The sequence below is a fragment of the Glutamicibacter sp. AOP38-B1-38 genome (genome assembly GCF_052377485.1).
In the GTDB taxonomy this organism is placed as follows: Bacteria; Actinomycetota; Actinomycetes; order Actinomycetales; family Micrococcaceae; genus Glutamicibacter.
Map to the genome: position 1 here is coordinate 1 of NZ_JBQSWU010000031.1, position 47,223 is coordinate 47,223.

Below are 47,223 nucleotides of genomic sequence, written 5' to 3' on the forward strand. Positions count from 1 at the left end.
CTGCTGGAACTGACCGCCCTGCTGAGGTGCTTGTGGCTGGTTCTGCTGGAACTGACCGCCCTGCCGAGGTGCCTGACCGTTCATCAAACGCTGGAATCCCGGAGAGTTCACGTCCGCCATTGGGGCGAAGCGTGCTGATACGCCAATCTCCCAGACCGGGTAACTGGTCTGCTGAACATCGACCGGGTTGCCGTTGCTCGGGTCGTTGAACGGCTTCGTGTATGTGTCAAGACCCAGCACTAAGTTCAAGCGGGTACGAGTGGTGATCAGTTCTTGTTGAATCGCGTAGTACAGGTTGTCGGCCATTACGCCGTTCAAGGAGCACGACAGGTAGTGAACCTTCGACTGGCCACCGTTACGTCCGTCTTCCACGACTGCCACTTTGAAGTACAGAACCGACTTGTTCTGGCGATTCTTACGCAACTGCAACCCATCAACATTGGTTAGGTTGCCGGATACCGGGATGCTCATAGTCAAAGACATTGGATGCTCCTATGTGATTCGATGTGGCCTCATGGTGTGGCCGTTGTTTCTGCTACACCTTCCATGTGTGCCACAGGGGAAGAAATATTCTGGTCTGTTTTAGGCCTAGCTATTAGTCCTTTTCCAAGGAAGAAACCATCCGCAAACGATCCATGAACTCTTCTGGCTCAATCTCTTCCATAGATGAGCAAACACCTACGAGGGTTCCCAGGATTAGCTCGTAACTCATGGCGAGGGGAACGCTAACCGTTTTGACCTTGACCGGGTTCTTGGTGCCCTCGATGATCGCAAGGATGTTTCTCGTGTGGTCTTCTAGACCAATGGCCTCTGCTGACCCGAGGATACTTTGCGCGTAGGTGGCCACGACAGAGTTAATTGGTCGTTCCGTCAGCCCTGAAAGTACCTGCGTCATCAGCATGCCCACCGCGTTGAGCGCCTTGGCTATGTCCTGGGCGTGGTATTCGGTGTTTAGCTCAACAAATTCCTCCGCACCGGTCTCTAAAAGATGATCTGTAAGATCTAACCCAAAAAGCATTAATGTCTCGGTGTTCATGCTGATTCTTCCTTTGCGAGAATAATCGGTGAATGCATTCAGCTAATCTTCCTTAGCGGACTGCCCATCACACCAAAATCGCTCATCCCAAGACAATGCTTCTGAATCCATTCGATCTTTCGTGGTTCGAGGTACCCGCATTTAGCGAGTCCGCTCTGCGCCACGAACCATCGGTAAAGCCAGTGAGTTCTTTTAGGCATTCCGCCGTTTTCCAGTAGATATGTCGATAAAGCCGTCGCACTATGATCCCATGTCAGACCCTCGTTCGCATACCATCCCGGAAGTATCGAGTTCAACAGTTCAATTTGCTTAACAGTGAGCTGATCAGTGTTGAATTGTTTCCTACAACGATCCAACCAAATTCCTAGAGAAGCTTCCAAGCTATCGTCAGATTTTGCGGTAGGCCATGTTTTCATTTGCTCTTTGAAGCCTGCTATTGCTACGGCGTAGGCTCGAAAAGCCTCGTTATTCATGGCCACCAACTCCCCATCGACGAACAGAATGTTTTTGGTCTTGCTCCGCTGGCAACGATTCTGCCTGAACAGGCACCTGCATACCAGGAATGTTCCACTGGTTGAACAACGGATCTGGACGGCGTAGAGCCTCTAGAAGTTCTTCGATCTGCTGGTGTACATCTTGAACTCGGGGAACATCGTAAAGCGTTACCTGTGGCTCAGCATCCAGACCGCCAGCAGAGGCATTGATCAGATGCAAGGTTCCACATCCAAATATTCTGTCCAACCAGCCCTGAGAAGACCTCACATCGGAGATCCGCTCAATTTTGGTTGCATGGCTGTTAACCCAGATAATCCCGCTTAGTTTTACTACCTGGCGCGTGGTGATCACGTACCTATTCGAAATCCAGGTAAACACTCGCTTGAACGACCCCAGTACCCAGATCAGAGCTATCACTCCGAACACCACGGCTCGGGCAGGCACCCCTTTGTAGCTCTCGGGGATATATATCGCGGTGAAGACCACAGCGACGATAGCCAACACAGTGAGCATCGCCGGCATAAAGAGATACTTCGGGTGGGTGCGCATGATGCGGACAGCGTTCTCGCCCTGCACGGTAGCGACTCTACGGGGAACTGCGAGTGTTTTTTCCATCGTTACCCATCATGCCGGTCTGTGAGACGTGACCCATGCACAGAATGGCCGATCCAGAAACTTTTCAGGCTACTGGGATGTTCTCCTGCCCTCCAACCCAATAAAAATGGCACCACCGCATTGCGCGATAGTGCCATTCTTAAGGGCTCAGACAGTTGCTGGGCTAGTTTTACGCCGATGCTTGGCCTCAGTGCCCACGTAGATGCTGTAGAGGTGCTGGCGAACATCATCTCGCGTTGTACCCAGAGGTTGCCCTTCAAATTTGGCTACGCCCTCATAGATGCGGTTGCTCTTCGACAAGATTGCTCGCCTGAAAGCACATGCTTTCCGTTTCTCTTCTGCCAGCTCTTCGTCGGTCTCGCCGTGAAGCATGGGCTGGGTTTCTTCTGCTACAAAAAGATGCACGATGCTTTCTGCCAAAGTGCTCCATTGCGCCGACCGATTCCCCAGGTTGCGAACTGAAGAGACGAAGAGCTTGTGCCGGCGCTTAGATAAGGCACTGTAGTCGGCTAGTGCCTTCAGCACCATTGCGCGGACTGCCGACTTATCGACGCGGATCAGTGCTTCCAGGTTCTCAACCGTGTAGTCATCCCAAAGCGCCAGGAGCCGTTCATCGCAGTCATAAATTCGGGGTTGATTGCGAAGAATGCTCAGCATTTCTTTGGCTGACTTCTCGCAGAGGCTTACATCTTTGGCGACCTTGCGGTACAGAGAAAGGCGGTCATCTCGATGTGGCCGTACCGTGGCGGGTAGGTTCAAGCCGGCCATTATGGCTTCAGCACGAACTTCGGCCTTCTTGAATTCGCGCACGCCTCTTGAAATGCGCATGTATTCGTCGCTAATTTCTTCGATTCGCTGGCGTTCGCACTCTGCGTCGGTGAAGTATTCGGTGTCGCGAGAGACGGTTCGCGACGCATTACTCAGTGACGCTAGAACTTCGTCTTCGGTAGGGAGTTGCCGGCGTTCTTTCTGATATAGATCGTTCGCCATGCGCGGGTAAGCGACGCGGAGGAACTGTCGCACCCATCCGGTCATGCTGTTGGGGAACTTGGCGAAGTTGAAGAACGCTTTAGCACCAGTTTCGCCCACTAGTTTGTCGTGGATGAGACGGTGCACGTCGGATTGGAAGTCTTCGCGTCGGTTGCGCAACCAGGCCTTATCGACACCTGGCACGGAAGTGCTGACTATGATGCCTGCACACACGTTGAACTGCACAACGGCATCGTACAGTAGCGCGCGGGCGGTATCTTCGTTGATGCTTTTCGCCCGGTACTGTTCGATTATTTGCGCACTAGATGCGTCTAAGCGCTGGCTGTTGTTTTCCGTCACATATTAATTATGTGCGACGACTGTGATAATTCCAAGAATTGACCCGAGCGAATGTAATTATTCGCTCGGGTCATCCCGCTTGGGCGGATTAACGCTGGTCCATCATTCTGACTATATCCGGGGGCACCATCAGTTCGGTGATTGCCATTTTGCCTGAGAAGTCCACGGCAATTGCCAACGGCGCACGTTTGAATGTCTTGCGCACAATACCCCTACGTCGCTCTTCAAAGAACAGCGGTTTGAAGCTGTCGTAGTTAGGTGGCTTCTCGTAGTCTTCCTCAGCAGAAACAGCGCCGACAGGAACTTCGGATTTGGCCGTCAGACGATTCAACAGGCCATCCCTATCCTCAATACCAAAGAGATCTAGAGCTACCTTCGCTTCATCCTTACCGGAGGAAAGGATGTACCCTCGCGTGATGTACTGACGCAGACCAGCCTGCACCACATCTGCCATGGTCTGGCTGAACATGTCGAAGGTGACTTCCATCGAACGCGCAGTTCTGGCTACCGTCTGTAGCTCCTGCGTACCGGCCAGCAGGAACACCCAGGCCTCATCCAGGTACACTTTTCCGCCACGGTTTGCCAGTGCCATGAGAGAGCCGAAAACCATCATGCGTACCAGTGCCATTGCCACCTTCTGCTCGATGACGGAGTTCTTTATCGTATCCTTCTGTTGCGGGTCGGGCAGGTCGATGTACTGCTGGCCGGTTCGAATATAAGTTAGCCCATCATGGAAGCGCAATGCCTCAGTGCTCGGGGATTCGCCAACGATAGCCTGGAACATCACGGACGTTGCACGATAGTCCAGAATCGGGCCGACAATTTCTTGGTGAATGCGCTGATTGAACAAGGCGGTTCTTAGAGCTGCCCCCGTGCAAATTTCTCCCGCATTCACCCCGTACAGCAAAGCCTCACGCAACTTTGCTTCATGCTGAGCTGGGTTCGAAATGCCCCATGGGTTGATCGAAATCAGCATCGAAACAGCAAGAGCAATTCCGGCATCTGTAGTCTGAGCAAATCGTAATGGATCAAAGATTCCATCGTTGGACAACAACGTATCCAACGAAACTACCTGAGCACCGAAGAACTCGTATACTTCTGAATAGTCGGAATTCATTTTCGGGTCGATAACAACCTGAGGGATCTTCTTGCCTTCACGTGTACATGCCATGTCGAACTGGATCGACTTCCAGACCATGAACATGGACTTGCCTGAACCAGTGTTGCCGATGGTGGCAATGATCGGTTCCTTGTGCTTATAGGCTTTCACGTCTGCGGTTTCGTAGAGTGCCTGATTATCGCTCTCTGTCATGCCAATGAAAGCACCCGATGGATCACCAGCTTGTGTGAGTCCATTGATGCCTGAACCTGCGATGGTCTGTGCCGGCAGGTCTTGGAGAAGTGGATTCACGGTCAGCGGTGAATAAGGGAGCATTTCTTCAAGTGCTTCGGCTTGAAGATCATCAACGGTGCGCAAATCAGTCATTGCCGATTTACCCGTTTTGAGTCGATCCACAACACCGTCAAATGCGACCAGAATAGAGGTGTCCACGCTGGACGCAGGAGCATCTTTTCTGGCATAGGCGCTCTCAACATCTTCAAGAAGAGTTAGGTGCTCTTCTTGTTCTGCTTTGTCCATCTTGCCGGACGCGACTCGTTCTTCAATATCGCTGATGTACTGTGAGCGACGACGGCGCAGTTCGGCTCTCGTTACTTCAGCGGGTTCGATTGATCCCTTAATGGAAATAGCCAATGCATCATCGCGGTACAGCTCGGTAGCCCACTGCGATGCGGAGTCCTCTGGCTCAATGAAGTCAAAGTCAAAGCCGTTGACACTCGCGATGGTTAGGGCATGGTGTCCTGGTATATCCGGCCATTTGGTGCAGTCTTCTTTGCCTGCTCGCTCAGCCATACGAGCGCTGTCTTCACCATCGAAAATGTGCATGTGCTTACTGTGGGGGAGCCTAACAACATTCGCATGCTTTCCGTGGTTGAAGAAGGAGTCAGCAAATTTAATTTCTTCTGCGGTAGGAACCTGGAAGCCGGCGCTGGCGAAGATGCTTTCCACTTTTTCCCGGTCGGGTTCGTAATCGCTGAGCGGTGCACCGCCATAAATCATAGATTCGACAACGGATTCAACGGCTTTGCCGAAGCCTTGGTCTCCGCCGAAAGTATCACTCAGCTTGACCGACATGAGCAACAGCCTGCGGTCAGTTCTCAGGTCAGAATACTGCTCTTTGAGCAATTGCTTGTGCTGAAGGCTAGCACCATGGGGGTTGAATATTTCAGGTATATTCACCCCCAAAAGTTCGTACTTGCGGTAGTTTTTTCGCATCATATTCCGGGATTTGATACCGGAAATTGGAACGAGGGATGAAAGCTCATCGAGCACTTCGAACAGCGGTTGCAAAGATTCCATCTTCGCAGTCGTGGTCTTAGCGTTGTCGACGGGTTGCAGAGGTACCTTGCGGGTTAAGTACACGCCACCAGTACGAGGAATCACCAATCCGTTAGGCAAGAGCGTGCGTATGTGGCTCCCTGAACCCGCGAGCTTCCTGATACGGTCTGGCGCGTGCTCCCATTCAAATGCCTGCGAAGATTTTCGAGCCATAATTACTCTGCTTCCTTCCTCGGTGCCATAGCGGAGTTCTTCTCCCCCATGCTCTTGTTGTACTGGTCGATGCTTTCCTTCATGCGCCGTTGAACATCTTCTTCAGAGAAGAACGGGCTAGTCTTCAGATCGACTGCACGACCTTCAAAAGCGTTCTTGAATGGTGTGAGGTCTTGGCCCGTTCCCGCGCCTCCCCATGCCACAACAGTTGGCGAAGCAGTGTCTGTATCTTCTAGCAGTAGGTCATAAGTTTGGATGGTCGCACCTCCGATAAATTCTTGTTCGTTGGTGTCCACTGGCGTTCCATCCCAAACGATGTTCACGGTGACTCGTGCTAGCCCTTCGGCAGGATTCTCTGGGTTAGGAGCGAAGTGGGTCACTTCCCCCACGCTCGCTTGAGCTACCTGCGTCAATGGGAAGTAGTTGTGCTCCGAGGTGGGGTCTTTCATTGCTAAACGGAGCTTGTTGGAATTGCCTGAGGTATAAGCCTGAAGCCACACGTCAACTGCTGGCACTATGCCGTCTGGGGCAGTCGCTAGAGTATGGTTTGGCCAAACTTCCACCATGTCGACTGCGGTGGCTTCGTTCTCTCGCATCAGAGGTTCCAAAGATGGTGCACCGACAACCCTTGATCCCAGGGCTTCAGTCCAAGTGACCTGGACTGTGGAGTGGAAAAGCTGGCCTGATGATGCACGCACTGTGAACTGGTGGGTTTCAAGACCAGGCTGTTCGACTGTCTCACCGTTTTCTTCTACTTCAGCGGGTTCAACGGCACTGATCACTCCATCCCAAGAGACTAGTGTGCCCCCTGGAAGCGGAGCGGGTTTTGATGACAGCCACGTTGTCATCGCGTTGTTCGCAGTTGCTTTGGTGGGCGAATCGACGCTCCGCTCAACAGGAGATTCATTTGAGCTTCCCTGAATGTAGATCGCAGATACTCCTATAGCCAATAAGAGTGCAAGTGGTGCAAGGACAAACGTGCTCAAGAAAACGACGGCACGGTACTTCTTGGCTCTCTTCTTCACCACAATGGCTTGCCCGCCCACGCCTGCGCGCATGTCGTAAGTCGACTGATCCCACCGAGCGGGCGACCCGTCGGTAATCTTCCGTGCCTTCGTTTTCTTAGCCACTACAGCCCAATCTTCCTAGGAACTCTTTTGCTTTACTTCAGGATTTCGAGGACAGCGTTAATATCGGCTTTAGCCTGCTGAGTCAGCTCAGCCTTCTGAACGGTGTCCATGAACTGCCGTGAAGCATGGATTTGGTTGACGTTGAGCTTGGCGGTCTTGGAGACGATGCCCAAAAGACGCAGTACGTTCCAAGCTTCCTTGAGTCGTGCTTCTTCCCAAGACGCGATTTCAACGAGTACGTCCACTGGGTCTTGACCCAAGCTGTCTTCCACGTACAGCACGTCGTGAAGGGGAGTTCCGTACTTCTTGGATGGTGCGCTGATGATGGATGCGACAGTCTTCGCAATGTCTCCATTGCTTCCAGGAATGATGTTGGAGAGTACTTCGCGCGCGGTGCCCTGAAGATCCATGATTTCCAGGGTCTTGTTGGCTACTTTGACGACCAGTTTGCGCGTTGCGGTGTCTTCGTCGACCTTCTTACGGCGGTTTGCCCGACGCTTCTGAGGTTCCTCGTTTTCAGTGACAATTGCGGACTCTTCAGCTTCCACTTGGTTCTGTTCATTCTCAGTTTCAGCAGAGCTGTCGGGGGTGGAAGTCTTGTTCTCAGTTGACGTGTAAGTGTCCTGCAATGTTCTGCCTTTCCAGCGTTTTTGTTGTCCATTTCCCATCATGCCGGTCTGTAAGAGGCGACCCTGGCACAGGACTTTGGAGAGCAACAGAACAGTGCCTCCCCGGAGCATTCGGGAAGGCACTGTTGTGCACGGTTTTAGGGGCCGTTTCGACGTGTTATGCCGAGAACTTCATGGGATCGAACTTGGCTTGGCTGGCCGTGCTTAGTTCCCTTGGCAGACCCACGATGATCCCCCCGCAGTCGCGCAAGGCCTCCTGGATGCTTGCACTTAATGGGTCTATGGAAATAGAGGCATCTGAGTCGTTGTCGGATGGGTGCATGATGCTACCTTTCGTGAGGTTTGGAAGCGTATATTTCCCATCATGCCGGTCTGTAAGAGGCGACCCTGGCACAGGACTTTGGAGAGCAACAGAACAGTGCCTCCCCGGAGCATTCGGGAAGGCACTGTTGTGCACGGTTTTAGGGGCCGTTTCGACGTGTTATGCCGAGAACTTCATGGGATCGAACTTGGCTTGGCTGGCCGTGCTTAGTTCCCTTGGCAGACCCACGATGATCCCCCCGCAGTCGCGCAAGGCCTCCTGGATGCTTGCACTTAATGGGTCTATGGAAATAGAGGCATCTGAGTCGTTGTCGGATGGGTGCATGATGCTACCTTTCGTGAGGTTTGGAAGCGTATATTTCCCATCATGCCGGTCTGCGATAAGCAACCCTGGCATCGCATAGCATTGAGGCTCCCCTCCAAAATTAGGAGGGGAGCCTCAGCCCATATGTTGATTTACTGTACGACTGCTCTTTGCGAAATGGCTTGGAATTCCCGTCGCCCAAGATTAATTGCCTCTTGATAGCCTTGCCCCGTTCCGTAGTAGTCATCTCGGCCGATCACGTTGTACTGGTGGATGACACGCACTTTAAAGTTGCCAGCCATGCGAACCTCAATGGTGGCAACAACCCTGTGCCCGACTAACTCGCGGAGCTGACGGGCCATTTTCAGAGCCAACCCGGAACCATCCATCCTTTCGGTTCGAGCAATTTCGATGCCCCGCTTGTTCCAATGCTCATGCGGTTCCGTCTTGAAGACCACGATGCCCCTAGATGAGGTCTGCTCCTTGAACACGCCCAGGATTACACCGGAAATGCGCTTAACTTCAGAACCGTTTTGACCGTTCAAAGATCGCAGGTGCTTCACCGCTGGGGAATTCTCATCGAGCATAGAGTTGAAGAGAGTGATCTTCTCGATCACCTTCTCTTCAGAAGTCAACGGATAGTTAGGGTCGAAGGGTTCATTCGCTGATGCGTTGATCGCAGATAGGATGATCTGCTGTTCCTGCTCGCTGATACCCATGTCTAGTCCTCCTGCTTCGTCGCTACTAGAAGCTCCCATGGACTCTTCCCGGAGCCGTATTTCACCAAGTCCTCGGCTGATTGGATGGTGAAGAGAACTCGCTTGATCGTTTGAGCTACCCACATCTCCATCTGTTCAAGGTCTCCATGAAGTGGGAATGGGAATTCCTCAACAACGGCCATGAGTGCCCCGCGTAGCCTTGCGTGCGAATGGAAACCCATCTTCTCGCCCTCGCATAGATGCGCTTGCCCAGGAATCCACTGGTCATGAGCCACGTTGATGATGTGTGCGAACGTTCCCGAGAGCGATGCCACCCGCTGGCGGGTAATCCGTTCGTCTTGCTTGGCCAGAATCTTCATAGCCATAGTCGTCAGGGAAAAGCCCGCCGTCATCGCGAAGCTGGATGGGTTTATGTCAGACGTTTGCTGTCCATCGCCAGAGGTGATGAACGTCGTAAACTGCGGGGCTTCTTCATAAGCCTTCGCCACCTGTTGTGGCTGAGTCTGTGTGTTCATACCTTCTTTGTGTGTCTTGCGGACGTAAATCTTTCGTGCAGGATCTGCGTCGTTGTTCTCCGGCGTGCCTACAGGGTGATCAGATGCGCCACTAGAGGGAGTTCCTGGACTATGCCCACCGAGCAGTTCCGGTATCCGAACAACCGCCACGCGCTCCCCTGGTTCTCCTGCCTCCACGCACGGCTTACAAACACGCGCTGGTGATTCCGGGGTTTCCGTCGTTGAGGGTTCGGTGGCATCATGCTCCATGGTCGTGCAGGCACTGGTTTCGACGGCCTCTGGTGCAGGTTCTTCGTGCATCGGGATAACCAGCTCATCGCTGGTGGGCAGACCAGCTTTCCTTGCTCTCCTGCCGGCTTCCTTCGCGCGCGGGCATGCGTTCACCAGTGGGCACCCTCCACACAAGGCAGTCGCTTTGGTAGGGAACTCCTGATTCTCGATGAAACGATTATGGCGCTTCCAGGAAGCGCCCATCTTTACCAGTACTCCGTCTACCTTGTCCTGAGTGATGGAAACCTTATGGATCACGCCCTCGGTGGTGTAGTAGACCCGCCCAAACTGGGGCAAAATCCCCGTGCGTTCCTTGAAAGCAAGGGCGTAGAACATGACCTGCTCATGATGCTTCTTCCAATTCTTCGAACTCCCCGTCTTGTAGTCAACGATGATCAGGTTCAGGTTGATGCCCAGCTCTGCCAGGAACTTGGTCAGCTCTTCAGGATCACGAGGCATGGCATCGTAGAGGTCGTCGGCAAGGTGCATCAGCATGTCACCGTCTGGTTGTTCTACTCCGAATACGGAGCCGAAGTAGGTCTCGGCTTTCTCGGTCGGGAGAGCCCTGCGAACCAGCTTCCCCAACTCGTCGTCTACTACTACGTCCACCCGGTCGGCTGTGCCGGTGAACGGAAAGCCGTCAGGGGCTGTTTTGACCTTGGGCATGGTCTCTTCGAGCTTGATTTCATTGGAGTAGACGATCACCTGCTGGGGGTTCTCCATGGCGGAAATACGGCCCGCTTTGCTCAGGACGCTGTTTCGCCAGGTCTTCAGCTCCACGTCATCCATTTCCTCATTCTCGCGCTTCTTTGCAGTGAGCTGATCCAATAGTTCGTAGAACTTCGATTCGGTACGAGAAGAGGGCATCAACGAGTAAAGGTCTTCGAGAAGCCGATGTGCATCCGTGCCCACTGGTGCGGGGTCTAGCGGGGCTTCATCGCGGGGAAGAAGGTAGCTGACGGCCCATTTCGTGGCGCAAGCACCAGATTCGAGTGCCTGAGCAGTTGAGGGCGACATACGTGCGCGTTGAATACGATCCCGTGTTGTGTCGTTGACGATCCTCAGGCAGTTGCCTTCCCACTCAACGCGACCGCTGAGGTCTAATGGGTTTGCGGTAGCCTCTTTTTTGGCTTCAGTTGTAGTGTTCATACCTCCCATGTGTGCCTGCCGGGGGAAAACAATTGCTCCCTGGGTACGCTAGTTCTTCTTAGTCGCAGGCTGAGAAGAGGCCGGGCGACTCTACAGTCTTCCCGGCCTCTGCGCTGATCTTGTCAGTCTAAATCTCTGCCCCGAGCAGGATTCCCTTGATCTTTGCCTTCTGCCCCTCGTTAAGGCTCACGGTTTCACCTTCGCCGTCGTGTCCGACAATGAGTGCGGTTCCTGCAATGTAGTCGCCGGACAAAAAGGTGAATCCCATTTGGGTGGCCAGCACGGTGGCGTGGATATTGATGTCCTCGTCGGTCAGCTTGCCTTCTTCGTCAATCACAATGTCGATGTTGTGGTCCGCGCCGAGGTACTGGACGGTGGAGCAACCGATTTCTTTGTACATGGCTGGGTAGGTGTACCCTTCTTCGTTGGCTTCCAAGACAACCTTGTAGGCTTCGCCGTCTGCGGTGACCTTCAGAGCTTCGATGTTCTTTGCCATGGTGTGAACTCCCTTTTGTGAGTCGTTGTTGTTCGTACACCACCTATGTGTGCCTCGCGGAAAGAAAATATTGCCCTGAGATTCTGTGGATTCTCGACCTTTCGGCAGTACTAAGGGGCATATTTACAGCCGACAAACCATATGCACATACCTTTTACCGCGATTACGCACAGGAAACCATGTTGCCAGTACACACCTCCTAACCCGCGCTATTTTCCTTCCCACCGGCACACATTGAGCATGTCCAGCAATCGAGCCGTCACAGGAGAAGATATGTCGCTCATTCCCGAAATGGTCAAAGTGCTTAAGGCCAACACTGGGGCACAAAACCTGAACAACGTCTTCGTGGACTTTGTGCATCTCAGCGCAATATCCCTGCGCAACGTTTCAGACCACCAAAGAAGAAAAGAGCGCGAGCAAGAGTACCTGCGCATTATCAACAAATACGAGAAAGATCAGATCGACCGTTTTCCGTTGCTACTGAGCATGCTCGTCAATGAAATGGAGACACACTCCCGCGACGTTCTAGGAGAGTTGTACATGAAGCTGGAACTTGGTTCCAAAGACCTTGGACAGTGCTTCACTCCTTGGCATGTCGCAGAACTCATGGCACAGCTTCAAGACCCGAGAGAGCTTCACCAAGCCGTAGAGGAGAATGGATTCATCAGCATTGGTGAGCCAGCCTGCGGTGCCGGCGCCATGGCCATAGCCACTGTCATGAACCTGTCCAAGATTGGCATCAATCCGCAACAGGAAGCCCACGTGACCGCTGAAGACATTAACAGCACAGCAGTACACATGGCCTACGTCCAATTAACGCTCCTGGGCATCCCTGCCGTGGTCTTCCAGCGCAACACCCTCACGGGAGAAACATTCTCGGCCTGGCCGACACCATGGCACATCCTGGGAGGCTGGCAGAGTAAACTCTCACGCGCCGAAAGAGAGCCACAAGACGACCAGCTAGCCTCTTAAATTGCTAAAGGCACCAAGTTCCCCATGAACTTGGTGCCTTGTCTTATCAGGCTGAAGTGACTCCCAGGTGCTCCTTGAGAATCCTCTGTGCTTCGTTGCGCACCCTGCCCTGCAAGGTTCTGGCTCGATGCCGGGTAATGCCCATGATTTCAGCAATGCGAGTTACTGGTAGGACTTCCCCATAGTCACGGTAGAACCCGCCGAGCCATATATCGGCGTACTGTGCGGTTTCTGCGTCTTTCGCCGTTTCCTGTAATTTTGCGATGATGAGCCGAACTGCTTCCTGTCCTTCGTGTGGGTGCAACAGGAAGCTGTCATCGGCCAGCGCATCCATAGTAGACAGGTGCCTTGCCGGAACTGCTGGCGAGCCGGTGTCATCGGAGCCTGTGTCATCTAACGATGAGACGTTAGGCAAACCATTCCGGGCTTTCTCCAAGGTCATCTGCTCGCTTCGAGACCTGCGCCCCCGGTTGAACTGGTCGATCAGCTCTTCCTCATTCACCATCACGCCTCCCGCGCGATGCGATGCCACGAAACGCTCGTAGTCCTGGTGCGTCCGCACTTGGGCGCTGATGCCACCAAATTGGTTCACTTCGTTCACCAGGAAGTTCTGAACAGCATTGGAAGAACGGCGGTAAACCATTCCCCAGAAGTTCTTAAGTTCTTCCAGTTCATTCGGTGACTCAGCTAGGTCACGCAGGTACAGCCAGGTCTGAATGAAGATTACTTGCCGTAGGTCGTTGAAGTATGTGCGACCAATGCGGTTAGTGCGTAAATAGCGGTCAGCAATACCGGCCACCGCCCTCATTGAGACCGTTGACCTCATGAAATCTTCAATGAAGCGCTCACGCTCGTTTTCAGGTACGCCACAGACCGTGCGCACCTGTTCCAATACTTCTTGCCTACTCACGCTCTACCTTCGGTCTGGGCGCAAACGGGAACCCCTGCCAAACTGGCTCTTTGGGTTGCAGGACATCTGCCCATGCCTGAATCCTGCGTCCGCCACTTCGTGAATCGACTAGCCACCCAATCGTGATTTCCCTCGGTTCAACGTCTACTTTCAACACTGAAATCATGAGGTCTAGCACCTGCAAGGCTTTCTTTTCACCCCAGCGTGGCTGGGAAGTGAGAAGAGAAATCAGACGAATTTTCCGCAAGGGAGCGCCGTCCTCGGTACAAGCTTCATCAATGACTTCCATCAGGGAGACTTCTGCGGAGGCGACCAGAAGCAACCATTCAGCTTGAAAACGGCGTGCTTCTACCGCGTTTTCTCGCATGCTACTCCCGTTAGCGCTGTTAATCTTTCGCCCTGCCATACGCCTCTCCCATTAGATGCTGTCGCCTAGCGCGTCTATCGGGCATACATTCGAGTGCACCGAGTGACTAAGCTCCATAGCTTTCTGAACCAACTCGCTAGTAACTAGTTTGCCAGTTGAATCGCTATACGCTTGAGCAATCAGGCCGTAGTCGGTCAACCCTTCCTCTCTGGCGAACGCTCTAATCCTCGGCCCTTGGTCAGGATCGCCCAGCGCACGTTGCACCGCCCGATACGATTCCCGCTGAAGAAATTGCGAGATGTAACGCTTTGGATCAACCTTCTTGTTCTTCGACGGATCGAGCAAGGAATCAATCAGCTTCAGTGAAACCGCTTTCTTCCCTTGCTGGCGTTCCTTCTCTCCCCCGTAGATCATGTCGTCAACGACTTCATCTACGGCGATGGGGTCTAGGAGCATCTTGCTCTTCACGCCCAAAGCGTTCGCTTCCAGGGTGAAAACATGCTGATTCCTGATGACGATCTTTTTGGTAGCTCTCGCCAAAACCGGAAGGACACCCAGCCATAGGTGGTCAGTGTCCGCGGTGCTAATCGTGTTTCGCAAAACGGCGTTTAGCTCGTCAGCGGTTCCACGCCCAACACGGATGACACCTAGAGTCTCCCCTACGGTGCAGTTCTGAGTCCGTGGGCGCACCGTAGAGCGTTGAGCGGGAGCAAAGCGGATGATCTGCCCGCCCGTAACCTGGTGCCCCATACCGATAGATGTATGGGCGACTTCATGGGAGAGCATGTCTTCCGTTACTACGACGATGGAATCAGCATCGTAGGATCGACGAACCGGGAACAGCACCTGTCCGCCGTCGCTGGCGCGCCCTTTCCTTCCGACGTTCACTAGGGGGAAATCCCAATCCCACATCGGCAGGAAAACTAGTCCTACCGCGTCAGCGGGAAGACCCTCATCGAGAATTTTCCGCGCTGACTGCGCCCACCAGATGTTCTCTAGGTGCTTACACACCTCAAAGTTTCCGGGGTGCGGTTCGCCGGCCACGCCAGCATCAAACACCATATGCGTTGCAGTCACCTTGTTACCGCCTACTTCTTATTTCTCTTCATATTGAAGAGCTTCACCAGGAAGTTAGGTTCCTTCTTCGGGCCAGCAAGAATTTCTTCGATTTCCTTGGTGCGTTCTACCAACGCATCAGTGCGCGTCATGCGAATCAGAGCCTTCAGAACGCGGAACGAATACAACGGCGTGTTCAGTTCTAGCTGATGCGAGTCCATAGCCAGCTTCGCCTCACGAGAGAACGGGATACCGCCGAGCACTTCACCGTAGCCTCGGAAGGCATTGGCGTGACCTGCTACAACGTCTCCCATGTCTTCCATGTCTACGCGGTTGAAGAGAGTCATGAACTTTGACGCTGGGATGTTCAGCCCCTGGGTAAGGTGCTGAAGGCGAACCTGCAACGAGTTCACGTTGACCGTGGAACACTCAGCGACGGCAATTGCCCATCCAGTTTCGCTCTTGATGATGGGTGCCCATAGATCTTCAACTACGCCAGTCTTGTCATCATTCTCAAGAATCTGAGTGTCAATAATAACCAAATCACCACGCTTTCGAGCTTCCTCAATCACTCGTTCGTAGAAGAGGTTGTCCACGTCTCCGCGACGATTCGTGCTGGACAGTGGAGCTGCCACAAAGCCGAAGGTCACTTCGTCTGCGTCGTGCTCCCTGTAGTAGTTGATCTGCTCCGGTTCAATGAAAGCAACGTTCGGGTCGTTATGCAGTGACGCGTCCTGAATGGTGGGTAGCCCTGACCGCTCAAGACCGAGCATCACCATTAGATCGCCCTGACCGCTGTTGGCATCAATCAAAATCACCTTGAGGCCGGCCAGACCTGCTTCGTGAGCAAGCTGTAATGAAGTGGAAGACTTACCAACTCCACCCTTTGTGGAAAGCACGACGACGGTCTTAGCTAAAGCCTGTCGTCCATGCACGATCTGCTCCTGCTGGTAGCCGAAGCCCTGCCTTTGATTCTGAGGGGCGAAGCCCTGCTGTTGCGGATTGTAGAAGGCACTTCCTTGCCCCTGGTTGTACCCTCCACGCGGGTCTTGCTGGAACCCGTCACCATATCTCGGATCGACACCGTACCCCTGCTGATTGGGCGAGTACTGATCAGGGCGCTGGAAACCCCCGCGCGGATCAAACTGATCATTGGGTGGGTATCCGTAACCACGCTGATCCTGCGGTGGGTAGTTGCCGTTCCACTGCTGGTTCTGCGGTGGGTCTTGGACTGGGCGACCGTACTGGCCATTGCGATCCTGCTGGTACCCCCCTTGGGCACCCGGCTCTGAGTAACCATTGCCGTTCCACTCTGGCTGACCTTGATCCAGAGACCCATTACCTTGGCGGGACTGGTCATGCATAGGACTCTGGCGGTACTGAGATGTGTGCTGATCGAAATCCTGGTTAGGTGCATACTGCCCAGCCCGTTCCGGCTGGTATACCCTACCCTGTGGATCATTTCGATGCGGGTCTTGCCACGCTGGCTCCGCATTAGTTTGCTGGCCGAACTGTTCGTCGCGGTTCTCACGTGATTCGGGCTGATCCTCAAAGTGATCACGTGGTGCAGGTGAGGGGGCAGGTCGCTCTACCATGCGCTCTGGCATCTGGTGTAGAGCTTCAGGCTCCTGCTGACGAACCTGGTTCGGGTAATGATCCTCGCCGTTCCCCAGCCCATGGGCCGAATCTAGCTCTTGATCCCCAGTCGACTGGTGCTCGCGAGGATTATTGAACTGTTCTGCCTCTTCAAGATCGGAATCAGCTGACCTGCGCCCTCGGCTTCTCATGTCCAACGGCGGGGCTTGCAAATAGCCTGAAGAGCTTTCGCTAGTGATGCCGGAAGTAATGCTGGCAAATTCCTTGTCTTCCATCTCGCGTTCAAGGCGTGCGAGTTCATCGTCGTCATCTTCACCGGGAGCCAACGAAGACGATTCATGGATAGGTGGCGCAACGAATGCTCCTGGCGGGAAGGTTCGTCCTTCCAGCTCTGCAAGCTGAGGGAACCCTATCCTTTCAAGAATGTCGTTGAGAGCCACTGGCGAGATAACTGCTGATAGATCGTCACCTGTGAGCGTTTCAACGTCGCCTTGCCGGATAACAAGTACAGGAATTCCTGTCTTCACCGGGAAAACAGCGCACCATCGTTGCAACCCAGAGTCAGGCTTCTCCGGGTCTTCGACTAGAACAGGAACAGGGTGACCCAGTTCTTCCGAAAGGCGACGCACTTCCTTACCGACGTAAGGCACGTTTCCCACGACGCATTCGATTCCAGCCGATTCAAGAATCGGCTTCAATCCATCAAGTTCACCGATCAGGCCTACAGCGTATTTTTCGTCCATATAAGTCCTATGGGATAACTCGCTCGAACTCCGTGCATTTTCTTTCCGTGCCAGGGTGGCTCCCTACAGACCGGCATGATAGGTGGCAGAAATCCAGTTCTAGTGAGGAACCCGATGAACCTGAATCGAAGCAACACGACGTTTACCCTCACCCTCATAGCGCTTATCGCCACCTGCACTTCCGTAGGCACGACACCGGAAAAGCCACGTGATACCGATGCAGTATCGGTAACCACCTACAAAACCAATCCTCATGCTGTCTTCCCAGTAAACGTTCACGAGTACGACGCTCCGAAGATTGAGCGCGCCAGCCTCTCGGCTCTCAAGAAGATCGACCCAACGTTCCACTACGATCTGGACTCCCCCAGCATGATGGAACTTTCCGGCGAAACAAGCTCCAGCTATCCCTCCGAGCTGATCTACGAATGGCCAGAAGACAAAGAGGCCAAGGAAGCTACCACACCCCCTGCTCCAACTCAGGGTGAACCTGACGGCAGTTACTCTGATGCCATGGTTCGACCGGAATACCGGGGAGAGATCATCGCCGTCTCTGAGAACATCTCCCCCATCGCACCAGACAACCTCCGACAGAAGATCGTCGACATTGCAGTCCAATACGTCGGTGCTCCTTACGTCTGGGGCGGAAACACACCAAATGGCTGGGATTGCTCCGGTTTCGTCAAGTACGCATATGGAAAAGCCGGCATCAACACCGCAAGAACGACTTCCACCATTCGTGCGTCCGGTCAGTTCAAGCGAACAACTAGCCCCCAACCTGGCGATCTGGTGTTCCAAAACAGTGGCGGACATGTCGGAATCTATCTAGGCAACGGGCGCATGATCGGCGCACAGAACCCCAGTGTCGGCACCATCATCCACAACGTTTCGAGGAACCCGCTCTTCGGCTACTACACCCTCGATAGGAACTAAGAACTATGAAAAATGAACTGGCGAAGCTCAACATAAGCAAATCCCTGAGCTATCTCAAGAACGTCGGCAAGTCGGCAAGCAAAACCATACCGTCAGTATTTCTCTTAGTAGTTCTGCTCATGTTTGCACCGGTTTTCATCTACAGGTTGACGCACGAGGAACAGTTATTCACCGTTTTCGCGGTGGTTGGATTCGCCATACTCGGTCGTATCTTCCTGATTTTTAAGCGGTCAATGAGGGGATACGAGGTTCGGGAATGGTCGCCCAACCGTGCTGGTCTGGCCATTCTGACTAGGTTCGACGATCTACGCGAACAGCGCATACACCTGGTTCAGCGCTTCAACGATGAGACTTTCGCTGAATATGTTCTGGCTACGTCCGAGCCTGAATGGACAACAGAACAACTCATGGAGCACGCCTTGGAAAAACATCCCCTGTGGCGCAAATCCATCGAGCATCCTGCAAAGATCGACGTAGCGCACCACGAAGCCGGCCATGCCCTCGTGGCTTATCTCAACGGCTCGACCGTACTGAAGGTTACAGTTCGCCCGTCGGGCAACTTGGTGGGTCATTGCGAGTACGCCAACGACTCTTATCCACGCCCATCCGAAGAAGTGTCTTGGGCAATGCTCCAAACATCATTGGCCGGCCAAGCCGTCGATCATGCCCGAGGAATCCGAGATTCTGGCTCCGCTTCCGACATGCAATCATGCATCTCGCATGCGTATAACCTCATCTCCATTGGAGAAAAGCCCGAAGGGTACGAAGGTGACCTGACTACGGATGCACTCATCAGCTCCGCCCGAGAGCTAACCAAGGAAACAGTCAACAAGCATATATCCACCATTTCAGAGTTTGCCGAACTACTCTCGGAACGCGGAACTCTTAATGGCCGAGAAGCACGGCTATTCTTTAGATCCAGACTCGGACGCTAGGCAATATTTCTTCACCACAGGCACACATTAAGGCCGGGAGATTCATCGGAATCTGCCGGCCTTACCCATGCGGGTCTTGGCCTCAACCCTCGGCATATATACACTGTATATATGGAAAGGAGGTTCACATGACCAAGTTACTGATCAGCTTCCCCGATGATGTGGCTAAACGCCTACGCTCGGAAATCCCCAAAGGAGACCTGAGCAACTTCGTGTCAAAGCAGGTTGAAAGCGCCCTCGACGCGCAGAAGCTTCGTTCGCTGGATGACGCAATCGCAAACATCAAACAGAACGACAAGCCATTGCTTGATCGACTCGGGAATGTATCGTGATCTGGACTCCTAACGCAGAAGATGTTTTCCGCGCTTTCTCGGCAATCTACGATTCATTTCCAGACGTGAGAGACGCGGGATTGCTCCAAAGCGCGCTAGAGCGCCCTCAGGTTAGCTTTTACGGCCAGCCACAGTATGTGTCGATCCACGAAAAGTGCGCTTCACTCTTGGACTCCCTGTGCCGAAACCACGCGTTGGTCGACGGTAATAAGCGATGCGCCTGGATCGCGATTCGCTTGACCTATTTCCGCAATCTCGGAGCCGTGTGGACGCTGGGAGATGATGAAGCCTACGACTTAGTTATCGCCGTCAGCAGTATGCATCTGGAAGTCAACGAAATTGCCCGTCGGCTAGGACAAGGGTTCAAGCCAATGAGCTAACTGCGGAAGCAACTAAGGCCACCTCGAAGCGAGGTGGCCTTAGTTGTACCTGTCTAGCTGATGAGTTTCACTTCCAAGGCCTGACCTGCTTTGATTCCCTCGTCAACCGTAAAAGAGACCAGGTTCCCCACGCCGAGCATCTTGGTTCCCTTTGTCGGAACGATGTTGCTGTGGTGGAAGATGTAGGTATTCGATGCGTCATCGCTGATGTACCCGTACCCGCGCTCCAACGAAATCCAGGTGATGTTTCCTCGTAGGTTCACGTTCCCTCCTAGGGGGTGAAAATGCGCGTCACTTCAGTATCCACGCCTAGAGCCATTGAGAGTTCGCTCATGGCCATGCTGTGAGCTGATAGCACATTGATTTCCGGGTGTTCATCATGCTCAAACAATCGGTAGGCCGGCGACTCGTAGAATCGGGATTCCAAACCGTCTGATTCATGGTGCACACGATGAATGTCAGTAATAAAGCGACCGCGACCGTTATCCACGGTTTCCACGATCACGTCTTCAGCAAGACCCAACCGGTTAGTGATCTTGATAGTGGTGCTGAGATGGTTTGAGATGCCCATGAAACCAAGCTTAACGCTCGTTGCTCCTTTCTGAGACGGGCTTCTGGGGCAAACAGCGCCCACCTGCTTGCCCCTCTCCCCTAGCGCCTATGCGCCATTGAATGACTGCACGTAGTGCCTGTACTGTCGGATGCTCTCGGCAATGTCGTGCGTGGCTGTGTGGTCGCTGGTCTTTGGTTCAAGCGTTTTCTGCACTGCTGGGAAGCTTCTGCAAACCATGTGCTCTATCGAGCTAACATCTAGCACACGGTAGGTCATGATCTGCTCTAGCCGTGGGAAGAACTGGCGCACTACTTCTCGGTCGAAACTAACCGAATTTCCGGCGAGTACTGCACCGCGGAACTTGTGGCCGTCTGGCATTTCTTCACCGCTTTTTGGAAAGAGCGGTTCGATGTTGCTGACTATGAATTCTTCCACCATAGCCAGAGGGATACCCTCGCCGTTCTGTAGGCGGTGGATCAGGCCAGTTTTGGTGTGCATCTCACGAACATACTCGTTCATATTGAACAGCGCGTTCTTGAAGTTCTCTGGGCTGATGACCAGTGAACCGGACTCCCAGAGGATCTTTGTGGCGGTCGCGTCCGTGACCACAATGGCGACTTCTAGAGGTTCGAAGCCCTCGTCGAATGGCAGGCCAGTGGTTTCGAAATCCGCCCAGATGAGGTTGTGCCCATCTACGTGCTGTTCGGTCATTTTAGTTGTCTCCGCGTTCTTGGTTTCGGTCATGATGTTCATGACCCCAAGGTGTGCCCGTCGGAAATGAAAAATTGTTCTCTTCCATCAGAGATTGGATTCGTTGTTCCACCAGTCCACGACGTGCCCAACTGCACCAGCCTCTTTCGTTTTCGTGATGACTGCACATGCAGACCGTTTTACGCCGTCCACTAGCTCTATTTGCATGGTGTCCGCATCGGAAAGTGCCATCATTGGTTCAACTAGGCACTGCTCTGCTGGCAGGAGCATGAATGCCATGGGCATGTTCGCGTCGTACCAGCGCACTTGTTCGGCGCGAGATAGGCTGTCGAACCATTTGTTGATCGTTCGAACGCCTACCTGGATTCGCGTCTGAACTGGTGAATCATCGTCAGGAAATACCAAAGTTGGGTGGCTGGTACCTTTCACACCAAAGTTCTTGTCCTGGCTGGGCTCGTCAACAATGTTTGTGATCGGCGCAATCTCGTAGGTCTTCTTGAACTTCTTAGCTATAGCCTCGCCCATGCCCTCGGGGATGATGCATAGCTTTTCAGCTCCATGCCAGGAGCGAATTCCGCCAAGTTTTGAGGTGGCGTACTGTGCGAGCTTGTCATAAGGCGCTTCTGGAATCCGAGCGAAATTCAGCTCGAACCCTGTTTCTTTCCAGCGGGCATAGGCCGGCGCGAGTTCGCGGTAATTAACGATCTGCTGAACGTATGTGAGTGATGCTCCCGTGATGCCGGCAGTGAGCACGTCCGTTAGCACTGGTCGCACGGACTGCTGGAAGATCATGATGCGAGCGTCCACTGGGTCTCCTGTCAGGCGCAAAGGTTAGTTGGCGGGATTCGTGCGTCAGCAACACTGTACGGCTTACGAATGGCTTTCCGGTCATCCGATAATCCACTTTTACAGACAGCGCTACGGAACATAGACACGTATCAAGCATACCTCAATACATCCCAGCTTTCCGGTTTACCGTATAGAAAAGCCATAAACATGTATAGAAAAGCCAGCTTTTAGCAAATAAAACCGTAAACACAGTTGTAAGTACGGCATAAATACGGGTATCGTCAGACCTATGCAAACCATAATGATCGCGTCAACCAAGGGTGGCGAAGGAAAAACCACCACGGCTGTTCACCTGTCCAAGGTCTCCGCCATGCTCGGCTACAAGACCTTGTTCATCGACCTCGACCCATCCATGGACGGAACCAAATGGTTCAACTTGGAGCCAGCAGACGATGATTTCTTCATTGGTGACATTCTGAGCGCAGACGGAACCGCCGACAAGAATCCCGACCGCAACCCGGTCGGCTGGGCAATGCAAATGGCACTTCAGAGCGACTGGGATGAAAACCTCTTTGTCATCCCCTCGCACGAATCCCTTGGCACCCTCGAATTGAACACTGACCCAGCAATGGAGCTACGCCTCAAGAAGTCTCTCATCGGAGCAGACTACGACGTGGTGATCATTGACTGCCCCAACCGCTCCGGTGGCCCACTCCTGCGATCTGCTCTACTCGTCGCAGACACCATCATCTACTCCGCCACTGGCGACGAAGGTGGTTACGAAGGTGTCAACGGTGCACGTAAAGCCCTACAGATCTTCCAGGAAGAGCAGGAGCTACGTGGATACCCTGCAAAGATCGAAGAAGCTGGAACCGTATTCTGCGGGTACCAGGAAGTCGCCACGCCACGCATGACTTCCAAGATTGTTGACGACCTCCGCGAACTGGGTGTCCTGCTCACTCCGCTGGTACCTGCACGCACCTGTGTCAGGGAATCCCGCACAGCTCGACGTTGGGTGGGTGAATGGGGCAAGAAGAGTGAGCCAGTCATCAATGCCTACATGGAACTAGGAAAGAAGATCATCAAATGAGCGAGCAACCAAACCTGTCTCGGCCACAGAAGACTATTGACCGGAGCGCGCATCCTTCCCGTACTTCTACGTCCACTCCCCCAGCGCCTGCGACGACGGAAGAACCTACGCCCTTGCCGGCCAGCAAGCCAACTAGCGATCTAAAGAGCGCCAATGAGGCCATAGAGGAGTTCCGGCGCGCCAACGACGCTAGCGCGCGGGAGAAGGTCACGGTAACCCTTGACCCTGCCGTTCTTGGCGCCCTCCGCGACCTGAAGAAACTCCATAAGCTTCCACAGGGTGTTGCCATCGACATAGCGGTAAAGAACTTTTACCCGGACTTGTACGAAAAGAACGTCCAGGAGTTGAAAGACCTCCGCTAAGCGGTTCCCAGTCAGTAAGGCCACACCATGACCTTGGTGTGGCCTTACTGCTTTACATACAGATCAACAGCAGTATCTATGGCAAAATCATACGGCTAATCGTATGAATCATGCGGTTAACCGTGAAACCGTCACCAGTCCACAGCAATACAGGCGCATTTCAGTACATATCCGTTTTCATCGTTAAGCATCAAGTTCAGACCGAGGAACCTGGAATGCGCTCAGGCAAGAGAAATTCCCCAATTCGAAGATCGGGGTCTCCCCGCTTGTGCCGGGAAATGAAAAGGCGAGAACGTTCCCCCTTTGCCCTTTGAGTCACTTCCGCCTATGAGGGAAACGCGCCAAACATCAATCATGCTTCAACTCGGTTGAGGTATCGCACGGTGAGCCATTCGACCCAAATTCGACCATATGAGCACACAGGTTTTAGCCTGTAGATATGGTTTCATGTATGTAATTTACAGTAATACTGATTTCAGTTACCGGTTTATGCATTCAAATACAGTTGCACATACTGCAATATGGTTCTACGGCTCCCTCGAAATGAATCCATACTTGAGAGCGACGGCCAACTATCCCTAGGTGCTCGCGCGCTGTTACTCGTTGAGCGAGACTCTGTTGCCCTTCGCGTCGGTACCAACAATAGCGACGGTGCCTGCCAGCAGGTAGGGGAGTGGCCGACCGGAGGGCAAGGTAGTTCAGTCTTCGCGGGGGTTCAAAAAGAGCCTTTGGCTATTCCGCCCTCATTAACCGGGAACACGATGCCACTTGGTGCGGTAACGAATTCTGCCGTCTGGCACTTGATGATTTTGGTACACAGGTGATCCGGCCAGTTTCATTGAATTCTTGCTCCACCCAATCGGCAATGCGATTTTCTGGGCTGATGATATTGGCTCTGATTGCACTCACGGCGTGTTTCCTTCTCTTTATACATGCCAATGGGCGGTGTCTAAACCCGGTGAAGGGTTTAGACACCGCCCATCTTGGACTGCCGGTAGGGGAGTGGCTTAGAACGGCGGTTCGTCGTTGGAGTCTCCCCAGCCTCCGCTGTTGTTCCCGCCCGTGCTCCACGGATCATTGGCAGGAGCGTTCCAGCCTCCGCCCTGCCGTGGAGCGTTATTCTGCTGGGTGTCCTGTGGGGCATGCGTTGGTTGGAAGCCTCCACTGCCTCCACTGGCGCGCTGGGTGCGGGTGACCTTGGCTGATGCGAAGCGCAGTGATGGGCCGATTTCATCGACTTCTAGTTCCATCACGGTGCGCCGTTCGCCTTCCTTGGTGTCGTAGGAGCGCGAGCGTAGCCGTCCTTGCGCAATGACTCGCATTCCTTTGGTCAAGGTCTCTGCGACGTTCTCTGCCGACTCGCGCCACACAGAGGCGCGCAGGAACAGTGCCTCTCCGTCCTTCCATCCGTTACTGTCACGGTCGAAGGTGCGCGGGGTGGATGCGATGGTGAAATTGGCTACCGCTGATCCAGACGGGGTGAAGCGCAGTTCAGGGTCGGCGGTGAGATTTCCGATGACCGTGATAACGGTTTCGCCTGCCATGGTGTTTCTCCTTTTCATTCGGGTTAAAAGTCGCTCGTAGCACCAGTGGATGCTCGCATCGTTAGTGTGTGCCTACTGGACAGAATTATTCATGCTAGCCGGACAGGTTTGGGGGAGTGCCTCTGTCCAACCAGGTCGCTCCGGGTATCGCCGTCATCCTTGATGGACATATGCATTGAATACAGTTGATCGCACAGTTTTACATTCTGACGTACTTTCTACCAGATATATTTTATGGTTTTCTGTATAACTGTTCTGTATTGGTGCATGTATCCCTGTATTTAGCAGATAGATTTCTTTCCTTCTGGCACACATTGGCATGGAAGCAACACTGCCATTTTGGAGGGCACGAATGAGCATTACTTACCCACGCACGATGAACAGCAAGAAGAAGCCGGTCTACAAATTCACTGTGACTAAAGGCCTTTCTGGTCGTGATCTGAAGGTCACCTTCGCGCACAACAACATCAACCCAATTTTTCTTGTGGACGAGCAGGGGGAACCTCAGCTTGGGTGGCGCGTGGATTTCCAGCAGAAAGGTAACTACGACTTCGATAGTCTGCCTCAGACTCTGCAACCAGCCGTCCGTGATGCGGTCAATGAGATTCTTGATCGCGAGCTTGAGTACATCAAGCCAAAGGTTCGCGATCACAACAGCGTCTCTTATGCCGTCTATGAGACCGTTTGTGAGGCCGTAGTCGGCATCTATGACGTGGAAGAGGTCTTTATGATACTGGGGCGCTCACACGCACTTGAGTTCGATACCCCGCTGTCGCCCGAAGCCTTGAACGTGGCGCACAGGTCGCTGAAGAACTTCACTGATGTTGAACGGCTGGAAGACGCCGGACAGAAGATCAAGGATATGCAGGACACCATTGATGGTCTTCAGGAAACCCTCAAGGACTCTAGCAAGAAATGGAAGGAGTACATGATTCCTTCGCAGGACGTGGAAAAAGGGGTTGTGAAGCTGATCCGAGACCTTGAGACCGGGTGGATTTCCTATGATCCTGGTGCCTCTCTAGAAGACAAAGTGCTGGATCGTCTGGGTGAGCTAGAAGATTTGCTCCCAGACGTTTGGAACAACTTTCTTGAGGAATTCGACTAGTCTGTTGCCCGTATGCGTCAGCTCTTCCCTGTGGGAGAGCTGGCGCATACTGGATTAAGCAGAAAATTCGTTGGGGGAGAGGTGTCGCTTTGGAAGGGGAAGCCAACATATGGCGAGTGAAGAAGATGCCTGGACAAGGCACGCACGGTTTCCTGGCCGTAACTCCTGGTTGCGAAGGTGCCCCTCATCCGACCCGCTGGTGTAAGTGCAAACCGTTCAGAACCATCCGGCTCGCTGAACAGTACATTGAGTCCATGATCGAGGCTCCTGAGCACAGGTAGGCCTCTTACAGCCATGCCAGGAAACAGTACGGTGCCCCACCAAATAATGGTGGGGCACCGTACTGTACATCTTGGTGTTTCAGGCTCTTGGCACACGGCTTCCAGAACTCCTGCCGGTACTTTTCGCTCAGGAACTCCGAATTAGATTTTCCATTCCGCCGTGGACGATAGTACTAATCCATTATTCGCCGGCCTCGGGATACTCCACTTCCCACGTTGGGTGGATCGGGTAGGTTCGCTTCGGGTCGCCGTCGTATCTGATGCGCAGGTACATCTGGCCACTGGTGGTTCCAGTGATCGTGCACGGTCTGCCTTCGAACTTGATCCTCATGCCCCTCTTAGCCGGAACGCTGTAGTACTCCCGGATTCGCTTCATCCTCATTCTGTTTCGCCTTTCAACATTCTCGGTAGATCCATATGGGGCGCTGGTCGGTTTTATTAGTTCTCCGGGAAGACTGTGGCGTTCAGGAGGCCGAGTACGTCTTCGCACTGGTCTGCGTTCAGCTCGTCTATGGGCAGGCGGGTTGCTCCCATGATGCTGTTGATCATGGTCGCGTAGTTCACGCACTGGAATAAGGTGCCATACCCTTCAGCGTGAAGCTCTTCTGGGGTGTGGTTGCTGATGGGTTCCAGCTCGAACGCTCGTATTGACTGCATGAGCTTGGCGTACACGGGGCGTTCGATGACGTGTTGGTAGTGATCGTAGCGGGCGTGCTCTTCAGCTACGTCCTTTCGGCCATGAGCGTCGATTGGCTCTCCGAGTGCACCGCAGGAGCATAGGTAGACCATCTTCAGCTTGCTGTACCCGTGCTGTACGTGGCTTTGTTCCCAATACGAGTATTCTTCGAGCTTGTGGTGTGGGTTCACTGTTGGGCGAGTGCTCTCGTGTCCTATGCATCCAAGGTTGACGCTATTCTCTACGCGTTGGCGTACTTCTGCGCTAGTGATATTGAGGTGCTGGGTGAGTGCTTCAACGAGTTCGTGGGTGGTTGGCAACATGGGGTTCCTGTTAGGGGTTGGCTTGGGTCTTCTTCAACATCAGTGTGTGCCACCAGGAGCCTTTTCGTTGCGGAGTTACATTGAGCCTATAGCCGTGATTGGGCAAAACAATGGCCGGTGCCAGGTGATCCAAATTTGAATCACCGGGCACCGGCCATTTATGCAAACTTTAATGATCGCGTTTAGCTACATTCAAGTTTGTTCAGCTTATCATCACGTCGAACCTCTGAAGCATCGTATGGACGACTGATCGACTGCCTACCGGGCGCTCTCCTAGGCGCTGAGGGTGGCAAATCGCCTCGAATATCCCGAATATCGGCTCCCACGATTCGAGCAAGTAGTCGTGGTATTTTTCATCGCCGTTGCGGAAGTCCAGGTTCATGAGATGCATGGTGAGCGATAAGGATTCCTGCACGGTGAACTGCGAGATGATACTGGCTTGGGCGAGCGCATTGAGCAGCACCACTGCGTCCTTGTGGGATGCAAGCTTGAGCGCTTTGGCGTAGACCTCGGGGAGGGTGCCCAGCTCGACCGTGTTGTGCCAGCTTCTCGGGGAGTGGCAGATTCCTGCGTGTAGGCCGTCTGAGATGGTGAGGTACATATCTGGCACTCCCCAGAGCCTAAGAACATCGCTAACGGTGTCTATCTTGCGAGGGATACGCAGGGTCGTCAGCTTGATTGGCGTGTGTTGAGCTGTCATTGGTCACCCTTCGTCGGCGTTTTTTGGATACCGAGAATGTGTGCCACGGGGCAAGTTTCTGTTCACGGATACCCTTTAGCAACCCCTGAAGTTCCCCGAATTCGCAGTTGGTACTGGCTCCTGGACATAAAAACCCGACCCGTGCGTCGGGTCGGGTTTCTTTTTAGATATAGTCCGCGGACTGTACGGTTCTTAGTCCTGGCTGGCTCGTAGTTGTTCGAGCGCGTAGATCAGGTCTTCTATGAGCCTGCGCTTGTCTCCGTCGATGTTTCCGAAGTGCAACCAACGTGGTTCTTCAACCCAGGCACTGTTATTGACCCGAATTGCTTTGTATCCGTCGGGGTCTTTGGTGACTTTGAAAGTGTCACCGTATTCGACGTAGAGGCCTTCTTGTTCCATGGGCCGGGAATCCTTCTTCGTGGTGGGCTATCGGATCAGACAGTGCCGGGATGACGCTGTTGCTTCAGTCTATTTGCGCAGTCGGACGCTTTGAAGGCTCCCCGCGCGTGGGAGCCTTCATTGCGTCTAGGTGAGCATGGTGTCTATGAAGTCCTCAAGACCGGGAAAGTTCTCTTTGAAGAGTTCCAGAATGGTGTCTGGGTTGATGTTCCGGTAGTCCAAGTTCAGCTCCATGCTGGTGCCGTGCGTGCCGTGGAATGATCCTTGGATAGCTGGAATGACGATCTTCTCCCTTACATCCCAGTCCGTCTGAAGCCCTGGCGTGGTGTCAAAGTCGGTGTAGTTGTACACTCCCTTGCCCAGGGTTTTCCACCAGGTGATAACTTCTTCGTCGGTCATCGCGTCAAGGTCTGGCACAGCGACCCCCACGTACTGCTCTAGGGTTACGCCTTCGTCCTCTGCATTGATCACGTCATCTTCGCGCATGCCCCGCAAGGTCTGCACTATGTCTGCTGTCGATTCAGGGATGAGTGGGAACACCTGGTCGATCACTTTTTGTTTGAGTGGCCGTTCACGCCACCATTCATTACGAATGGATAACTGGATCACCGGGTTCTCATCTTGCCGACCGTCGTGCCAGAATTCGTCAGTGGAGAAAACGTAAAAGTGGAGTGGGTTGAGGTGCTGGTCAGCCTTCTCTAGCCATTCGTTCCGGTTCATCGAGTGTTTCTCTTCTGCTGGCTTGTTGCTGAGCTTTTCTACGGCTTCTTCACACCCACCCGAGGTAACTGGCCTTGTCTTCCACGTGCGCACGGCTCCTACCAGGCGTGATGACCTGGTGGATGCTAGTTCTGCTGGCCACCTGTGCTCTACAGCTTCTTGTTCAGTGTCGGGTAGTCCTGCGTCGTAGAACGGGTCGTCATAGTCTCCTGTCCTATGGAGTTCTTGGATTTCCCGTGGGTCGGTCTGCGGGTACATGTCCGGGTACCAGTAGATTTCTGGGCCGTCTCCGCTTCCGCGCCAGCATCCTTCCTTGTCACGTCCGACTATGGCTACATCGCTGATGGTTTGCAACAGGAAGAATCTTCCGGGGCCGGCAGTGTTCATGATGGATGCAACTTGCTGTGCGGTGCGGGGTGCACCAGGTAGGCCAGCGTCATCCTTTTCGTCGTTCATGTTCACCAGCCCCTTGGAGGTGATTTCCTGGACAAGGCAATGCAAGTTGTCGTCAGCGCCCTGTCCGTAGATCCATTGCAAGGGGTTAGTGGGGTTCTGTGGCACCCACGAGTAGCGCTGTTGCGAGAGAGTCGTTCCTGCCCAGGTTTCCTCGCCATTACCAATTTCTTGGCGGTGCCACGCGCCGATTGGTGCCCCGTTCTGGTCGTAGAAGAGACCGATGCTGTTGGGTTCGTGCTCGAAGATTTCGAGCATCTGGCGTTTGTGCTCTGGCATGAGGTGGGCTTTGACCGCTGAAGGGGCATACACCTTGTATGTGCTGAGCTGAGGGGCTTCGCTGGTTCCTGCAAGTTGGCGTTGCGCCTCGCAGTACTTGAGTCCGTGGGCTTTGGCGTAGGCACGGACGGCCTTTTTGCGGTTGCTGTCGCGGGTCATGAGATTTATCCAGTTCAGGGTCGCTCATGCCGTACCTCAGGAGATTGACCCGGTTGCTGGGTTTGTCTCGTTACGCATGATCAAAGACCTTGGCTTAGTCGAAATCCCTACTGGTACGGAGAGGATTGCGGTGCACAGGTGTTCGCGTTCCACCTTGAACGAAAGGATAGCATTCGGACGTTCAGATCGTCAGATGCGTGTTGAGAAAGCACCCCAGTCGGGCTCTGTTGCATGTCTGCCGGCAGGTGAGATTACTCTTTGTCGATGTTGACCTGGCGCATGTCTACGAGAATTTCAGCTTCGTTGCGATCCATGATGATCCCGAAGATATGTTCCTTCTTCACGGTGCCGGTAAGCAGAGCGCGCGTGCGGTCATTGAATCTGTTGGCGAAGAACTCTCCTGTACTTCTGTTCAATGACCAGGAGATGCGCAGGGAGTCTTCGTGGTCGCCTCGATACACGGTCAATTCCTCAGGCAGGGTGCCGTAGAGTTCTAGCCCCTTCTTGTCCGCCAGCAGGAGTGCTCCGTCACGCTTGGATAGGAGTTGATCCCAGTACTGTTTCATTTCGTAGTGGTTCTCTGAGTCTGACCAGATTTCTGTGGCGAGTGCTTTTAGCTCGGGGGAGAGGTCTACAAGCGGGGTCGCTAGCCCGTTCAGGACGTGCTCTACGAAGGCTTCTAGGCGGTAGGGGCGTTCGTGGATGAACACAACGGTTGACCAGTCCTGGTCTTCAATGGCTTTCTTCAGCGCCCATGTCTTGGACGTGTAGATGCGGTTGGCCAGTCCGCTGAGTACAGCGATGGGTTCGATGACCAGTGGGTGATGCAGGCTGGTTCCGAAGGCCGTCTCGTGGCGCAGGTAGGGTTCCAGTTCAGGCAGGAGTGGTTCGTTGACGAGCTGTTCGAGGTCTAGCTCTCCGAATTTCGGCATGGTTAGTCCGCTGTCGGTGGCACCGTGCTCGGTGGCTTCGCTGGCCATGATCTGTTCCTCTTTTGCTGTTTGGTCTGCATTCATTATCTCAGTTCGCGCAGGCAATCAGTTAGCTGATTGCCATGCAACGGACGTGGCGGACTATAAGCCGGTTCGAGACGGCGTTCTAGTCCACCACGTGCGGTGCCTTGCTGGCTGTTACACGTCGGTTGGAGTCCAGACCAGGCGTACCGGCAATGGAATGTCGGTAACGGCAATCTGCACTTGTCCGGCTTGGCTCATCCATTGCTTCACGTTGCGCGGGTTCTCCGTGTACCTCTCATACACTGAGCCGTCTGAGTAGCGGACGGCACTGTGCGTTGAGAGATTCTGAAGCCCTTCATGGCTCTCGATCAGCGGGTGGTAAGTATCCTCGTAGGCGGTGACAATTCGCTTGACCAATTCTTGGCAGTTCTCGCACCGGCCTTCGCTCCCGTCTCCGCAGGTCGGACAGGTAAAGTCCAATGCTCCTGTCGCCTTTTCTAGTGCGTTCTTATCTAGCTCCATGGTTTCTCCTTAGTTAGGGGAGCTGACGTGCTTCGTACACGGTCAATGTGTGCCCGGAGGAAAGGTTTTATTTGTGCCAATGCCTAACGGCTAGCACCCTCTGTCGATCAAGATTCAAAGTCAGAAACACCGGCAACCAACGCTTATACGGCATCAGCCGTGCTGACATTTGTTTGAATGTCAGCACGGCTGGGAATCATTTGGCGAGGTACGTCTCGTACACGTGGCTAACCCCGCGTGCTTTGAGCCATTCGTGCAACGGCGCATTCAGCACTTCAATACCGGAGTCATCCCAAAATTCCTCTTTTGCGGACTCAGAAGCGTCCTTCCACTCATCCGACTGAAAGAAGTCCAGCGCCAGCGCCACGGGGTCATGTCCATCATGCTGATACATCTCCGTGATGCGGTAGATCGCGTCCTGCGGGGTGATCGTTAGGCTAAAGGCATTCAGCCGGCTCTCAACATCAGCGCTGATTCTAATCTGCTCGGACAGGCTGACCTCTTCAAGCAGGTGACGCACCACGTTCGCGCAGAACTGTTCACGCGGTATTCCGTTCGCGCACGCGCCAAGGGTGATCGCCTCAGTAAAGTAGCTCATCATATCTTCTGTGTTCATGCTTGAGTCCTCTCATGACTCGCTAGGGCTTCGTACACGGTCAAGGTGTGCCAAGAGGAAGCAATTTCTTCGCGCCCTACAGCAGGTCTTTCAAGCGCAGTCACGGACGAAACAAGAGGCGGTACCGGGAACCGTGCGATTCGTTCGCACTGTCCAGGTACCGCCTTGATGGATATTTGTTTCTTAACATGGCTATCGTCCACTAATGCCGTCGATGATGGACACAATCAATTCAACGATGCTTGCGATTGACCAGATCACGAACTTGATAATCAGCGGGGTCAAGAAGATCACCAACGCGATGAGAACCATTGCGGTCTTCACCGAGAAACGGAATGCCCAAGAAACCAAGCCCATGGTCATTCACCTCCTTCTACATGCGTCAGGAGCACTCAATTTCGGCACTGCACCCTCAACTTAGAATTCAGTACCCAGGCAACCGTCTGTCACCTTCGTGCTCACAACCCATGTGTGCCAGAGGGAATGAATTTATCGTTCAGCCACTGCCGGCAACTACAGGTCGGCTATGGGCAGTTCACGAACACGCCAGACCTTCTCAAAAATGTCCTCCACCAACTCCCACGTCACCACCTGCGAGCGCTCGTTGTTGCCGAGCCTGACTTGGATGAGCCATGTTGCGTAGTCGATTCTCACGCCGGTTCCTTTGGGGATGCGCATGCCCAATTCCCACCATTTGATGCGGTCGTAATGGACGGTTGGTACGACGGTGACAGTCCACGTGCGTCCATTGCGCAGTATCTTCCAGGGGTGCCCTGTTGGCGTGAATTGAACTTCTACTTGTTCGAGGTCGCTGAACCTATCCACGCGAGCAGGCTTTCATCCCGCAGGAGTGCATGACCGGTGGTCGGTGCACGTCGATTACCGCCTCACGGCGAGCGCTTGTCCATCCGCAGGCGCAGGCTTGCTGGAAGTAGAGTTTGCCGGCCACGCCGGAGGCGTGGGAGGCGTGGGTGGCGTGAGCGGTAGCTCGCTGTTCTTTGGATGATGCCCGTGGCAAGAGTTGTCCTTGTCGTTGCTTTGGCTGGCACCTTGCGTGTCAGCCGTTCGGCGCACGATAGTGCCGGGTGTCCGTCGCCAAGCCCATATTAAGAGTTAACTGGGTGGACTTAAATGAACTGGGTTCAATACTGGGTTTGGTTGAAACTCGGTGTTCTTGAATGAACTGTCCTGAGTATTTCGATGATGACTTGGTTAGTTTAACTGGGTTGATTTGGTGCGGTGCTCTTGTTGATTCTACTGGGGTTTTTGATCGTTACTGGGTTGCTCTGCAGGGTGTTCTTGGCTCTTGTCTTGTGTGCTCGATACTGGGGTTTTTGATCGTTACTGGGTTGCTCTGCTTGGTGCAGTTGATCGTGTCGTAGGCGACTCGTTCCAAGGTATTTTCGGCGCTTCGCGCTGGGCTGATTGTGTAGCTGGTGAGCATGCTTTCCGGCTGTCTGATTTGGTGGTTGTTGAGTTCTCGGCGCTTCGCGCATCGGTGATTTGGTCTCTGACTGGGGCGACTCTTCCGGGTCTGATTCTCTGGGTGGATTCGGTTCTGCTGGGTTGATGTTTGGGTGGATCAGCCGAGCTGAGTTACTTTGTTGGTTCGGCGCTTCGCGCTGGGCTGACATGGTGGGTGATTGGGTATGTTCCCCTGGTTTGGTTGAACTGGTGGTGACTGATATTTGGTGCCGTCAGGTGCGGGGTGTCGCGATGCATTATGAGGATCATTCTGTGAAGCATCATGTGCTGTGGATCGTTACCGAGGAGGCGTTGAGTACAGGGGGGCGGGTCACCATGTTTGATGGAACCAGGTACCTCTTACCGGGTGGAATCAATACAGCCAAGGGGAGCCAACAAAGCTCAAATGAACCCAGTGAACTCGGAGCGCCCAACCCGTTCAGCCGAGACACCAAGGGGAAGAACCCAGTTCAAACCAAGGGGTCAAGGGTGAATCGACCAAGCCGTGTGTGCGCAGGATTGAACGAAGTACAAGCCGAGAATGCTGAGCTAAGTTGAACCCGGATGAACCAGGTGAACAAAGAGCCACCTCGGCTCGACTGAACCAGTTCATCACGGGTCAACGTGAACAGCATGACGCAACCACGGTCCGCCCACCGCAGGTGCAACCCCAGTATCCTGAGCCGTCAGATTTCATCTCCCAACCACGACGCAAGTACGGTCGGCTTCACTGGTGGCACAAACCGAAGAATGAGGAACACAGCCCACCAGGGGAGCCGACAGCCCACCGCAGGTGCACCCCCGACTTTCAAGCCGACAAACCATAGAGCTGTACCAAAAGCTGTAAAACCAGTACGGAAATATGGTATGTCGGGGAAAGAGGGGGTGGCCAAGGCGGTTCAACTAGCTTGCTTCTGGTCGAACTCCTGCTTTTAATTCGAAAGAAATCGGGAAATTTAGCCGAATTCGCACGCATTTTCCCTTGACAGTTGATAAAATTTACCCATGAGCTTCCAAATTTTCCGCATGTCTCGGCAAGCTGGGGAGTCTTCTGACCCAGCTCTGTTCAACCAGCGAGCAAGTTCTTTCGCCACCAAGGCCACCTCTGGGTCTGACGGGGGTGTTTTGATCGTCGTGAAAACCGATTCAGGCGTGGAAACCTATGCAGGGTTCAACGACGCGGGAGTTAACTCAGGTGCGCACATGAGTTTGGCGCAAGCTGTTGGAGCCAGGGCAGAGAGCGATGTACTTCCAGGGGTCGTTTTTGACGCTCCAAGCATTGCTTTCGCCCAGTACAGCGCGTCTGGGTTCAGGCGTGAGACGCAAGCAGGGCTAGATCCTTTTGAAGTTGCTCGCGTTATCGCTAATTCACTCCCAGTCGGCGCGTGGGTTGGTGTTGCTTTCCGCTCCGCGTCCAAGGCTGAGAACAGACGGTACGTACCGTGGCTAAGTCATCGTCTTAACGCAAGTGCGCCTCAACATCACTCGGTGACCTCCGGTGCGATTGTGGCATCATTCTGGGCTGGCGGTGAAGATTTTGCTACAGCTTCTTCGCTTCTGAAACAGTTGACTGCTGAACTTCCTGGCTTCGACTTGGACGTAAAACCTGTACGGTTTTCCGGTCGTAAAAAAGCACTGTATAACCTTGCTCTTGGTCTTGCGCTTGTGGGTGGATGGTTCGTACTGCCCGACTCGTTGGACGTGGAAATCGTTAGCTGGCTTGATCTAAGTTCTGCTCTCCTGGTTCTCGGTTGCCTGTTCCTTGTCTACGGTGCCAGCCAGCTAGCAAATTGGTTCCCTAATGTCAGAAAGTCATTCGATAAGAACCTTGCCAAGGGTGCGCTTCCAGCGCCTCCTAGGCGGTCGTCTAAACCGCGCAAGCCCGTCAAGGAGCACTACGAGAACAAGACCGTCAAAGACAGTGAAGGCAAGTCTCACAACAAGCAGAAACTTGTTAAAGAATTCGCGGGTGACTACCCGTTAGCTGGAAACGCATTCATGGTTGGTGGCAACGTCATTGCTGGCCTTGCTTCACCACACACCGATAGTCAATCAGGGAATGTCGTCAGTCGGGAACGAAGCACTCCTGTCGCCCTGACTGGAAAGACTATTGGGCCATACATCGGTGATTCAGAGAGCGACAAAATTCGTCTTAGCGCACCAGACATGCGATACGGTGTTGCCGTTTTTGGGCGTCCGAACGGTGGCAAATCCGTTCTCATCCGTTCCCTGTGGGCATGGCACCTACATGAGCGGTTGAATCCCTGCGGGAAGAAAAATTTCCCTGGCAAGAACAACACAATGATTGCGTTCGAGTCCAAAGGTGAAGGTGCACAAAAGTACCTAGATTGGGCTCAAACGATGGGGGATCGCGCTGACCTCATTGATGTAATGAATCCCTACACTCTGGGTATTGATTTGTTCGATGTTCCCGGAACGATAGCTGACCGAGCAAAGTTCTTTGTCGACGCAATGAAGTATGCATTTGGCGAAGGACCTATCGGCCCAGAGTCGTCCAAAACACTACGCCTTGTCTTCACCGCTTCGTTAGCAATCACGCCCGAAATCATTGACATTGCCCTGGAAGATAAGGACGTTAGCCGGCGTGCAATCGTGCATGGTGGATCACCTATTCACTATGCTTACATTCTTACTGGTGGAGCTTCGGATCGTGAATCTGTTGCGCTTTGGAAGGCGTTAGAAACCGTAAGCATTCGTCTTCGCGAACGGCAAACACCTGATCCCACGATTGACCTTGCAGTGGACTCGATTGCACCTCTATTCAAGGGTCGTACAGAGGCATACAGGGCTAAGGTATTCAATGCCCCTATGAACAAGCTTGAGTCATTGAGCACCCTTGGCTACTGGTGGTCTGTACGTCGACAGAAAACTTCTTGGTCAGAAATTATCTTGAGCCACCGAGCAATCGTCATCAATACCGGTTCAACGACTTTCTACAACAAGAGCCAGCAAAAGAACGTGAACATAGTTCTAACTGACGAAGAGACCAAAATCGTTTCATCGCTTCTCTTCTTTGGCATGAATAATGCGATCAAGCGTCACTGTTCTGGCTGGTACGAGCAGGATAAGAACATCACTTTCTTCACCGACGAGCTTGCGCTTATCGCTGGTGAAAACCCTGAGATTCTGATGTGGTTCCGCGATCAAGGTCGAGCCTACGGTGTGCGTCCGATCCTTGCTTCACAGCGACCAGATCAGATTACTGAAAACCTACGAAACAACATCATGACTTATCCGACCAAGATGTCCTTCGCTCAGGTCGATAAAAAGACAGCAAAGTATTTTGCTGAGAACATCACCAACGATTCCTCAAGCAACGCGAACGACCGGTGGACTGATCAAGACCTAATGAATTTGCTCCCATATCACGTCGTACTGGTGACGCACGTCGATGAGCGGTTGCAATCTCCTGTGGTGGTTAAGTTGCCGAATTTTGAAGAGAACATGGCCGGGTACAGCGCCATTCAGGAGAGCATCTAACGGATGATTTCGAATTCACGAAGCGCTCCCACAGAGCCGTCAGTACCGCCTCAGGAGGAATCTCTTGGCTGGCCAGCGTCCGATGCATTCTCTCTCAATCCTGTCGAGCCTCTAGAGCTTTCTTCGCGCCTAGACCCATACTGGGAACAGCTCTGGGCACCAGGCTCGCAAGCGGTCTGGTCAACGAAGGACATTCTCGACGTTCCCCGTGTTACACCCGTATACAAGAAATACCATCTGACTGTCGATGAAGCTGTCGAAAAGTTCTTCAATGGAAAATTCTTTGACCAGAAACTGAGCTTCCTAGGTGCCCTGGATAGCTGGCGAACTATGACAGCTCAACAGGTATCAGCATTCACTGGAATGCCAGAGTTTTCCGACGTAAACAGCTTTCCTTTGAGCAATTTGTTCATGGCCGGACTAATAGACATTGGTGTATTTAACGACCCCATTGCCCGTCTGGATAGGCGACTTGGCTCTATCTACCGACCTACAGATTCAAACTCGTTCAAGAAGTACATCGAGCCTCGTTTGACGTACCCTGAATGGTTACACATCACTGGTGGAACGCCTTGGACTAGTGGAGGTCAATATGACCGACATAATGTTCTCGCAACAGAGCTAGGTCTACGTTGCGCAGAGTACCTGGATATTGGAAGTGTCCTCGGGGAAAAGTACGCGAGTGTAGATCTTCTGGCCGGCTCCGGCCTCGGGAAGAACGTAGATAAGCCTGATAACCGTCGCGCCGATGGGGTGATCGTCCGCAAGGACGGCCTACGCATCGCTTACGAACTGACAGCCAATGACGGCGCAGATTTCGAGCGGAAGATCAGACGCTGGGCAGACCTCATCTCCCAACGCCCGTTAGAAACTTCAGGCCTCGTCGTCGTCTATGTCACTGCCGGGCACCCGGCAAGGTTAGGCACCAGCGCAAACCCCAGGGTAGCCACACACAACACCCTTGTGCGCGTACTGCGTGAGTATCCCAGCCGTGGTGTGGATTCACCAGCACAACGCATCGGCATCGCGAGCTGGGATGAGTGGTTCCCTGCACGTCATCAGTTATCAGACCGGTTCCTGAATCTCACGGCGAACTTCGCCACCGGTACAGGTAAAGGCATCTCGCAGTGGGAATCAAAGAACCTCCTGGACATGCCCTTTGCGCCTCACCACAGCCTCAACGCCACAGCAATCAACAGCAACATGAAGATGTTAGGGCAAACGCCTTGGTGGATGCGCGAGGGTGATCATACACATCTGATCGGTACGCCATTAGGTAGGCAGAATCTTGCTCCACCGATCCCTACCTACTATCGAGGGTACGAACCGAAGTTCCGCGAATTCGGTATCGCCACAGGCAACTTGGAGGGTCACCGAATCACTTTGCCAGACCGTCTGAAAGCACAATGGAAATCGAGGAATAGCGAATGAGTGCCCCGTTTTACTTCACCAGCGGTCTCACCATCTTTTACATCCTGGTACTCGGAGCTTGCCTCGTATCCTGGGCACAATACCGAATCATCAGCGCTAACCGCACCGACGGCACTGTAGTCAACTGCGTACAGAACTGCGCGCACTTGATCCTGAGCCTGTTCACCTCGTACCTAGTGGCTTCAGCTCTACTAGGTCGTTTGTTGTGGGTCTCGTTGGTGCCACAAGGATTCCATGTTGACGTGTTCAACGATCCATTCGCGATCTTCAGGAACAGCTTGGAGTTCATGCACACCTTCCATCCTCAGAACGTGCTAGTGGAAGAGGGGTTGGGAGTCATCTCATGGATATTCACCCTTGACACCTATATCCTCCTGGCCTGCTCCCTGATGGTGGTGTTGTTCTTCATTTGGGTTACCCCGCTGACCGCGTTCTATCTGGTTTCATCTCTCTGGTTCACGCTCAAATCGGCATGCCAGCACTTCGTTGGGAAATCCTGCGGGTGCCATAGAAACCGCATCGAATCGCTCATCAATAAAGAAGCGACAGTCCAATGACAGCAAACATGCTGTTCTAGCCCGGAATGCTTCGAGGCATAGGTAAACCCCTCACTGAAACATCCCGTGAGGGGTTTACCTATGCCACGACAGGCTGTTGCCTAGTTGTCGTCTTCCAGCTCTGCGAATTCCTTCTCCGCAATATGGTTCTTTGACGGATGGAGGATCAGGTATTGCGAGGTCGCTTCGACCCTAGCGGTCTTGTATATCACCTTGACTGCATCGAGACCTCTGATGAAGTCGCGCCGGAAATCTCGCACCCGAGAATGGTGTCCACCGAATTGTTCAAACAGCTGATCCCACGTGATCCGAGTAATTGGCATCCGCGGTGCATTCTTCGGAGTGTAGAGTCTCGCTACCAGGAACAAGTAAATGTCAAGCTGAAGTGGGGCTTTGCTGAATGCGCTGACTGCCTCTTTGTAGATCGGGAATTTGTACTTTCGTACTGAGTCAATGAACTGAGATGACAGTTTGACCGGTGCTCCCCATTCAATATCTTCGATTTCACCGTTGGTCTTGTTGATGACCAGGCTAATGTCGCCGATGGGCAGGTGTCCTACGCTGAACTTTTCTACGCTCTTCCCATTCCCCAGAAATTCTTCTGATACCGAGTCGAGAACAATAGATGCACCCAGGAGTCGTTTGATCTGTTCAATGCACTGACGCTTCGTATTCCCACCTTGGTTCGCGCCATTCGCGATTCCTAGTTGGCGCGCAAACTCGTCAAAGCTCCTTGGCAAACGAAGATCATCAATGTCGTCGCCCTTCATAGTCACCTGTTGCGCGAGCCAGATAAGGATGAGGCGAGGCCAGATCCCGTAAGGGAATTCTCGTGCTTCAGCTCCCTTCTTGCCTCGTGCACGGTAGGGCGAAAGAGTGAACCGCACATTGCCGTTCACGCGTTCCCATACTTCTGGCCCTTCGCCTTTTCGGATGGGGTTCTTATAGGGCAAACACACCGATGAGAGCCACCAGGGCGAAACGCTCAGCTTCTTGTTCCCATCCTCAATCAGACCACGGGCAGTGATTGCATGGGCAGTACGGTTCACCACTTCGAAAGGGTTAGGAAGCTTCGTTGCTCCCTTCTCTTGAGGCTGTTCGCTCTCTGTATTGTTCGTGGGTTCCATGATGACTTTCAGGAGAGGGTGTATCCCAGTGTGCCTTGTTGAAGCACGTTGGGATTGCTTGCTGTCCACCACGTAGGTGTTCGTGTCGGAAACGGTTCTATCGGCTCTTACTTATAGATGTGTGCGAAACGAATCCTCAGTGGCGTATTTTGAGTGAAAAACTTTTCCTTTCGCTCTGACTAGCCTCGGCAGTCACCTTCTGGCGAAGCTCTTCGGACACCCTCAATGTGTGTCACCTGGACACGTATTTAACTCGCGCATCACAACGTCTCTAAAGGCGCTCAATCCCTGCATTATTCCAACATTGGAACTTATCAAGCGCGAGTTGTATCCGTATTTTGATCCTGTGGATAACCCGCAATCTATACGGACACAACTCGCGCACTACACGGACACAACTCGCGCACTACACGGACACAACTCGCGGGAATACGGACACAACTCGCGCCTCAGACTTTATCCACAGGCTTACTTCCCAGTGATTACGGGGCAAAATGGGATTTGGCACAGCGCCCCCTATTAACTCTCCAATAACTCTTTCCTATAAATACCCCTCTAACTCCTCGGTCGTTTTGGGAGCCGATCGTTAAGAGAGGGAGTTGAGCAAAATTTTTGGAGCGAAGCAAAATCTCGTTTTCGCAGAAAATCATGCCAGCGATATGCCCATATTCCTTGCCCTCTTTTGACGATCTAGGACGATAAAGAGGCGACGACTCAAAAGCGTGTTTTCGACAAGCCTCTACCTCCCTGCAGGACGCTCCGCTTCGCTTCTGCTGGCCTATTGAACCGTTGCCTTGGATTGCCCTCAATGCGGTATCCGCGTGCACCAGTGCGGGGGTGGAACCTCTCAGACCGGCATGATGGAAGATATGAGTGACAAGAAGAATCGAACGGTTGCTGAGTTCTTAGGCGATGGGGGAGCAATCCCATTCACGATCATTGCAATCGTGTTTATATCCCTGATGGTTTACGGCCTCTTTGCCTAGGGAGGGATAGTCGATGACAGTTACTGGGATTTTTGGCGTTCCTGGCGCAGGTCTTGAGAACCAAGATTTTGCACGCAACATTGGTACCGCTAAAGCTGGTGCCAAGTTTGAAAAACGTACTGCGAAGGTTCTCAACGAACTATCCAAGCAATGCGCTGTGCTCCATGATGTGCGCATCCCCTTAGCAGGCGTAAAGGCGAATATGGATCATATCGTTGTAGCCGGCAAGCATGTGATGCTGATTGATACCAAAGGGTGGAGCAAAGGCTTCTATTGGACTCTCCCCGGCCTTGGTACTTTCCACGGGGTGAAGCGGGCTTTGTACGTCGATAAGCCCCTGAGCATGGCTCACAACGCTTTTGGCGACCTGCTACGCGCAGATGGTGAGGTCAACACCCCTACCATCGCTGTCTGGGGATCAGACGGTGATGTGAATGTCCGCCACGTAAGAGTCGTCGGTGCCAATGTCATCGAAGCCTCCACCCTCCGCACGGCTGTCCGCAAATTCGTCCTGCGCCACGGTGAAGGGCACGCTGACCGTCAGGTCGTACAGAAACTCCTACCTTTCGTGGTGAAAAGCTAATGGCACGTCGTCGCCCAAGTTCGGCACCAAAACCCAAAGCAGTACTTTTCACGGTTCTAGGTTTCACCCTCATGTTCGTTCTGTTGTGGTTCGGATTACCCAGCGTTCCTGCCCTATGGCTTGGACTGCTCATAGGAGCGATAACCTACCCACCTTTCCAATACACAGGGAAGAAGGATAAATCAGGCAAGCCAACTCCGCTCGATGATTCTGAACGCACTAAAATGCAGAAGTTCAGGTTCTGGCAAGACATGCGAACCTCCATCTTCTTCAAAGATGCGTTTACCCCAGGGATCAATGTGTTGTTGTCCTGGATCGGATCGTTGATGATAGCTGTCGCCGGCTTATGGGTGCCAGTGAGTTTCCCTGGTGACGGAGGAGCGTTTATGAATGCCCTCTTCACCTTCATCACCCTGACCGGATTGCACGGATCGCGCCGTCGAACGAAGTATGAAGACGATGTAAACCCAGGCGTTCGTTTCTCTGCATTAATCCAGCTTTTCAAGAGTTCTGAACGAAATACCGCGATAGGGCTGGGGATCGGTGGCCTCATCGGCGGTATGGTCATCGCCTCAGTCATTAACATCTTCCGCCCGGTCTACGAAGCGGTATTCACAGCACCTACCTGGTCTCTGTATCTGATCTTCGGGCTAGGACTACCACTTCTCCTGCTAGGCCTGCGTGTCCGCAAAGAGGCCATTAAACAATGGCAGATTGTTGTGAACGCCCGAGAAGAGTGGCGACCTCGCTGGCAAATGCTGAACCATGATCCAGCGCCGAAACTGATCAACCGGCAGATTCTCGGTAAGGCGACACTAGACACTTTTCTAGCTCCCCAATCTGTAGGCGCTCAGAAATACACGTCCATGGAATCTCAGATCGCCCCCACCATCGGTGGAGGCATGATCGTCCACACGTTAGAAACTCACGACTCATACCAGGATGGAAGGCCGATTCCTGGTTCGCGTAGTCCACTGAAGTTTGAAGTAGCCTCGTGGTTCCGCGAAGACGATCCTGATGTAGGTTCTTCAACCACACCTTTCGAGTTCGTTGAGCTGAAGGCTCGGTGCGCTCTTGCCAAAGCCTGCGACGAGGGGAAACTCAACCCGCGATTCGTTTTCGAAGGCATTAGCCCTATCACTGTCGCGCCTGACTCAAAAGCGTCTTCCCCAGTATTGTCAAGCGTAGAAGGCCAAGTAGTTGCATGGTCAGACCCAGATGCAAATACCCAAGGGACAGCCTTAGAAAAAGGCGAAGACGCTGACGACGCACCAATGATCTATCAGCTTCACTGGTCACATCATGACGGCGCGGACTCACGCAGTTTCTTAGAACTCGCCAACGACGAATTTGAACTAGCTATTGGTACTCAAGCAGTTACCGATCATCGAGCTGATGATGGAAATGGATGCCTTTATTTCGGAGAGCTAACTGCCGAAGTTGATTTCGTGGAGAATTCCCCTGTGACCGGCGAAGACCTCGATCGCATCCTCGGTGAAATGGAATGGGCTAAACGGTGGCGCTCTGCCAGCTCCAAGCTTGGTGCAAACCCTCCACGTCCAGAATGGGATTTGCAGGAGTTCTCTACTCTTGCCAGCGGAGCTGTGATCGAATCCCTGCCTTTCGTCACGCGTGAGGGCGTAACCCCGGCAGTGCTGTTTGACCTAGAGAAGGAACTTCCAACAGTTTTGGATGCGGCCCCTTTCGTGTCGATGACCGGTTTTCAAGCCCCTCAAGCTGGGGATCGGCATCCTATGGGCATCGTGGTTCGCCACAGCAACGATCACAGCATTCCCACTTCACCTGAATCGCTGGCTCCTGCAAGCGGAGAGAAAGCACCGGAATGGGTTTTGGCAGGGCTTTTGAACCGTGCGTTCAAATCTGCTCGGCTTGCCCGCCCAGAGCTTATCTCTGCCACTTGCCTCACGCATCGGCGCGCCAGGAAGCATATCTGGAAGATGGAAGTCGCCTTGTACGACGGTGTGGTGTTTGAAGAAGTGCTCGCGCGCGCCACCAAGCTCAAAGTAGCTCTGGGATGCTCCTGGCTTCGCATCGCCCAGCATGCCAAGGGGTGCACCATTGTTGCAGGTGGAACACCAAATCACGATGATCTGGAACATCCTGACAGTGACGAAAAGTACCTGGAACAGCTCAACTGGAATCAGCACTTTATTGATGCCGGCTTCTACGGGCAGGAAGGCCGGTTACCTCAGATAACAAGTGTTTCTGTGCTTCCATACAACAAGGATGTTCATGTCTTTGAATTCAGCACAGCAAACACAGGCATCGTATTCTCAACCTTCAAGGGGAAGGTAGAGAAGCTAAAGACGGTCACCGAAAACTCTTGGGTTGACCCATTGCGAAATAGTAAAGACCCCACCAAAGTTACATTGCGCGTTTGCAAGACCAACCCGATTCCTGAACTGGCCAGATACGATTTCGATTACATCGACAGCACACATAAATTGCCTTTTGCAACAGGTGTGGAGGGAACCCCTCTCGAACTAGATTTCAAGGTTTCACCTCACTTGCTGTGTCTCGGTGCAACTGGCGGTGGTAAGTCAGTAATCCTTCAGGCATACCTGTTCTCCGCACTTTTGCGTGGATATGAACTGATCGTTATCGACCCCAGCAAGGGTGGCGCGGATTTCAAGTTCGCAGAGCCATACACCAGCGCTTTCACCGGAGACATTGAAGAAGCGCGGGCAATCATCCGCGCGCTATATGAGGAAGTCAAAAGGGTTAAAGACCTCAATGCTCAGTACGGTGTAGGTAACTATCGTGACCTGCCAAACGAAGTTCGTCCTAAGCATCGGGTCATCCTTATAGACGAGTTCACTTCGCTTATGGCACGTTTCCCCGTGCCCGCAGAAACCGACGATCCTGACGCGGAGGAAGAGCGTCAACGGATCATCCAGGAGAACTCGTGGCGTGCAGAAATCGGTACTTTCGTAGGCCGAATTGCTCGAGAAGCACGTTCTGCTGGCTTCAGCCTTATTCTCGCGACTCAGAAACTCTCCGCGAAGATCATGGAGAACATTCCTGGCGGTGAAGACCTCAAGACCAATATGGCAAGAGCCATTGTCGGTAATGCTTCTAATGGTGAATTGATGTCAGCTTTGCGCCAACCTTTCGGGGTGCCAAAGCTAGGTGATGAGGTTCCCAAAGGTCGAGGCTTGTATGAACCGCTCAGTTCGGTCGCGATGCCGATGCAGGTGTGGTTCGAACCAGAAGAGCAAAGCAAGCTGGGCTTTGAGCTGGAACGGCGCATCATTCCTTTGGTTCCGCACGAAAAACTAGATATTTCACGCTACATGGAACAGGGTACGCAAACTGTTGCTGGACTATCAGGTGATTCTGCCGGTGAACCTAAGATTGAACTTCTGGATGCAGGCGAGATTTTCGCTGGGTTCGATTGGGAAGATCTGGAATCTGCGGATGAAGATAATGTGCTTGCCGATCAGGAATCCCCTTCTCTGACCGCTTCAGAACTTGATGTTGAATCATTGGGTGAAAACACACTTAGCCTGTCGGCGCAGGCACCAGGAGTTTCAGAAGAGGATGATCTGGAATCCTACTTGGCAGAACTAGAGATGGAGGGATCTGAAGGTTCGGCTGATACTGAAAAACAAGCGGAAACAGTTGTAGTGCATCAGCAGGTCGTAATGCCTGAAGATGCAAGTCGCGGAACACCATATGTCGCGCCAAATCAAGACATGATAATTCCCGAACCGCTGACTCCGTTGGTTTCCCCGTTGGATGTTGAACAGCCGGCAGTTCAGATCAAACCCGAAGTAGCCGAGGCATTAGCACCTAATTTTGACCGGTTGAGCTTTGAGAACACACTTCTTGTGATGGGTGTTGAAGGTGTTCTTTTGCCAACAAGGCCAAAGGGTAAGACGAAGAGCTTCAGCACATCTACTAGAGGCCGGACTAGGTACCGTCCTGAGGTGGTAGATCTTCTTGTTCAGAACCCGAACCATATGGTGTTGTGCAAAGACGAAGACGACGCACAGGAGCTCCGCGAAAAGATAAGCCACCAGGTCAATTTTGTGCCGGCAGGTGAGTACATGCGTCATGCTAGCGTGTACATGTTGAAGAGTCGTCGCCGGATGAAGGCTCACACAATCCTTGTCGTTGATCAGAGGCTTCTAGAGCCTTCCGAAACCCCGGATATGCGATGGGTAGATGTGATCGGCTCATATCTGCACCGTCCAGGTCGAATTCATGCTCGATACATCGAAGTGGAAGCTAGCAGTGGAATATCGGTTGAGCATCTGCACGAATGCATCCTTTGGCTTGGCGACATGACAGCTAGCGACCCTGGGGGAGTCATCGAGTACCTTGTGACGGAACCGGACGCGAGGCTGTCAGAGATGGTCACAGGAGCTAAACCTGCTCCTCAGCTCCCATCAACCTCTGAAGGGGTCACAGGCACCCCTGAACAGATCACAGAGCCTCCGGTGGGCCACCAAGAGCCGATAGAGTTCCAAGGAGACGTTTACGAGCCACAGGTGCCTGCGCAAGATCCTGTACAGGAACCAGAAGCTATCAGTGCCAACACTGGATATACCGCACCAGGCGATGACTGGTAGTTGATCAACAAAATGCCCTGCACAACGTGTGCGGGGCATTTTTGTTGCCATGGAGGCATGAAAGAAAAAGCGGGGATGCTTCCGAACGCCATAAGGCCAATGGAAACACCCCCGCCGATCCCTGCTAGCTATTGCTAACAGAACTCGCAGTACCTCTACACCGTATCAATTTGGGCACGAATTCAGAACCACGATCATGGCGTTTTTTTCTGCCTTTGTGACAGAAAGCTTGTACTTGGACTTCACCATAATTTGCCGACTCACGTATTCACAACGAAAGCTCTTATTCGGGGGCAACCAGGCAGATGCTTCCTTGTCGCCTTTCTGGCGGTTGGCAGATGCGTCTGAAGCCATGAGATTCATTGGATCGTTGGCCAACCAGGTGCGCTCTTGTTCGGTGAGTTGTTGTGCTCCTGAGGCCCAAGCCTGCCCCAGCGCAACCACATGATCAATGTCTACTTTCCCGCCACCGCGGACATGCTCAATCGTCTCACCGGTATATGGGTCTTTGAACGTGCCGGACAATACAACGCAGGCACGGGTTCCCTGTTTGAAGATGACATTGGTGAGGTCACGGGCGAGAACATCATTTCTCTGGTCACAGCCATTTCGGTCTACGTCTTCCCATGTCTGGCCGAATTCTTCGCGTTTGTAGTTCGTCATTGGTGCTTTGCCTTTGACGGTCAACGCTTCAATCTGTGAACCAATTTCGTTGGTATTAATTAGTTCGGCAGGAGATTCTTCTGGTGCGCTGGGAGAGAGCCATTCCTCTACAGCTTTGCCGGCTTCTTCAGTAGCTATGTCAGTGGCGATCTGATTGATCTGGTCGCACCCTGTAAGCAGTGTGGCGCTCAAGGCCAGAGCTGACAGCGCTATTAGTTTTCTTTTAGTCATGACTCCT

At 53.1% G+C, this 47,223-nt stretch carries 46 protein-coding genes; 13 read left to right on the forward strand and 33 right to left on the reverse strand.

Features of this window, described 5'->3' with window-relative positions; genetic code table 11:
• From ACT3TP_RS15815 to ACT3TP_RS15865, 11 genes are all read right to left on the reverse strand, one after another.
• The coding region (locus tag ACT3TP_RS15815; RefSeq protein WP_444620979.1) for a hypothetical protein at positions 1-483 on the reverse strand (483 nt) is incomplete at its 3' end.
• A 112-nt stretch (positions 484-595) separates the two neighbouring features.
• On the reverse strand, positions 596-1,036 hold the full coding sequence (locus ACT3TP_RS15820; RefSeq protein ID WP_444616412.1) for a hypothetical protein: 441 nt from the start codon (positions 1,034-1,036) through the stop codon (positions 596-598).
• 38 nt (positions 1,037-1,074) lie between these two features.
• Complete coding sequence (locus tag ACT3TP_RS15825; RefSeq protein ID WP_444616414.1) at positions 1,075-1,509, reverse strand: helicase associated domain-containing protein; 435 nt, start codon at positions 1,507-1,509, stop codon at positions 1,075-1,077.
• Complete coding sequence (locus ACT3TP_RS15830; RefSeq protein ID WP_444616416.1) at positions 1,502-2,146, reverse strand: PH domain-containing protein; 645 nt, start codon at positions 2,144-2,146, stop codon at positions 1,502-1,504. The genes ACT3TP_RS15825 and ACT3TP_RS15830 overlap by 8 nt, the downstream gene beginning before the upstream one ends.
• A 147-nt stretch (positions 2,147-2,293) precedes the next feature.
• The gene (locus tag ACT3TP_RS15835; protein ID WP_444616418.1) at positions 2,294-3,475 is read right to left on the reverse strand and encodes a hypothetical protein; all 1,182 of its coding nucleotides are present in this window, start codon (positions 3,473-3,475) and stop codon (positions 2,294-2,296) included.
• Between the two features lie 88 nt (positions 3,476-3,563).
• Positions 3,564-6,086, reverse strand: a complete 2,523-nt coding sequence (locus tag ACT3TP_RS15840) for an ATP-binding protein (protein WP_444616420.1) — start codon at positions 6,084-6,086, stop codon at positions 3,564-3,566.
• A 2-nt stretch (positions 6,087-6,088) separates the two neighbouring features.
• Complete coding sequence (locus ACT3TP_RS15845) at positions 6,089-7,216, reverse strand: hypothetical protein (protein ID WP_444620980.1); 1,128 nt, start codon at positions 7,214-7,216, stop codon at positions 6,089-6,091.
• A gap of 32 nt (positions 7,217-7,248) precedes the next feature.
• Entirely contained in the window at positions 7,249-7,887 is a 639-nt protein-coding gene (locus tag ACT3TP_RS15850; RefSeq protein WP_444616424.1) for a hypothetical protein, read from the reverse strand.
• Positions 7,888-8,622: 735 nt separating this feature from the next.
• Positions 8,623-9,189, reverse strand: coding sequence for a hypothetical protein (locus ACT3TP_RS15855; protein WP_443452723.1), 567 nt, complete (start codon positions 9,187-9,189; stop codon positions 8,623-8,625).
• Positions 9,190-9,191: 2 nt separating this feature from the next.
• Entirely contained in the window at positions 9,192-11,123 is a 1,932-nt protein-coding gene (locus ACT3TP_RS15860; protein ID WP_444616426.1) for a PD-(D/E)XK nuclease family protein, read from the reverse strand.
• Positions 11,124-11,250: 127 nt separating this feature from the next.
• Positions 11,251-11,619, reverse strand: coding sequence for a DUF3846 domain-containing protein (locus tag ACT3TP_RS15865; protein WP_443452721.1), 369 nt, complete (start codon positions 11,617-11,619; stop codon positions 11,251-11,253).
• 240 nt (positions 11,620-11,859) lie between these two features.
• Here ACT3TP_RS15865 and ACT3TP_RS15870 point away from each other — a divergent pair, with 240 nt between their 5' ends.
• The gene (locus ACT3TP_RS15870) at positions 11,860-12,591 is read left to right on the forward strand and encodes an N-6 DNA methylase (RefSeq protein ID WP_444616428.1); all 732 of its coding nucleotides are present in this window, start codon (positions 11,860-11,862) and stop codon (positions 12,589-12,591) included.
• A gap of 46 nt (positions 12,592-12,637) precedes the next feature.
• On the opposite strand, the gene ACT3TP_RS15875 is transcribed toward ACT3TP_RS15870, so the two are convergent.
• From ACT3TP_RS15875 to ACT3TP_RS15890, 4 genes are read right to left on the reverse strand one after another with little or no spacing between them, the layout of a single operon-like run.
• Positions 12,638-13,501: a hypothetical protein gene (locus ACT3TP_RS15875; protein ID WP_443452649.1), complete on the reverse strand. Its 864-nt coding sequence runs from the start codon at positions 13,499-13,501 to the stop codon at positions 12,638-12,640.
• A complete protein-coding gene (locus ACT3TP_RS15880) occupies positions 13,494-13,868 on the reverse strand; it encodes a hypothetical protein (RefSeq protein ID WP_443452650.1) in 375 nt (124 codons plus the stop codon). Before ACT3TP_RS15880 ends, ACT3TP_RS15875 begins: the two co-directional genes overlap by 8 nt.
• 51 nt (positions 13,869-13,919) lie before the next feature.
• Positions 13,920-14,912 carry a hypothetical protein gene (locus ACT3TP_RS15885; protein WP_444620981.1) on the reverse strand — a complete coding sequence of 331 codons (993 nt, stop codon included), beginning with the start codon at positions 14,910-14,912 and terminating at the stop codon, positions 13,920-13,922.
• Between the two features lie 44 nt (positions 14,913-14,956).
• The gene (locus ACT3TP_RS15890) at positions 14,957-17,263 is read right to left on the reverse strand and encodes a nucleotide-binding protein (protein ID WP_444620982.1); all 2,307 of its coding nucleotides are present in this window, start codon (positions 17,261-17,263) and stop codon (positions 14,957-14,959) included.
• A gap of 114 nt (positions 17,264-17,377) precedes the next feature.
• On the opposite strand from ACT3TP_RS15890, the gene ACT3TP_RS15895 reads away from it, so the two are divergent.
• The 4 genes from ACT3TP_RS15895 to ACT3TP_RS15910 all read left to right on the forward strand — a co-directional run bounded on the left by ACT3TP_RS15895 (position 17,378) and on the right by ACT3TP_RS15910 (position 19,840).
• Positions 17,378-18,193 carry a C40 family peptidase gene (locus tag ACT3TP_RS15895; RefSeq protein WP_444620983.1) on the forward strand — a complete coding sequence of 272 codons (816 nt, stop codon included), beginning with the start codon at positions 17,378-17,380 and terminating at the stop codon, positions 18,191-18,193.
• A 5-nt stretch (positions 18,194-18,198) separates the two neighbouring features.
• A complete protein-coding gene (locus ACT3TP_RS15900; RefSeq protein ID WP_443452654.1) occupies positions 18,199-19,128 on the forward strand; it encodes a hypothetical protein in 930 nt (309 codons plus the stop codon).
• Between the two features lie 128 nt (positions 19,129-19,256).
• Positions 19,257-19,460 carry a hypothetical protein gene (locus tag ACT3TP_RS15905; RefSeq protein ID WP_443452655.1) on the forward strand — a complete coding sequence of 68 codons (204 nt, stop codon included), beginning with the start codon at positions 19,257-19,259 and terminating at the stop codon, positions 19,458-19,460.
• A complete protein-coding gene (locus tag ACT3TP_RS15910) occupies positions 19,457-19,840 on the forward strand; it encodes a type II toxin-antitoxin system death-on-curing family toxin (RefSeq protein WP_443452656.1) in 384 nt (127 codons plus the stop codon). Before ACT3TP_RS15905 ends, ACT3TP_RS15910 begins: the two co-directional genes overlap by 4 nt.
• A 53-nt stretch (positions 19,841-19,893) precedes the next feature.
• On the opposite strand, the gene ACT3TP_RS15915 is transcribed toward ACT3TP_RS15910, so the two are convergent.
• The 4 genes from ACT3TP_RS15915 to ACT3TP_RS15930 form a co-directional block, all read right to left on the reverse strand.
• Positions 19,894-20,103, reverse strand: a complete 210-nt coding sequence (locus ACT3TP_RS15915; protein WP_443452657.1) for a cold-shock protein — start codon at positions 20,101-20,103, stop codon at positions 19,894-19,896.
• An 8-nt stretch (positions 20,104-20,111) separates the two neighbouring features.
• Positions 20,112-20,411 (reverse strand): hypothetical protein, encoded by a 300-nt coding sequence (locus ACT3TP_RS15920; RefSeq protein WP_443452658.1) that lies wholly within the window; start codon positions 20,409-20,411, stop codon positions 20,112-20,114.
• An 87-nt stretch (positions 20,412-20,498) separates the two neighbouring features.
• Positions 20,499-21,146: an oligoribonuclease gene (orn, locus tag ACT3TP_RS15925; protein ID WP_444620984.1), complete on the reverse strand. Its 648-nt coding sequence runs from the start codon at positions 21,144-21,146 to the stop codon at positions 20,499-20,501.
• Between the two features lie 45 nt (positions 21,147-21,191).
• Positions 21,192-21,896, reverse strand: a complete 705-nt coding sequence (locus tag ACT3TP_RS15930) for a hypothetical protein (RefSeq protein ID WP_444616442.1) — start codon at positions 21,894-21,896, stop codon at positions 21,192-21,194.
• A gap of 298 nt (positions 21,897-22,194) precedes the next feature.
• Between ACT3TP_RS15930 and ACT3TP_RS15935 the strand changes: the two genes are divergently transcribed.
• On the forward strand, positions 22,195-22,983 hold the full coding sequence (locus ACT3TP_RS15935) for a ParA family protein (protein WP_444620985.1): 789 nt from the start codon (positions 22,195-22,197) through the stop codon (positions 22,981-22,983).
• A gap of 113 nt (positions 22,984-23,096) precedes the next feature.
• Positions 23,097-23,345, forward strand: a complete 249-nt coding sequence (locus tag ACT3TP_RS15940; protein ID WP_443452662.1) for a hypothetical protein — start codon at positions 23,097-23,099, stop codon at positions 23,343-23,345.
• 1,007 nt (positions 23,346-24,352) lie between these two features.
• Here the strand turns inward: ACT3TP_RS15940 and ACT3TP_RS15945 are convergent.
• Positions 24,353-24,889 carry a single-stranded DNA-binding protein gene (locus ACT3TP_RS15945; protein ID WP_443452663.1) on the reverse strand — a complete coding sequence of 179 codons (537 nt, stop codon included), beginning with the start codon at positions 24,887-24,889 and terminating at the stop codon, positions 24,353-24,355.
• A gap of 352 nt (positions 24,890-25,241) precedes the next feature.
• Here ACT3TP_RS15945 and ACT3TP_RS15950 point away from each other — a divergent pair, with 352 nt between their 5' ends.
• Entirely contained in the window at positions 25,242-25,994 is a 753-nt protein-coding gene (locus tag ACT3TP_RS15950) for a hypothetical protein (RefSeq protein WP_444616446.1), read from the forward strand.
• Between the two features lie 462 nt (positions 25,995-26,456).
• Here ACT3TP_RS15950 and ACT3TP_RS15955 read toward each other — a convergent pair whose 3' ends face one another.
• The 11 genes from ACT3TP_RS15955 to ACT3TP_RS16005 form a co-directional block, all read right to left on the reverse strand.
• Positions 26,457-26,606, reverse strand: a complete 150-nt coding sequence (locus tag ACT3TP_RS15955; RefSeq protein ID WP_444616448.1) for a hypothetical protein — start codon at positions 26,604-26,606, stop codon at positions 26,457-26,459.
• A 107-nt stretch (positions 26,607-26,713) separates the two neighbouring features.
• On the reverse strand, positions 26,714-27,274 hold the full coding sequence (locus ACT3TP_RS15960) for a hypothetical protein (RefSeq protein WP_444616450.1): 561 nt from the start codon (positions 27,272-27,274) through the stop codon (positions 26,714-26,716).
• A gap of 202 nt (positions 27,275-27,476) precedes the next feature.
• Entirely contained in the window at positions 27,477-27,974 is a 498-nt protein-coding gene (locus ACT3TP_RS15965; RefSeq protein WP_444616452.1) for a hypothetical protein, read from the reverse strand.
• A gap of 192 nt (positions 27,975-28,166) precedes the next feature.
• On the reverse strand, positions 28,167-28,373 hold the full coding sequence (locus ACT3TP_RS15970) for a hypothetical protein (RefSeq protein ID WP_444620986.1): 207 nt from the start codon (positions 28,371-28,373) through the stop codon (positions 28,167-28,169).
• Positions 28,374-28,499: 126 nt separating this feature from the next.
• On the reverse strand, positions 28,500-29,984 hold the full coding sequence (locus tag ACT3TP_RS15975; protein WP_444620987.1) for a hypothetical protein: 1,485 nt from the start codon (positions 29,982-29,984) through the stop codon (positions 28,500-28,502).
• 251 nt (positions 29,985-30,235) lie between these two features.
• Complete coding sequence (locus tag ACT3TP_RS15980; RefSeq protein WP_444620988.1) at positions 30,236-30,964, reverse strand: hypothetical protein; 729 nt, start codon at positions 30,962-30,964, stop codon at positions 30,236-30,238.
• 150 nt (positions 30,965-31,114) lie between these two features.
• A complete protein-coding gene (locus ACT3TP_RS15985) occupies positions 31,115-31,462 on the reverse strand; it encodes a hypothetical protein (RefSeq protein ID WP_444620989.1) in 348 nt (115 codons plus the stop codon).
• A 196-nt stretch (positions 31,463-31,658) separates the two neighbouring features.
• Complete coding sequence (locus ACT3TP_RS15990) at positions 31,659-32,078, reverse strand: hypothetical protein (protein WP_444620990.1); 420 nt, start codon at positions 32,076-32,078, stop codon at positions 31,659-31,661.
• Positions 32,079-32,270: 192 nt separating this feature from the next.
• Positions 32,271-32,435: a hypothetical protein gene (locus tag ACT3TP_RS15995; RefSeq protein ID WP_444616464.1), complete on the reverse strand. Its 165-nt coding sequence runs from the start codon at positions 32,433-32,435 to the stop codon at positions 32,271-32,273.
• A gap of 156 nt (positions 32,436-32,591) precedes the next feature.
• Positions 32,592-32,903, reverse strand: a complete 312-nt coding sequence (locus tag ACT3TP_RS16000) for a hypothetical protein (RefSeq protein ID WP_443452674.1) — start codon at positions 32,901-32,903, stop codon at positions 32,592-32,594.
• Positions 32,896-33,096 carry a hypothetical protein gene (locus ACT3TP_RS16005; protein ID WP_443452675.1) on the reverse strand — a complete coding sequence of 67 codons (201 nt, stop codon included), beginning with the start codon at positions 33,094-33,096 and terminating at the stop codon, positions 32,896-32,898. Before ACT3TP_RS16005 ends, ACT3TP_RS16000 begins: the two co-directional genes overlap by 8 nt.
• A 1,451-nt stretch (positions 33,097-34,547) precedes the next feature.
• Between ACT3TP_RS16005 and ACT3TP_RS16010 the strand changes: the two genes are divergently transcribed.
• From ACT3TP_RS16010 to ACT3TP_RS16020, 3 genes are read left to right on the forward strand one after another with little or no spacing between them, the layout of a single operon-like run.
• Positions 34,548-37,043 carry a type IV secretory system conjugative DNA transfer family protein gene (locus tag ACT3TP_RS16010; RefSeq protein WP_444620991.1) on the forward strand — a complete coding sequence of 832 codons (2,496 nt, stop codon included), beginning with the start codon at positions 34,548-34,550 and terminating at the stop codon, positions 37,041-37,043.
• A 3-nt stretch (positions 37,044-37,046) separates the two neighbouring features.
• The gene (locus ACT3TP_RS16015; RefSeq protein ID WP_444620992.1) at positions 37,047-38,474 is read left to right on the forward strand and encodes a hypothetical protein; all 1,428 of its coding nucleotides are present in this window, start codon (positions 37,047-37,049) and stop codon (positions 38,472-38,474) included.
• Positions 38,471-39,031: a hypothetical protein gene (locus tag ACT3TP_RS16020; protein WP_444620993.1), complete on the forward strand. Its 561-nt coding sequence runs from the start codon at positions 38,471-38,473 to the stop codon at positions 39,029-39,031. Before ACT3TP_RS16015 ends, ACT3TP_RS16020 begins: the two co-directional genes overlap by 4 nt.
• A 101-nt stretch (positions 39,032-39,132) precedes the next feature.
• Here ACT3TP_RS16020 and ACT3TP_RS16025 read toward each other — a convergent pair whose 3' ends face one another.
• A complete protein-coding gene (locus tag ACT3TP_RS16025; RefSeq protein ID WP_444620994.1) occupies positions 39,133-40,158 on the reverse strand; it encodes a replication protein RepA in 1,026 nt (341 codons plus the stop codon).
• Positions 40,159-41,157: 999 nt separating this feature from the next.
• Between ACT3TP_RS16025 and ACT3TP_RS16030 the strand changes: the two genes are divergently transcribed.
• Positions 41,158-41,727, forward strand: coding sequence for a nuclease-related domain-containing protein (locus ACT3TP_RS16030; protein WP_443452487.1), 570 nt, complete (start codon positions 41,158-41,160; stop codon positions 41,725-41,727).
• The gene (locus ACT3TP_RS16035) at positions 41,727-46,322 is read left to right on the forward strand and encodes an FtsK/SpoIIIE domain-containing protein (RefSeq protein WP_444620996.1); all 4,596 of its coding nucleotides are present in this window, start codon (positions 41,727-41,729) and stop codon (positions 46,320-46,322) included. Before ACT3TP_RS16030 ends, ACT3TP_RS16035 begins: the two co-directional genes overlap by 1 nt.
• A gap of 165 nt (positions 46,323-46,487) precedes the next feature.
• Here ACT3TP_RS16035 and ACT3TP_RS16040 read toward each other — a convergent pair.
• A partial coding sequence (locus ACT3TP_RS16040; protein WP_444620997.1) for an HNH endonuclease family protein occupies positions 46,488-47,223 on the reverse strand: 736 nt, incomplete at its 5' end.

What these genes read in the sequence shown, in the direction of transcription:
- ACT3TP_RS15920 (WP_443452658.1), bottom strand. Translation starts at nt 20,411, where the DNA reads ATGGGCATCTCAAACCATCTCAGCACCACTATCAAGATCACTAACCGG.
- ACT3TP_RS15905 (WP_443452655.1), top strand. Translation starts at nt 19,257, where the DNA reads ATGACCAAGTTACTGATCAGCTTCCCCGATGATGTGGCTAAACGCCTA.
- ACT3TP_RS15970 (WP_444620986.1), bottom strand. Translation starts at nt 28,373, where the DNA reads ATGGAACAAGAAGGCCTCTACGTCGAATACGGTGACACTTTCAAAGTC.
- ACT3TP_RS15895 (WP_444620983.1), top strand. Translation starts at nt 17,378, where the DNA reads ATGAACCTGAATCGAAGCAACACGACGTTTACCCTCACCCTCATAGCG.
- ACT3TP_RS15825 (WP_444616414.1), bottom strand. Translation starts at nt 1,509, where the DNA reads ATGAATAACGAGGCTTTTCGAGCCTACGCCGTAGCAATAGCAGGCTTC.
- ACT3TP_RS16015 (WP_444620992.1), top strand. Translation starts at nt 37,047, where the DNA reads ATGATTTCGAATTCACGAAGCGCTCCCACAGAGCCGTCAGTACCGCCT.
- ACT3TP_RS15850 (WP_444616424.1), bottom strand. Translation starts at nt 7,887, where the DNA reads ATGATGGGAAATGGACAACAAAAACGCTGGAAAGGCAGAACATTGCAG.
- ACT3TP_RS15930 (WP_444616442.1), bottom strand. Translation starts at nt 21,896, where the DNA reads ATGATCTTCCAGCAGTCCGTGCGACCAGTGCTAACGGACGTGCTCACT.
- ACT3TP_RS15860 (WP_444616426.1), bottom strand. Translation starts at nt 11,123, where the DNA reads ATGAACACTACAACTGAAGCCAAAAAAGAGGCTACCGCAAACCCATTA.
- ACT3TP_RS15890 (WP_444620982.1), bottom strand. Translation starts at nt 17,263, where the DNA reads ATGGACGAAAAATACGCTGTAGGCCTGATCGGTGAACTTGATGGATTG.
- ACT3TP_RS16035 (WP_444620996.1), top strand. Translation starts at nt 41,727, where the DNA reads ATGGCACGTCGTCGCCCAAGTTCGGCACCAAAACCCAAAGCAGTACTT.
- ACT3TP_RS15900 (WP_443452654.1), top strand. Translation starts at nt 18,199, where the DNA reads ATGAAAAATGAACTGGCGAAGCTCAACATAAGCAAATCCCTGAGCTAT.
- ACT3TP_RS15975 (WP_444620987.1), bottom strand. Translation starts at nt 29,984, where the DNA reads ATGACCCGCGACAGCAACCGCAAAAAGGCCGTCCGTGCCTACGCCAAA.
- ACT3TP_RS15995 (WP_444616464.1), bottom strand. Translation starts at nt 32,435, where the DNA reads ATGGGCTTGGTTTCTTGGGCATTCCGTTTCTCGGTGAAGACCGCAATG.
- ACT3TP_RS15855 (WP_443452723.1), bottom strand. Translation starts at nt 9,189, where the DNA reads ATGGGTATCAGCGAGCAGGAACAGCAGATCATCCTATCTGCGATCAAC.
- ACT3TP_RS15955 (WP_444616448.1), bottom strand. Translation starts at nt 26,606, where the DNA reads ATGAGGATCAAGTTCGAAGGCAGACCGTGCACGATCACTGGAACCACC.
- ACT3TP_RS15820 (WP_444616412.1), bottom strand. Translation starts at nt 1,036, where the DNA reads ATGAACACCGAGACATTAATGCTTTTTGGGTTAGATCTTACAGATCAT.
- ACT3TP_RS16010 (WP_444620991.1), top strand. Translation starts at nt 34,548, where the DNA reads ATGAGCTTCCAAATTTTCCGCATGTCTCGGCAAGCTGGGGAGTCTTCT.
- ACT3TP_RS15840 (WP_444616420.1), bottom strand. Translation starts at nt 6,086, where the DNA reads ATGGCTCGAAAATCTTCGCAGGCATTTGAATGGGAGCACGCGCCAGAC.
- ACT3TP_RS15945 (WP_443452663.1), bottom strand. Translation starts at nt 24,889, where the DNA reads ATGGCAGGCGAAACCGTTATCACGGTCATCGGAAATCTCACCGCCGAC.
- ACT3TP_RS16025 (WP_444620994.1), bottom strand. Translation starts at nt 40,158, where the DNA reads ATGGAACCCACGAACAATACAGAGAGCGAACAGCCTCAAGAGAAGGGA.
- ACT3TP_RS15960 (WP_444616450.1), bottom strand. Translation starts at nt 27,274, where the DNA reads ATGTTGCCAACCACCCACGAACTCGTTGAAGCACTCACCCAGCACCTC.
- ACT3TP_RS15880 (WP_443452650.1), bottom strand. Translation starts at nt 13,868, where the DNA reads ATGCGAGAAAACGCGGTAGAAGCACGCCGTTTTCAAGCTGAATGGTTG.
- ACT3TP_RS15965 (WP_444616452.1), bottom strand. Translation starts at nt 27,974, where the DNA reads ATGACAGCTCAACACACGCCAATCAAGCTGACGACCCTGCGTATCCCT.
- ACT3TP_RS15990 (WP_444620990.1), bottom strand. Translation starts at nt 32,078, where the DNA reads ATGAACACAGAAGATATGATGAGCTACTTTACTGAGGCGATCACCCTT.
- ACT3TP_RS15935 (WP_444620985.1), top strand. Translation starts at nt 22,195, where the DNA reads ATGATCGCGTCAACCAAGGGTGGCGAAGGAAAAACCACCACGGCTGTT.
- ACT3TP_RS16020 (WP_444620993.1), top strand. Translation starts at nt 38,471, where the DNA reads ATGAGTGCCCCGTTTTACTTCACCAGCGGTCTCACCATCTTTTACATC.
- ACT3TP_RS15830 (WP_444616416.1), bottom strand. Translation starts at nt 2,146, where the DNA reads ATGGAAAAAACACTCGCAGTTCCCCGTAGAGTCGCTACCGTGCAGGGC.
- ACT3TP_RS15870 (WP_444616428.1), top strand. Translation starts at nt 11,860, where the DNA reads ATGTCCAGCAATCGAGCCGTCACAGGAGAAGATATGTCGCTCATTCCC.
- orn (WP_444620984.1), bottom strand. Translation starts at nt 21,146, where the DNA reads ATGAACATCATGACCGAAACCAAGAACGCGGAGACAACTAAAATGACC.
- ACT3TP_RS15980 (WP_444620988.1), bottom strand. Translation starts at nt 30,964, where the DNA reads ATGGCCAGCGAAGCCACCGAGCACGGTGCCACCGACAGCGGACTAACC.
- ACT3TP_RS15985 (WP_444620989.1), bottom strand. Translation starts at nt 31,462, where the DNA reads ATGGAGCTAGATAAGAACGCACTAGAAAAGGCGACAGGAGCATTGGAC.
- ACT3TP_RS16030 (WP_443452487.1), top strand. Translation starts at nt 41,158, where the DNA reads ATGACAGTTACTGGGATTTTTGGCGTTCCTGGCGCAGGTCTTGAGAAC.
- ACT3TP_RS15950 (WP_444616446.1), top strand. Translation starts at nt 25,242, where the DNA reads ATGAGCATTACTTACCCACGCACGATGAACAGCAAGAAGAAGCCGGTC.
- ACT3TP_RS15865 (WP_443452721.1), bottom strand. Translation starts at nt 11,619, where the DNA reads ATGGCAAAGAACATCGAAGCTCTGAAGGTCACCGCAGACGGCGAAGCC.